This window comes from Gemmatimonadota bacterium (assembly GCA_041390105.1).
Taxonomy (GTDB): Bacteria; Gemmatimonadota; Gemmatimonadetes; order Longimicrobiales; family Gaopeijiaceae; genus JAGQIF01.
This window is the reverse complement of record JAWKQO010000001.1, coordinates 1,136,205-1,192,994: the sequence shown is the minus strand read 5'-3', so window position 1 is coordinate 1,192,994 and position 56,790 is coordinate 1,136,205. Positions and strand designations below refer to the sequence as shown.

Below are 56,790 nucleotides of genomic sequence, written 5' to 3'. Positions count from 1 at the left end.
CGCGAGGCACGAAGCAGCGATGATGACGGATCCGATTGCCGACATGCTGACCCGCATCCGCAACGCGGGAGCGGCGGGGCAGCGCTGGACCGACATGCCGACGTCGAAGCAGAAGGCGGAAGTCGCCCGACTGCTGAGAGACAACCACTTCGTCCACGACTTCAAAGTCCTGGACGATGGACGCTTCGGCGTGCTGCGGGTCTATTTGAAGTATCACGATGGTCACCCGGTGATCCGCCACTTGCAGCGGGTTTCCAAGCCGGGTCGCCGTCGGTACGTGGGCGCTGCGGATATCCCGCGCGTCCGCAATGGATTGGGAATGGCGATTCTGTCCACCTCCCGCGGCCTGCTCTCCGATCGGGGAGCGCGGTCCGAGGGTGTGGGCGGCGAGCTCATGGCGCTGGTCTGGTAGGCCAGGACGGAACGGAAAGCCAATGTCACGGATCGGAAAGCTGCCTATCCCCGTCCCGAAGGGCGTCGATGTGCAGCAAGCGGACGGCACGCTCAGCGTGAAGGGCCCCAAGGGCCAACTCTCAATGCGTGTGCCCGGGGACATCCAGGTTGCGATCGAAGACGGCGCCATCCACGTGAGGAGGCCGTCCGACCAGCGCCAGCACAAGGCGTTGCACGGACTGACCCGCACGCTCGCCGCCAACATGGTGACGGGTGTCACGGAGGGGTTCAAGAAGACGCTGTCGATCGTGGGGGTCGGCTATCGCGCCGAGAAGAAGGGCGGGGGTGTGACGCTGCACCTCGGCTATTCGCACCCCATCGACTATCAGGCGCCCGAGGGCGTGGAGATCGAGGTGCCGCAGCCGACCACAGTGGTGGTGCGCAGCGCCGACAAGCAGAAGGTCGGGCAGGTCGCTGCCGAGATCCGTGGGTTCAGGCCCCCGGAGCCCTACAAAGGCAAGGGCGTTCGGTATGAGGACGAGCAGGTGCGGCGCAAGGCCGGTAAGACGGCTGGATCCTAGTGCGTGTCGACGGGTCGCCTGAGCGACCGCTGAGGCTGAGGAACGAGAAATGAGCTCCAGAGCGAGAAAGAAGGCGACGGGCCGCGAGGCGCAGCGCAAGAAGCGGCATCGGCGCATCCGGAATCGCGTGCAGGGATCGGGCGAGCGGCCACGACTGGTGGTGTTCCGCTCCCTCAAGTACATCGAGGGTCAGGTGGTCGACGACGACGCGGGGCGGACCATCGTCGGACTGGCGACCCGCGGGTCGACGCTGACGGGTTTCGTGCCCGAGGGACCCAATCCGGGTGTCGCTCGTGCTCGCGAGGCTGGGCGGCGTCTGGCCCAACGCGCGGTGGAGGCGGGAGTCACAGCGGTGGTGTTCGATCGCGCGGGGTACCAATACCACGGTCAGGTTCGTGCCTTCGCCGAAGGCGCACGTGAGGGAGGCTTGCAGTTCTGATGGCCAACGAGAAGCGGCAGTCGCGTCAGCGCGAGAGCGATCTGGTCGAGAACGTGGTTCACATCAACCGCGTCGCCAAGGTGGTGAAGGGTGGACGGCGGTTCTCCTTCACGGCCCTGGTGGCAGTGGGTGACCAGAAGGGCAAGGTCGGGATCGCGCTGGCCAAAGCCAACGAGGTTTCGGAAGCCATCCGCAAGGGCCTGGAAAGGGCTCGCCGCGCCATGGTCGAGGTCCCGCTGGTCTCCGGCACGCTCCCGCACGAAGTGCTCGGTGAGTGGGGCGCGGGGCGGGTCCTGCTGCGCCCGGCCGCGCCCGGAACCGGCGTGATCGCGGGAGGTCCGGTGCGGGCGGTTCTGGAAGCCGCGGGCGTCACGGACGTCCTTACCAAGAGCATGGGCTCGAACAACCCGATCAACGTGGTCCGCGCCACCATGGCGGGCCTGGGGCTTCTGGTCACCCCCGAGCAGGTTGCTCGTGAGCGGGGTGTGCCCGTCGAGACCATGCTGCAGCGCTGAGCAACGGGAACCTGAATCCATGGCGAAGAAGAGCTCCACTCCCGGAAGAATCGAGATCAAGCAGGTCCGGAGCGGCATCGGCCGCCCGGGACTGCATCGGAGAACGCTGGCGGCGCTGGGCTTGAAGAAGCACCAGTCGTCGGTGATCCATGACGACACGCCCGCCATTCGGGGGATGATCCACCAGGTGCGTCACCTGGTCGAGGTCCGCCCGCTGGCCGACTAGGCGAGGAGACGAATCCAGTGGTCGAACTACACACGCTGTCTCGCCCCGAGGGGTCCCACCGGAACGCCAAGCGCGTCGGTCGGGGTCCGGGCTCCGGATCGGGTAAGACGTCCGGGCGGGGTCAGAAGGGCGCCGGAGCGCGCACGGGCAGTCGTCGCAAGCGCGGCTTCGAGGGTGGACAGATGCCCTTGCAGCGCCGTATCCCCAAGCGGGGCTTCACGAACATCCATCGGGTCGAGTTCCAGCTCGTCAATGTGGGCGCCCTGGAGCGCGTGGAGGGGTCCGTGGTCGACGCCCAGACCCTGCGGGAATCGGGTCTGGTACGCTCGACCGCGAAGCCCATCAAGCTTCTGGGCCAGGGCGACATCGATCGGGCCGTCCAGGTCAGCGTGGAGCGGATCAGCGAGAGCGCGCGGGCCAAGATCGAAGCGGCCGGTGGGTCGGTGACGCTGATCGGATCCGCCAGCGAGTAGGGCGCGACCGATGTCGACCAACCCGCTTACCCGACTGTTTCGTGTTCCGGAGCTGAAGGACCGCATCCTCTTCACCTTGCTGGTCCTGTTCATCTATCGCATCGGCGCCCACATCACGGTGCCGGGCCTCGACGTCGGTGCATTGCGCCAGCAGTTCGGTCAGCTCCAGGGCACGCTGTTCGGCGTCTACGACATGTTCGTGGGGGGAGGGCTGTCGCGAGCGACCGTCTTCGCGCTCGGGATCATGCCCTATATCTCCGCCAGCATCATGTTCCAGCTGCTGGCTGCGGTCTTCCCCACGTTGGAGAAGATGCAGAAGGAGGGCGAGGACGGCCGCAAGAAGCTGACGCAGTGGACCCGTTACGTGACGGTGGCGTTGGCGGCGGCCCAGGGATACGGCTATGCGGTGTTCCTGCAGGGCCTGCCCGGAGCGGTCCACACCCCCGGGTTCGGGTTCATGTTCACGACCATGACCGCGCTGACCACCGGCGCCGTGTTCGTGATGTGGTTGGGTGAGCAGATCACCGAGCGGGGCATCGGCAACGGGATGTCGCTCCTGATCTTCTTCTCGATCATCGAGAGCTTCCCGGCCGCGATCGCCCGCACGGTCGAATCGCTGCGCCTCGGAGAGATCGGCGTGTTCGGGCTGGTGGCTCTGCTGGCCGTGATCGTCGGCGTCACGGCCGGTGTCGTGGTGATGACCATGGCCGCCCGGCGCATCCCCGTGCAGATCCCGCGTAAGGTGATGGGGCGGGGACGCGTGCGTGAGGGACAGAAGAGCTTCATTCCAATCCGCGTGAACTCAGCGGGCGTGATGCCGATCATCTTCGCCCAGTCGTTCATCATCGTGCCGGGCACGGTTGCCGCATTCGCGCCCTGGCCCTGGCTGCAGACCATCGCCCAGTGGTTCCAGCCCGGCCCCGTGTACTACGTGCTGTACGCAATCTTGATCGTCTTCTTCACCTACTTCTACACGGCGATCATCTTCAATCCTGTCGACCTCTCGGAGAACCTGAAGAAGCAGGGCGCGTTCATCCCAGGCGTCAAACCGGGCTCCCGCACAGCCGAGTACATCGAGCGCGTGCTCACGCGGGTTACGTTGCCGGGGTCCATCTACCTGGCTCTGATCGCGTTGGTCCCGTTCTTCATCTTCGACATCTTCAACATCCAGACCTTCTTCTTCGGTGGCACGAGCGTGCTGATCGTGGTCGGTGTGGCGTTGGACACTGTTCAACAGGCCCAGCAACACCTGCTCCTGCGTCACTACGACGGCTTCATGAAGAAGGGACGGGTGAAGATGCGGGGCCGGCAGCGCTACATGTAACGCGCCGTGGTTACGATCTTCCTGGGCCCTCCAGGCGTCGGAAAGGGGACGCAGGCCAAGCGTTTCGCCGATGATCGCGGGTGGGCTCATGTCTCTACGGGAGACCTGCTCCGCCAGGCCCGGCGGGAGGGGACGCCCCTGGGGCGACAGGCGCAGGCCTTCATGGACGCCGGGGAGTTGGTTCCAGACGAGCTGATCCTGGGACTGGTGCGTGAGCATCTGGACGCGCTGGGCTCCGCCGCCCGGGTCATCTTCGACGGTTTCCCGCGGACGGTTCCCCAAGCCGAGGGGCTGAACGATCTCCTGGCCGGACTGTCCCGCCAGGTCGACGCCGTGGTCCTGTTCGAAGCGGACGACGAGACCCTCATCAAGCGCATCGCGGGGCGTCGCTCCTGCCCGCACTGCGATCGCGTCTACAACGTGCACTTCACGCCTCCCGCGCGTGAGGGAGTGTGCGACGCGTGCGGCCATGCGCTCACGCATCGCGCCGACGATCAGGCCGACACCGTGCGCCGGCGGCTCGAGGTGTACCGCGAGTTGACCGAGCCGCTGATCGGATACTACGAGATGGAGGGCCCCCGACCGGTCCGCATCGACGCGGAGAGACCGGTGGCCGACGTCCAGGCGGCCCTGGGCCGAGCGCTGGATGCCCACCCGGGTGGGGGGGGATCGTGATCCAGCTCAAGACGGCCGAGGAGCAGGATCTGATCGCGCGGGGCGGTGCCATCATCGCTCAACTGTTCGAAGCGATCGCGGAGGCGGTCGTGCCCGGAATCAGCACGGGGGACCTCGATCGTCTCACCGACGATTTCATCCGGTCGCATGACGGGGCCGTGCCGGCGTTCTACGGGCTCTATGGTTTCCCGGGCAGCGCCTGCATCTCGGTCAACGACGAGGTCGTGCACGGCATTCCCTCGCCGAAACGCGTGCTGAGCGAGGGCGACATCGTCAGCGTCGACGTTGGGGTCCGCCTGGATGGGTGGTGCTCGGATTCGGCCTGGACGTTCCCCGTGGGCTCTGTCGACGAGGAGACCCAGACCCTGCTGCGGGTGACCGAGGCCTCCCTGGGGGCGGCCATCGACGCTGCCCTGTCCGGGAACCACATCGGGGACCTCGGGGCCGCCGTCATGGATACCGTCCGGGGGACCGGGCTTTCGATCGTCCGGGACCTGGTCGGCCATGGAATCGGGCGGGACGTCCATGAGGAGCCTCAGGTGCCCAACGCCGGCGTGGCGGGGCAGGGGCCCCGACTCCGGCCCGGGATGGTCCTCGCGATCGAGCCCATGCTCGCCTGTGGCACCGACCGGATCCGTACGCTGTCGGACGGCTGGACCGTGGTCACCGCGGACCGGCGCCGTTCGGCCCACTTCGAACACACAGTGGCCGTGACCGAGCAGGGCCCCCGCATCTTGACCCTGGCCACGCAGCCGGCCCCGGGGGGGCTGGTCAGCCCTTGAACGGGTTCAGGGGTCAGGCTAGTATAGTTAGCTCTGCCACGGCCGCCTTGAGGGAGCTCCGATGAAGGTCAGAAGCAGCGTCAAACCGATTTGCGAACACTGCAAGGTGATCCGCCGCCGTGGCGTGGTGCGGATCATCTGCAAGCGTAATCCGAAGCACAAACAGCGGCAGGGCTAAGGGGCACCGACCGGAAGCATGGCCAGAATCGCAGGCGTCGACCTACCGAGGGGAAAGCGCATCGAGATTGCGCTGACCTACATCTATGGCATCGGGCACCAGCGGGCCCGGGAGATCCTCGCCAAGATCGGCGTGGACCCCAGCCGCCGCACCCAGGATCTCACGGACGAAGACGTCAACCGCATTCGCCGGGAGATCGAGTCCAGCTACAAGGTCGAGGGTGCGCTTCGTACCGAGGTCAGCATGAACGTGAAGCGCCTGATGGACATCGGGTGCTACCGCGGCCTTCGGCATCGCCGGGGTCTTCCGGTCCGCGGCCAGCGGACACACACGAACGCCCGGACGCACAAGGGCGCTCGTCGGCCGATCGCGGGCAAGAAGAAGGCGCCGAAGAAATAGGCTCGACGTGCGGCCCCTGCCGCACAGACGACCGCAGGGACGTGCGGCGGCCCTCGCCGAGGCCCGCCGCATCGCATTCTCGGAAGCAGAAGAAACCAGGATTCCTGGAAGGTACTGAGCGTGGCACTCTCGAAAGGCACTCGGACCAAGAAGGCCAAGAAGGTCGTCGAGGCGGAAGGCATCGCCCACATCAAGGCGACGTTCAACAACACCCTGGTCACGATCACCGACTCCCAGGGCAACACCGTGGCGTGGGCCACGTCCGGCAAGGCGGGATTCAAGGGCTCCAAGAAGTCCACCCCGTTCGCCGCCACGGTGGCTGCCGAGCAGGCGGGGAAGGACGCCTACAGCCTTGGCGTGCGCCGGGTGCACGTGCGGGTGCAGGGACCGGGTTCCGGGCGTGAATCGGCGATTCAGGCCCTCTCCGCCGCCGGATTGCATGTTCGTTCCATCCAGGACGTGACGCCGCTGCCCCACAACGGGTGCCGGCCTCCCAAGAAGCGCAGGGTCTGACATGGCACGGTACACGGGGGCGGTCTGCAAGCTGTGCCGCCGCGAGGGACAGAAGCTCTTTTTGAAGGGCACCAAGTGCTACACGGAGAAGTGCCCGGTCGACCGGCGCAACTATCCTCCCGGCCAGCACGGCCCCGCCAAGGCGCGGCGCCGCAAGAGCTCGGACTATGCAACGCAGCTGCGTGAGAAACAGAAGGTCAAGCGCATCTACGGAATGGGTGAGACCCAGTTCCGCAACTTGTTCGACAATGCGGCCAAGCGGCAGGGCGTGACTGGTGAGAACCTGCTGGTAGCCTTGGAATCCCGCCTGGACAACATGGTCTTCCGGATGGGCTTCGCCTCCAGCCGGAACCAGGCGCGACAGTTGGTCCGGCATCGCCACGTCGAGGTCAATGGCCACGTGGTGGATGTTCCCAGCTATTCCGTCAAGCAGGGCGACGAGGTTGCTCTCGGGATCAAATCCAAGGGCCTCGAGATCGTTCAGGCCAGCCTGGAGTCCCGGGCGCGGCCGCCCCTGGTCGACTGGATCGCGCTCGACGAAAAGGCGCGTGTGGGCCGCATGATGCGCACACCGACGCGCGCGGAGATTCCGCTCGCCGTTCAAGAGCAGCTGATCGTCGAGCTCTACTCGAAGTAACGATCAGCACCTCCATCGACTGGATCCTCAGCCCCACGGGGGCGAACCGGAGGAGAACGTGGATATCGATTTGACAGGACTGGTACTGCCGGAGCGAGCCGAGAGCGTCTCCGCCTCCTCTGATGGGCGGGGGGCGACGTTCCTGATCGAGCCGCTCGAGCGCGGTTTCGGACATACGCTCGGCAACTCTGTTCGCAGGGTGCTGCTGTCGTCTCTGCCAGGGTCCGCGGTCTGGGCCTTCCGCATCGAGGGCGTGGTGCACGAGCACCAGACGATCCACGGGGTGGCCGAGGACGTCCACCAGGTGATCCAGAACCTGAAGTCACTGGTGGTGCAGCTCTCGGACGACGTCGAGGAGGCCACGCTGGAGCTGGACGTCAGCAAGGCCGGGCCGGTGACGGCCGCGGACATCCAGGCTCCGGGTTCGGCAACCGTCGTCGATCCGTCGCATCACATCATGACGCTGGAAGAGGACCGCGACCTCCACATCGAGCTGTACGTGAACAAAGGCCGAGGCTTCGTCCTGGCGGACCAGCATCCGATTCCCCGGGGTGCTCCCGTGGATCTCGTCCGCATCGATGCGATCTACAACCCGGTCCGGCGGGCGAACTTCACCGTGGACGAGACTCGGGTTGGCCAGCGCACCGACTTCGACCGCCTCACGTTGCAGGTTGAGACGGACGGATCGCTTCGTCCCGCCGAGGCTGTGGCCTACGCGGCCGCCCTGGTGCAGCGTCACCTCGGCTACCTGCAGCACCTCGCTGGTGGTGCCCTCCCCGAGGGCGGCTCCTCGGGCGGGCGCGTGGTGCCGGACCGCATGAAGGAGCTGTTCGCCCGCTCGATCGAGGATCTGGCCGAGCTGAGCGTCCGCTCCCGAAACTCCCTGCAGAAGGAGAACATCCGGACGCTGGGTGATCTGGTGCAGAAGACCGAGGACGAGATGCTGGCCATCGAGAACTTCGGCAAGAAGTCTCTCCAGGAGATCAAGGACTTCCTCTCCGAGCACAACCTGGACTTCGGGATGAACCTGGAGGACGGGGGCCGAGTCTTTGCCGGTGACGACACCGGGGCCGAGGCCTGAGGAGGCGGAGCCCGAGCGGGTTCGCCAACCGGGTTCCAAGTCGGTAGCTTAGGAACGAATCACGATGAGACACGCCAAAAGAGGGCGCCAACTTTCGCGGACCGCCGGCCACCGGCGGGCCCTTCTCCGCAACCTGGCCACCGCGCTGTTCCGCCATGGGCGGATCCGCACGACCACGGCCAAGGCCAAGGAGCTGCGGCCTTTCGCCGAGCGGCTTATCACGCTGGCCAAGCGCGGGGATGTGCATGCGCGCCGGCTGGCGGCGCGCAAGATCTCGGACCGAGCCGTGCTCGGGAAGCTGTTCGACGAGATCGGGCCGCGCTATGGTGATCGTCCCGGCGGATACACCCGCATCCTGAAGATGGGTGCCCGCAGCGGCGATGCCGCGGAGATGGCGCTGATCGAGCTCGTCGGGTCGGACTCCTAACGAAACGGACGGTCAAGCATGTTCGGATCTCGTAAGGGCGCCAGTGGCGCCGCCACGCTCCTGATGATCGTGGCTTTCCTGGCGATTGGCGGCTTCATGTACTGGCTCAGCCTGACGGCCGAACCTTCTCAGGCCGTGATGGTCGAGGAAGAGGAGCCAGAAGCCATGCCCGGTGAGGGGGCCCTGGTCACCGTCGCCGACTTCACCGGGAATCCCGCGGGCTACGTCGACCAGACCATCCGCATGGAGGACATCGAGGTCGTGAGCCTCCTGGGCAACCATGCCTTCTGGACCAAGCTGACGAACGACCAGCCCTACCTGGTGCGCGTGGATCCGGCCCTCTTCGTCAACGGCCTGGTGCTTACGGCCGGAGGGACCGCCGATGTGTCGGGGACCGTCCGCATCATGTCGGACAGCGTGCTGGACGCCTGGCAGAACGGAGGGTCGTTCACCAACGACGTGAACCGCATCGAGGCGGAGTTCGCCGAGAGCTACATCGACGCCACCCGGGTATCCGCCGGAATGGGCGGCTGAGGAAACGAGGCAGGGAATCATGGCCAGAGTCTGTTCGGTTTGCGGCAAGAAGCCCTCGACGGGCAACAAGGTGAGCCACGCGAACAACAAATCGCGGCGCCGCTGGTTGCCCAACCTGCAGACGGTGCGGGTGCTGGGCGCCGACGGTGTCCCCAAGCGCGTCCGTGCCTGCACCTCGTGCATCCACGCGGGCAAGATCCGCAAAGCGCCGCGCGCGGCTGCGGCGGGGGTCTGACCCCCGACCGCCCGTCCAGAACCGATGGGTGACCTGCACGCCCCCGCGGCTTCCGGCCGCGGGGGCGTTGTGCATGCGGAGGCCCGACGTCCTCCATGGGCGCCGGGTGCCTGGGGGTGGCGCCTGGCGGATGCGGCGGTTGCAGGCGGTGCGCTGGTCGCCCTTGGCGGACTCGTTCTCCTGCTGACGCGGGGATCCCCCGCCGACCAGGGCGCGACCCTGGCGGTGGTGTCATTCGGTGCGCTTTCGATCGCGGTCGCGTTCCGAGCGCTGGTCGAGCCGGACGATGTCCCGTTCCTGCTCCGCCTCGTCCTGGCGGGCTTTCTGCTTCGGGTGGGACTCGCCCTGGCCCTCCACTTCTCCCTACCCGTCGACGTCTTCGCGCCCGACCAGTTCACGTTCCAGGACGTGGGCTGGAGGACCCTTCGCTACCTCGAAGGGGAGGGGCCGCCTCCCGCGCAGATCGGCGGCACCTACGAAGTCGCCTGGTTCTATTGGAACGCGCTGCTGTTCCGGCTGTTCGGCTTCGTACCGCTGGCTCCGAAGATCGTCAACGCCACGTTGGGTGTCTGGGCCGGGCTGGCCGCCTACCGCCTGGGAGGAGAAGTCGGCGGGCGTGCCGGCGCCAACGCAGGCGCGCTGCTGGTGTTTCTGATGCCCTCGCTCATCCTGTGGTCGACGCAGAATCTGCGCGAGGCGCCCATCACGCTGCTCAACACCGTTTTCCTGCTGCTGGCGGTGCGATTGCACGTACGACCCCGACTCGGGGTGCTGGTGGGCCTGCTCTGCGTGTTGGGGCTCCTCGCGGTGCTGCGCGACTATATGGCCTGGATGGCCGGGTTGGCTCTGGTGGGCTCCCTGCCGCTGGCGGCCCGCCGGCGACCCGTTCCCCGACTGCTGACGGCCGTCGCGGTCCTGGCGCTGTGGGTCGGCGCCTATCGCGTGCTGGGATTCGGAACCGAGCTCCTGGAGACGGCGAGCTTCGAGGGTCTCGACGCGCAACGGCGCGCGCTGGCGTTCGGAGGCACGGCCTTCGCCCCTGGCGTGGACATCTCCACACCGGCTCGCGGTCTGGCCTTCCTGCCGCTCGGCCTCTCGTTCTTCCTCTTCGCCCCGTTCCCCTGGCAGGCCACCAGCAGCCCCCTGGCCGCCATGGCGTTCCCGGAAACGGTTCTCTGGTACGTGCTGTTCCTCTTCGCCATCGGCGGCGCGCTCCACGTGCTGCGTCGGTACTTCGAGCGAGCCATACCCGTCCTGACCTTCTTCGTGCTGACCGCGAGCGTATACGGTCTCGTGGAGGGAAACGCGGGGACGGCCTATCGACACCGTTCTCAGCTCGTCATCGGTGTGCTCGTATTCGCGGCCATCGGGATCGAGGTGTGGCGGCAACGTCGCCTGGCGCGTCGCTCCGGTGGCTGACCCACTCTCCTGCCTCCTGCTCGGGGCACGGGGCGGCGGAGGCGAGGAAGTCTTTCTCGCGGACTTGATCGGGGATCCACCGGACGGCGTCACCTACCGGGCCGTGCTGGATGCCCACGCATCCGCTCCGGGCGCGCGCGCCCAAGCGTGGGCCGAGCGCGCGTTCAACCGCCTCGTGCATCCGTGGCTCTGGCCCTTGCCTGGGCTGAGGGCGTACCGCGTGGATGACGCCTACGACGTGGTGCACGTCCACAACCTGACCCATCGCATCCAGGGTTCCGTGCCGGTGGTGATGAGCCTGGGCGGAGCGACCTACCGTCACTATCTGGCTGCGTATCTCGCCTACTCGGACGAGCGCATCCGGACGCTCTACGCACGCGCGTCGCGGCTCTACCCGCCCCTCGGCATCACGAACGAGTTCGTCTCCTGGGAGCGGCTGGCCGCCATCGTGGTCTTCTCCCACTACGCTGCCGGCCACCTGAAGGCAGCGGGCGTCCCGTCTGAGCGTGTGCACGTCGTGCCGCCCGGGTTCTCCGACCCGGGGGTCGGCCCCGGCCCGCCGCCCTCGCCGTTCCGGGTGGTGCTGGCGGGCCGCGATCCAGAGCGAAAGGGAGCCGACCTGGCCCTGGAGGCGCAGCGACGCCTTCGAGGACGAGGGCTCGAGGTCGAGCTCACGCTGGTGGGGGACCCGGCCTACCCGGACTGGACCCGAGAGGGTGTGATGGGTCTGGCGGCGGTTCCCCGGGAGCGCCTCTTCGCGATCCTGGCCCGGGCTCATGCATTGGTGGTGCCGTCCCGGGCGGAAGGCTTCGGATTCGTAGCGGTGGAAGCGATGGCCTGCGGGCGTGCGGTGTTGGTATCCGATACTGCCGCTCTACCGGAGATCGTGGGGACAGGTGGGCAGGTGGTGCGTGGCTCCGGCGCGGACCCCTGGGTCGAGGCGCTGGAGCCGCTCGTCCGCGACCCGGAGCTGGCGGGCGTTTGGGGCACGCGCGCGCGTGCGCGCTTCGAGGAGACGTTTACCCGAGCCCACTTCAAGGCGCGGCTCCGGGCCGTCTACGAGTCCGCCCGCTCTGCACGGGGAACCGAGAACCCCTCCTGAAGGAGGAGGGCCTCCAGGGTGTCGCGCATCGCCGGCCAGCCGTGTTCGTGTACGGCTCTCCGGCGCGCCTCTACGGCCATGCGCGCCCGGCGGCCACTGTCGCAGGCCAGCGTCTCGAGACCCTCGACCAGTGCGTCGGGGTCGCCGGCGGGGACGACGAGTCCCGCCGGCGCTGAACCCCCGACCAGCTCGTGTGCGTCGCCCACGTCCGTGATCAGGGTCGGGAGCGCGAGGGCCTGGGCGTGGAGGAGCTTCGCCGGGAGTTGATGACGGGCGAAGGGCGAGTCCCGCTGTGGGATCACCGCGAAGTCCGCCGCGCCCAGAACCCAGCCGGACTGGGAAAAGGCGTAGGAGCCCCGCACGGTCGCGCCTCCCGCACGCAGAGCGCCGGCGAGCGCGTCGTCTGCAACCCCTGCGACCAGCAGCTGCAATGGCACCCTCAGGCGCCGCATCGCGCCCAAGAGGTCTTCCAGCCCTTTGTGCGCTCGGGGTGTACCCGCGAAGACGGCCACAGGCACGTCGGGCGGGAGCCCGAGGCGAGCTCGGGCCTCATCCTGGGGGTGAAGGGCAGGGTCGAAGCGATGCACGTCCACACCCTGACGAACCAGCGTGCCGCCGAAGCGGCGCTGCAGCGCCCGTGAGGAGACCGTAAGGAAAGCGACCTCGGGGATCCACCGCTCCATGCCGCGGAGGTACAGGTCCCCTGAGGGGTTCCGCAGATCGCGCAGCCCCCGACCCCACCGCCGCAGCGGCGACACGTCGTGGAAGAAACCGGCGTCCCAGTCGTCCAGGTGCAGCGCGACGGGGATGTCGAGTCCACGCCCGACGCCGAGGGCGAGACCGAGACTCCCGGGCATCGCTTTGAACGCGTAGAGGAGGTGGGCGCCGCGCGCCAACTCACGGAGGGTCCGGCGTGCGGCCGGCGTCCAAGGCCAGGGGCGAGGGAGTTCTCTCGGGCGAGGCGCCTCCTGAGCCATCGGTGGCCACAGGGGCCCACTGCTCGGGCCCGCGACGGTCACGCGCGGAGCTCCGCCCAACGCTCCCGCGAACTGCATCGCCGTGTAGAGCGGGTTCCGAGCCAGATCGGCCACAACGCAGACGATGTCTGTCATACGGCGAAGCGGGTATAAAGGAGCGGGGTTCCGCACCGATGGGCGGCAGCATACAATCCCGGACGCCAGGTTTCCAGCCACGCAGGCCCCGCCATCGTGTTCTCGACCACGCCTCAGGTCACAGCGGTCGTCGTCAGCTACAACACCCGAGAGCTGACGATCCGCGCTGTGGCTTCCCTCGAGGAGCAGCGTGGTGTCGACGTCGCTGCGGTGGTGGTGGACAACGGGTCAGCAGACGGCTCGGTCGAGGCGCTGCGCGCCCGCTTCCCCCAGATCCAGGTGATCGAAGTGGGAGAGAACCTTGGGTTCGGGCGTGCCAACAACCTCGGGGCGCTACACGCCACCACGCCCTACCTCCTCTTCCTGAACAGTGACGCTTGGTTTTCCGACCAGGACGGATTGGCAGCGTTGGTCGAGGCTGCTGATCGTGACGAACTCTGCGCTGCAGTGGGGCCGAGGGTGGAGAGCGAGGACGGATCGCTGCAGTGGTCGGCTCGGAGGGCACCAACCATCGCGCGAGAGCTGTGCACCCGCACCGAACTCTGGCGTCTTCTACCCCAAGCGTGGCGCAGCGGATGGCTGCTGGGCCCCCAGTTCGCGCACGACCGGCGCCAGACCGTGGACTGGGTGATCGGCGCCTGCATGTTGGTGCGAACCGAGTGGTTTCACGGCGTCAGTGGTTTCGATCCGGCAATCTTCCTCTACGGGGAAGAATTGGATCTGTGCCTGCGCATGCGTCGGAGCGGCGGGCGCATCTGGTTCGATCCCGCTGCGTCCGTCATCCACGTCGGGGGGGCGAGCGGGGAGGGCACGTCCGCGCGCAAAGTGGGCCGCGTGGTCTCCGGCGAGCGGATCGCCCTGGCCCGCGATCGGGGAGAGGCATACGCGTGGGCATTCTCCCTGGCTCGTGCGATCGCTGCGACCGTCGAAGGCACGCTGTTCGGCATCGCTGGAGCGCTGCGAGGCGGGTCGTATCGGAGGGTGCGAGCTCGTGAGGCCGTGCACGTGGCTGGCTCGTCGTTTCGGGAGTTGCTCCGCCCTGCGCTGCGGGCGGGGGCAGCACGGTGAACCCGCTCTGCCCGCTGTGCCGGGCACACCCCGGGGCCGTGCACGCCCGGTGGCACGGGTGGCAGGTTCGCGTGTGTCCGGGATGCCATCACGGGTGGACCCACCCGTTCGACGAGGCGGCCCGACACGCCGACGCCCCGCACTCCGAGGGCTATTACGAAACCCGTTCGATGACGGACGGGGTGGAGCGCTACCGCGCTCGAGCGCGTGGCGTCGCGGCACAAGCCCAAGGCAGTCGGGTCCTCGACGTCGGATGCGGGACGGGCGGGTTCCTCGCGGCGCTGGGCGAGCTCGGTTGGGAAGGGATCGGCATCGAGCGCTCCCCCGATGCCGTTCGGGCCGCGCGCGCGAAGGGGCTCACGGTTCAGGAGTGCACCCTCGACGATGCCCGCATCGAGCAACACTCCTTCGATCTGGTCACGATGCTGCACGTGCTCGAGCACCTCCCCGACCCGGCGTCGGCGTTGGAGCGCATCAGCGGAGCGCTGCGGCGTGGGGGCACGCTGTGGGTGGAGGTGCCCAACCGCGAGGCGTGGGCGGCGGGCGTATGGCCGCCGGCGCAGCGCCACGTGTTCGACCTCCCCCACCATCTGCATCACTTCAGTGCGTCGTCCCTGCAGAGATTGCTGCGGGAGACGGGCTACGTGGGGGTCGACGTCACGGTTTCCGTGCCGCCCCTGCTGCTGGGACTCGTAGACGGCGCGGCCCGGGCGCGGCGCGCCCTGCTCTCCTCGCGCCGGGCCGCGCCTCCCACCTCCGGATCCGGGCCGGAGATGAGGCGGCCGGCGCAGGCGAGCGCCCCCGGCAGCGGAGCCCGGACGCTGAATGCCATCCGCAGGACCCTGCCCGGATGGAAGCTCACGGCACGAGCGGTGCGTTCGCGGTGAGCGCCGCGCCCGCACCCGGAGTCTCGCCCGACCGGAGCGAACGGATCGAGGTCCTCGCCGCTCGCTTCGGCACGAACGTGCTGGCCACCGCGCTCGGCTACGGTCTGAATACCGTGCTCGCCGCCGTGGTCGGCGTGCTGTTGGCCCGCTACCTCGGACCCGGAGAGTACGGTCTGTTGGTGTCCACCTACGCCTTCCAGTCGTTCTTCGTCATCCTGGCCTCTGTGGGGATCGACACCGTCGCGCAGCGAGAGGTGGCGCGTGCTCCGCAGGATACGGATCGGATCCTTGGCGAGGCGGTCACCCTGCGCGTACTCCTGTCGTTGGCGTCGATGGTCTTGGCGTGGTCCGTCGCGGGTGCGGTTGGGCTGCGCGGTCGAGAGTTGCTGCTGGTGGTTTGGGTGACGCTGGCGTTCCCGTTCGGGTGTGCGTCCCTCTTCTTGATACCGTACGCCACCGCACTCAGGACGGCGATCCCGCGTGGCGTACTGGGCATCTGGTCCCTGGTGCTGTCGGGACTGAAGGTCGCAATGATCACCTGGCGCGCGCCGCTGGAGGCGTTCGTTGCGCTGGAAGCCGGGGCGGCGCTCATGGTGCTGCTCCTCTCGGGGTGGCTGGGGCGGGCGGCGGGTCTACGACTGCGACCGAGCTGGGCCCCCTTCGCGTGGCGGACCTTGCTACGGGCTTCGATTCCTGTGGCCTTGACGCTCGCTCTGATCCAGGTCTACCTGCGCGTCGATCAGGTGATGCTGTATGCCCTGCGCGGGGGCCAGGAAACCGGGTGGTACGGGGCCGCGGTGCGGATCGTCGAGGTGGCCAATCTGGCCCCGGTCGTATTCATGTCGTCTGCGTTCCCCTTGCTCGCGCGACTGGACGTCGAATCACCGCGCGCCCTCGATCGCGCCACACGCATGAGCGTGCGCGCCGTCGCTTGGTTGGGATGGCCCTTCGCGGTGTGGATCAGCGTCGAAGCGCCTCGTCTGATCCCACTCCTGTTCGGGGCAGGCTGGTCGGAGGCGGTACCGATGCTGCGGGTGCTCGCCTGGTGTGCTCCCACCACCTTCCTGAACTCGGTTCTGTACAACCGCCTGTTCGCCACCCGCGAGCAAGGGACCGCGTCCCTTCTGGCGCTGGCCGCCGCACTTCTGAACATGGGGCTGAACCTGGCGCTCATCCCTCGCTGGGGCGGAGCGGGGGCAGCGGCGGCGAGCGCCCTTTCCTACGGAGTCGTGACCCTGGTGGCGCTGGGGCCGCGGGGTTCCAGGGCGATTGCATCCATGGGCCTGCGAGCCCAACTCCGTCCCGCGCTTCTGGCCCTGGGCAGTGGTGTGCTGTTGTGGCGGATGCGGCCCTCCCTCACGCTCGGTGCGGTGCTGTTCGCCGGAGTGTACGCCATCGCCTTGGGGGTGGCTGGGGAAGTCGGACGGGAAGAGCGCAGCCTCATCCGCCGGATGACAGGGGTGGATTCCGGAGCATGAAGCGACTCGTCCTGGTGGCGTACCACGTGCCCCCGCAGATCGGGATTGCGAGTGAGCGAGCCGCGTCCCTGCTGCGCTGGCTTCCTCGGCTGGGTTGGTCGGTTTCCCTGGTCACGCCGCACGTCCCATTCTTCCCGATCGAAGGAGCGTCTTCGGGTTCGCCGGTCGAGGGGGTGGAGCGCATCGGGGTCGCCTCCCCCGAACTCGGTCGCTGGCTCCACAGGCGGAGGGCGGTGCCCGCGGACGCGCCCCAGCCGGGCCCGCAGGGTGCGGCCACCTCGTGGGCTCGGCGGTTCGTCCGCGAATGGGTCTACGTGCCCGATTCGCGAGTTGCGTGGATTCCGTTCGCGGCGCGGGCCGTGCGCTCTCTGCTCGCCGCAGCGGACCCGCAGCACACCGTCGTGCTGTCCACGTCCGTGCCGTACAGCGCGCATTTTGCAGCGATGATCGGGATACGGGGAGGCCGGTTCCCCTGGGTCGCCGAATTCCGGGATCCGTGGAGCGAGGCCCATCCCTTCCTGCGGCCCCGGTCCGCGGGGCGCCGGCTCATCGACGACCGACTGCACCGCATGGTGTTGGCGCGAGCGAACCGAGTCGTGGTGACCAGCCAGAGCACGCTCGAGGGTTTGCGTCGCTCCTATGGGGTGGCCGAGGGTCGCATCGCGGTCGTCCAAAACGGATACGAACCGACCCCACCGGGGACGCCGCCCGGTCCGCACGAGCCGTGTGTGTTTCTGTACGGAGGCAGCGTGGCGCCCGGCGAGCGTGTCGAGCCTCTCCTGGAGGGACTCGCGGCCGCGCAACGCTGCGTCGATGTGCCGTTGCGCCTGCGGGTGCGCGGTCCGCGGGAGCCGTGGGCCTCGGCCTGCCGAGCCCTGGAACTGCCCTCCTCACTGGTGGAGCTGCCGGGATCCACGTCGGCGCACGAGGCGCGGGCGGAGATGGCCCACGCGTCGGCCAACCTACTGGTCAATGCCCATCCTGCGTACGCGGCCGTGCTTCCCGGAAAAGCGTTCGAGTACCTCGGCGTGCGTCGACCGATCGTCGCGGCGCTGCGACCAGGATCCGAGTTGGAAGTCCTGTTGACGGACTACGCCCGTCCCCTGCTCGTCGACGGGGCTTCGGGATCGGCGTGGAGCACGGCGTTTGTGGAGGTGGCCCGGCGGCATCGAGCGGGGACGCTGCAGACGCCCGTGGACGAGCGGCGTCCGCTGGCCGCGCTCAGCCGCGAGTGGCAGATGGGCTCGCTGGCGACCCTGCTCGACGAGGTCTTGGCCGGGCCATGACCGCGCGAGTTGCGTATGTGTCCTACGATGGCCTGCTGGAGCCGCTGGGCCGAGCCCAGGTGCTTCCCTATGTGATCGGGCTCGCTGCGGCGGGCTACTGCATGCACGTCTTGTCCTTCGAGAAGCCGGACGACCTGGCGGTACCTGGGGCCACCGACGCGCTGCGCGCCCGCCTCGCGGAGCACAGGGTCGGCTGGACGTGCCTGAGCTACCACCGCCGACCCTCCCTGCCCGCCACGATCTGGGATCTGATGCAGGGAAGACGCGCGCTGCACCGCCTGCACGCCGAACGAGGCCTCGGTCTGGTCCACGCGCGCAGCTACGTTGCCGGGGCAATGGCCCTGCCGCTGCGACGTCACGGTGTCCCGCTGGTCTTCGATATGCGGGGGTTCTGGGTGGACGAGCGCATCGAGTCGGGACGTTGGCCCACCCGGGGCACGGTCGTGTCCGCAGCCCGCCGCCTGGAGCGGCGCCTGCTGGCGGAGAGCGATGCCCTCGTGCACCTGACGAATCGTGCGAAGGAGGTCGTGACCGAGCTCGGACCTGCGACCACTTCGCGCCAGGTGGTTGTTCCCACCTGTGTGGACCTGACCGAGTTCGAGCCCAAGCCCGGCGTTGGGGCGCTGCGCGTGCGTCGGGGCTTCGATCCGTCGCGACCGCTCCTGGTGCACGCGGGCACCGTGAGCGGGTGGTACCTCGGGAAGGAAACCCTCGCGGTGGGTGCGGCCTTCGAGCGTATGGGAGGACAGTTCCTGCTGCTGACCCGGGAGCGCAGCGAAGCCCAGGCACTGGCCCATCACGCCGGCCAGTCCGTGCGTGTGGAGTCCGCGTCCCGTGCGGAGATGCCGGAGTGGTTGGCGATGGCGGACGCCGGCCTGGCGCTCGTACGCCCGACTCCGGCCAAGCGCGCCAGCGCTCCCACTCGTGTGGGCGAGTACCTGGCTGCAGGCCTGGCGGTCGCCGCGACCTCGGGCGTCGGTGACCTCGAACTCCAATTCCAGGGGTCCGCGGCGGCTCGCGTCTTCCCCGTTCCGCCCGATCCCGAAGGTATCGCTCGCTGGCTCCTCGAAACTGCGAGGCGCCCGGATCGCGCGGACGAGGCAAGGGACCTCGCCAGGCGGCACTTCGCCCTTCCTGACGGGCTGCGCACGCTTGCAGCCCTGTATCGGTCGATGGGGGTGCTGCCATGCGCGTAGTGGCCTTCGCGCCCTACCCGGAGCGGGGGCCGAGCACCTGGTTTCGCCTGGCGCAATTCCGTACTGCATTGGAGCAGCGCGGGGTCGATCTGCAACTGGAACCGTTCCTGACCGACAGCGATTATCTCGATCTCTATGGGGGGGCCAGCGAGCCCGCTCGCGTCGGGCTCCTCTTGCGCGCGTGGCGACGCCGCTGGCATCGCATCGGGCTTCTGCGGAGCGACGAAGTCGTAGTCGTCCAACGGGAGCTGGCTCCCTTGGGGGGCCACCTGCTCCTGCGACGGCTGCGGCCCCGTCCGGGGGGGCTCGTGTACGACTTCGACGATGCGTTGTACCTGTCGGGACCCGGTCGCCATCGTCTGGCGGCCCTGCTGCGACGTCCGGGGCGCGCCACCGACGACCTTTGCCGGACCGCCGACCAGGTGTTCGCTGGTAACGCGACACTGGCCGAGCACGCGCGCGAGGCGCGAGGGTCCGGGGAAGGGGTTCGCGTCGTACCGACCGTTGTGGACGCAGGTCGCTACCGACCGGCGCCCAAGCCACCGTCCGACGGGCGGGCAGTCGTCGGGTGGGTGGGATCCCATACAGCGCTGCCCTACCTGGAAGGGCTGTACTCCCACCTCGCCGCGGTGGCCAGCGAGCATCCCTTCCGCTTTCGGGTCGTGTGCAACCGCCCTCCGGCCACTCCGCCTGCGCCGCTGGAGCTGGAGTTCGAGCAGTGGACCCCGGAGCGGCGGGTGGCCTGCGTGCAGGAGCTGGACATCGGCCTCTATCCAGTCACCGACGATGCCTGGTCGCGCGGGAAATGCGGTCTCAAGGCGATCGAGTACATGGCCTGCGGGCTGCCCGTCGTCTGCTCACCCGTGGGGGTGTTGAAGGAGATGGTGCAGGACGGCGTCAGCGGTGTGCACGCCAGGGACGGAGTGGAGTGGCGTCAGGCACTGCTCACCCTGCTGCGTGACCCCGAGCGGCAGAGGAGCCTGGGGCGCGCGGGACGGTCCCGGGTCGAGACGCACTACTCGATCGAGGCGGTGATCGATGACTGGGTGGAGAACCTGCAGGCCCTGCGCGCAGGGAGGAGGCGAGGCTGATGTGCGGCATCGCCGGTGTGCTCCACCGTGGGCCCCCACTGGAGGGAGCGCGAGAGCGCGACCGCCTCCAGGCGCAGGCCATGGCCGAGGCCCTGCAACACCGGGGCCCCGATCGGCGCACCGCCTGGGTTTCGGCGTCCGGCCGCTGCCACCTGGGTCACGCCCGGCTGGAGGTCATCGACAAAGTCACGGGCGACCAACCGATGGGGAACGAGGACGGCACCGTCACCGTCGTCTTCAACGGAGAGATCTACAACTTCCAGCGCTTGCGGGCCGAGTTGCAGCGCGAGGGACACGTCTTCCGAAGCCGATCGGACACCGAAGTGCTGGTCCACGGCTACGAGGCGTGGGGCGATGCCCTGGTCGAGCGTCTGGACGGGATGTTCGCGTTCGCCCTGTGGGACGAGCCGCGCCAGCGCCTGCTCCTCGCGCGCGATCCAGCCGGGAAGAAGCCTCTGTTCATCTACCGGGACGCGAGCCGCATCGCGTTCGCCTCCGAGATGAAGGCGTTCTGGGCGCTTCCGGCGGTAGACGACAGGCTGGATCGTGCGTTCCTGCCCCTCTACCTGGCGTACGGATACGTACCCACGCCGGGGACTCCCTACCGAGCGATTCAGAAGCTCCCAGCCGCCAGCCTGCTCGTGGTGGACGAGCGGGGGGAATCCGAGCGGCGCTACTGGGCGGCGGACTTCTCCACGCGTGAACGGCGGAATCCAGCGCAGACGGTGCGTGCGCTGCTGGAGCAAGCCGTCGAGAAGCGCTTGGTCGCGGACGTTCCGCTCGGTGCCTTCCTTTCGGGAGGCATCGACTCGACGCTGGTCGTCGGCCTGATGAGCCGACTGCGAGACGAACCGGTAGAGACGTTCTCGATCGGATTCGCGGACGATGCGCGCTACGACGAGACCCACTTCGCTCGAGTGGCCGCGGCCCGCTTCGGAACGCGTCACCACGAGTTCCGTGTCGAGACGCAGTCGCTGGACCTGCTCGACGCGCTGCTCGAGGCCTACGACGAGCCCTTCGGCGACTCCTCGGCGTTGCCCACGTCCATCGTGTCCAGGCTGACCCGCGAGCACGTGACCGTCGCGCTGACGGGGGACGGCGGCGACGAGCTGTTCGCCGGGTACCCGCGCTTCCTGGGAGCGGTACTGGCCGAACGGGTCCCGGCTGCTTTGCTGCACGTCGGCCGGGGCCTGACGTCCCTGCTTCCCCATCCCGACGACTTCCGCAGCCCCTGGCGGCGTGCCCGCCGGTTCCTGGACGCCGCCCTGCTGCCTCCGGAGCAGCGTCTGCTGCGCTGGATCGGGTATTGGCCCGAGGACCCGCGTACGGTACTCACCCCGGAGGCCCTGGCGGCCGCCGGGCCCGTCGACCGGGAGGCGTCGTTCCGGGAGGCTCTGGCCCGGGCGGAGGGAGCCGGCCCGCTGGGACAGATCCTCAGCGTCAATTTCGAGACCTATCTGTTGGACGATCTCCTCGTAAAGGCGGATCGGTGCAGCATGATGCACGGCCTCGAGCTCCGTTCCCCCTTCCTGGACCGGGCGGTCATCGAGTTCGCCAGCGGCCTGCCCGACCGCCAGCGGATCCGAGGTCGGGAGCTGAAAACCCTACTGAAACGGGCCTTCTCCGACCTCCTCCCCCCCGAGATCGTGAATCGGCCCAAGATGGGCTTCGGCGTCCCGTTGCCCGCCTGGCTGCGGGGCCGCTGGCGAGGTCCCCTGGAGGAGGCCCTGCTGTCCCCCGGTGCCCGGATCTTGCAATGGGTCCGCGCCGACGCGATCCGGTCGAAGATCCGCGATCACACGGCCGGCAGAGCCGACCACGGGCATGCCCTCTGGGCGCTGTTCGTGCTGGCGCGCTGGCTGGAGCGAGGGCGCTTCAGCGAGCCTGCCGATTGAATGGGTCTGCGCGAAGCGACAGATTTCGCGGCTATCGTCGTCCGGATCCTGACTCTTGAGCCACTCTGAAGAAGGCAACTCTGTGAATAAGGGTAACGCCCCCACCTCGGGGACCATGGGTGTCCTCGGCCTCGGCTATGTCGGGCTGCCACTGGCCGTCGAGGCCGCCAGCGCCGGCGTGCGTGTGCTGGGCTTCGACGTCAACCCCCGTGTGGTCGAGACCATCAACAGCGGTCGCACCCACATCCAGGACCTGACCGACGCCGACGTGGCCCGGGTGCGTGAGCAGGGTCTACTGGAGGCCACCACCGACATGGGCCGCCTCGCCGAATGCGAGGCCATCTCGATCTGCGTGCCCACTCCGCTGTCGAAGACGCGCGACCCCGACGTCTCCTACATCATCTCGGCCACGGAGGCGGTGGCCAAGGCCCTGCGCAGGGGGCAGCTGGTGGTGCTCGAGTCGACCACCTATCCCGGTACCACGCGCGAGGTGCTGCTTCCTGCGCTCGAGCAGAACGGCATGAAGGTGGGCGAGGACTTCTTCCTTTGCTTCTCGCCCGAGCGCGTCGATCCCGGCAACCCGGTGTGGAAGACCAAGAACACCCCCAAGGTGATCGGGGGGATGACGCCGGCGTGCGCGGAGCGGGGCGCGGCCTTCTACAGCCGGTTCATCGACTCCATGGTCCCGGTCTCCTCGGCGGAGTCCGCCGAGCTGACCAAGCTGCTCGAGAACACGTTTCGCGCGGTCAATATCGGGCTGGTCAACGAGATCGCGCTCATTGCCGACAAGCTGGGCGTGGACGTCTGGGAGGTCATCGACGCTGCCGCGACCAAGCCGTTCGGGTTCATGAAGTTCACGCCGGGCCCCGGGCTGGGTGGACACTGCATCCCCATCGACCCGCTCTACCTGTCGTGGAAGATGCGGTCGCTGAACTACACGGCGCGTTTCATCGAGCTGGCGTCCCAGATCAACTCGGATATGCCCCTCTTCGTGGTGGCAAAGATTCGGGAGGCCCTGAACGCCCACAAGAAGGCCGTGAACGGATCGAAGGTCCTGGTGCTGGGAGTGGCGTACAAGAAGGACATTGACGACGTCCGTGAGTCGCCGGCTCTCGACGTGATCCGACTCCTGGAGAAGGAGGGTGCGCACGTCAGCTACCACGACCCCTACGTGCCTGAAGTTCGTGAGGACGGGGAGCAGCACACGTCCGTCCCGCTCACCGACGCGGTGCTGACGGACGCAGACGCCGTCGTGATCCTGACGGATCACTCGGACTTCGACTACGAGCGCATCGTACGCTTGGCGCAGACGTTGATCGACACGCGCAACGCCACGGCCAAGGTGGCCGCGGCGTCCGGTCAGCCCCAGCGCTGGATCGTCAAGGCGTAGAGCACCGGCCTGCCGGCCGCGTGCCGGGCGATGGACCGGGGCCGCCCGTCCCGGTCCATCGCCTCATCGCACGCCTGAACATCGGTGGACCCGCCATCCACGTGGTCGAGTTGACCACCGGGCTGCTCGATCGTGGCTTCGCGACGACGCTGATCACCGGCGATCTGGGGCCCGGTGAAGGGGACATGAGCTATCTCGCGGCCGAGCGTGGTCTGGAGATCGAGGTCGTCCCCGGCATGGACCCGACGCTGCATCCCCTGAAGGACCTTCTGGTCATCGCCCGACTGGTCCGGCGCTTCCGACGGGACCGGCCCCTCATCGTCCACACGCATACGGCCAAGGCCGGGGCTGTGGGGCGGATCGCCGCCGCACTGGCCGGCGTGCCCATCCGTCTGCACACCTACCACGGCCACGTGCTGGGGGGGGCCTACTTCCCGCCGCTGCTCACCCGCGTGTTCACCGGAGTGGAGCGGGCGCTGGCGCGGCTGACGAACCGGATCGTGGTGGTGAGCCCCTCCCAGCGGGACGAGTTGTCCGCCATGCTGGCTCTCCCCCCGGACGAACTGAGGGTGGTGCCACTCGGGTTCGATCTGGCGCCGTTCCTGTCCGTCGACCCGTCGCGCGAGCGCGAGAGGGCGCGCTCCTCGCTGGGCCTCGATCCGCACCTCCGCTACGTCGGCGTTGTGGGGCGCCTGGCTCCCGTCAAGAACCACGAGCTGATGTTGGAGGCCTTCGCGCGCTTGCGGAGCGACCCGAGCGGTTCGGACACCCGCTTGCTCGTCGTGGGCGGCGGGCCCAGCGAGCGTGAGCGGGCGCTGCGTGCGCGGGCCGAAGCGCTCGGGATCGGCTCGGCGGTACAGTGGGCCGGATGGGTCAAGCACACCGAAGAGGTGTATCCGGCGCTCGACGTCCTGGCGCTGACCTCGCACGACGAGGGCACCCCGGTCGCGGTGATCGAGGCGGTGGCGAGTGGCATACCGGTCGTGGCCCGTGCGGTCGGGGGAGTCGGAGACGTCCTCGGTCCGCCCGTCCCGGGATGCTTGGTGACGGAGGACACCCCGGAAGCCTTCGCCTCCGCACTGTCTCGAACCCTCGCTGCTCCTCCCGGTCCTACCCAGTTGGCGCAAGGACGGCGCAGCATCACGGAGCGCTTCGGGCGCGAGCGGCTACTGGACGACCTGGCCGACCTCTACCGCGAGGAGTTGCGCCGGCTCGGTCGCTAGGGAAGCTCTGCACACGTGGGGTACCGCCCACGCAGGGGCCGCCTGGCCATTCCAGCGGTCTTTGAGATCCGAAGTGCTCCGTGTACTCTACGGCCATGACGTCGCGTGGAGAGCGGGGGGCCCCCGGTGCGGTGTTGGTGACCGGAGCGGCCGGACTGTTGGGATCGGCCGTGGTGGCCGCCTTCCGCGAGGCGGGGCGCCCCGTGTTGGCCTATGGGCACCACGAGTTGGACGTTACCGATCCCGCCGCGGTACGGGCGCGGGTCCGTGGGGACCGGCCGAGCACCGTTGTCCACTGCGCCGCCTTCACCCAGGTGGACCGCGCCGAGGACGAGCCCGAGCGCGCCTGGGCAGTGAACCGGGACGGAACGCGGGCTGTTGCGCAGGCGTGCGCCGCGGTGGGCGCCCGACTGCTGTACCTCTCGACCGATTTCGTGTTCGATGGCCAGGGGCGACGGCCGTACAGACCCGACGACCCCACGGCTCCCTTGGGGGTGTACGGGGCCTCCAAGCGGGCGGGGGAGGAGGCGGTACGGGCCGAGGCCGCGGAGTGGGCCATCGTCCGCACGTCCTGGCTCTACGGGCCCGGTGGACGGAACTTCGTCGACGCCATCCTCGATCGCGCGACACGGGGCGATCCGCTGCGCGTGGTCGCGGACCAGCGCGGGCGCCCCACGTATGCTCCAGGACTCGCGCAGGTGCTGCGCGAACTCGCAGAGAGGGAAGTGCACGGGGTGTGGCACGTCGCCGATGGCGGTGAGGCCACGTGGTGGGACCTCGCTCAGGCCGCCTGTCGTCGTGCTGGACTGAAGACGGACATCGAGCCGGTCACCACTGCGGAGTGGGGGGCAGCAGCTCCGCGACCCGCCTACTCCGTGTTGGATACCACGGCGACCGAGCACTTCCTCGGTCGCTCGCTGCCCCAGTGGCAAGAAACGCTCGACCTTCATGTCCGAATGCGGGAGCGCGAACGGGTGGGGAGCGCACGATGAGAGGGATCGTTCTGGCCGGGGGGTTGGGCACGCGGCTGCTTCCCATGACCCGGGTCACCAACAAGCACCTGCTGCCGGTCTACGACCGGCCGATGATCTACTACCCGCTTCAGCAGCTGGTGCACGCCGGGATTCGCGACATCCTGGTCGTCACCGGTGGGAGTGAAGCGGGCGACTTCCTGCGCCTGCTGGGCAACGGCCGTGAGTTCGGGCTTCAGCGCCTCCACTACGCCTACCAGGAGGGAGAGGGAGGTATCGCCGAGGCCTTGGGGTTGGCCGAACACTTCGCCGAGGGGCAGTCCGTGGTCGTGCTGCTGGGCGACAACCTCTTCGGGGCGCCATTGGCCCCGTCGGTCGAGGCGTACCGGGCCCAAGCCGGTGGCGCCATGATCCTGCTCAAGGAGGTGGAGGATCCGGAGCGGTTCGGCGTTGCCGAGATCGATGGGGACCGTGTCACCCGCATCGTGGAGAAGCCACGCAACCCAACCAGCCGCCTGGCCGTGACCGGGTGCTACTTCTACGATGCCCGCGTGTTCGACATCATCCGGGGCCTGTCCCCGTCGCAGCGGGGTGAGCTCGAGATCACCGACGTCAACAACCGCTATATCGAGTGGGGCGAGATGCGGCATGGCACGCTCAGCGGCTGGTGGACCGACGCGGGAACGGTCGCGTCGCTGTATCGAGCGAGTCGTTTGGTCGCGGAGTCGACCGAGCCCGTGGTGCGGGCGCCCATGGCCGGCGTGCCGGAGGCCGGATGAAGGTCGTCGTCACCGGGGGAGCCGGTTTCATCGGCTCCAACCTCGTGCGCCTGATCCTGCGGGAGCGGCCCCAGTGGGAGGTGGTCAACCTCGATCTGCTCACCTACGCGGGGAATCTGGAGAATCTGACGGGCGTCGACGAGCATCCGCACTACGCGTTCGTGCACGGGGACGTGGCGGATCGGACCTGCCTGGAGGCGGTTCTGGAGGATGCCGACGCGGTTCTGCATCTCGCGGCCGAATCGCACGTCGATCGCTCCATCGCTTCCGCAACCGACTTCATTCGTACGAACGTGGTCGGCACGGAGACCCTGCTCGCCAGCGTGCGCAGGCGCGGAGGTCTCCCCGTCGTGCTGGTCTCGACCGACGAGGTCTACGGCGAGCTTCCCTGGCAGGACCCCCGCGCGACGGGGCCCCGCGAGCGCTTCCACCCCTCCACTCCTCTGGCGCCACGCTCCCCGTACGCCGCCAGCAAGGCTGCGGGAGACCTGATCGCACTCGCCTATCAGCGCACCCACGGGGTGGATGTCCGGGTCACACGCTGCTCCAACAACTACGGCCCCTACCAATTCCCGGAGAAGCTCATCCCCCTGATGGTCACCAACGCGTTGGAGGGGAAGGGGCTGCCGATCTACGGCGACGGTCTCCACATCCGTGATTGGATCCATGTGGACGACCACTGCCGGGGCGTTCTCGCGGTACTCGAGCGCGGCAGCGCCGGTCGCGTCTACCACTTCGGGGGAGACGCAGAGCGCACCAACCTGGAGGTCGTCGAAGCGATCGCCGATCGGTTGGGCGTGGGTCGAGACCGTTTAGCCTTCGTGCCGGATCGACCGGGGCACGACCGGCGCTACGCGATCGATTGGAGTGGGTCGGCCGAAGAGTTGGGATGGGCTCCGGTGGTTCCGTTCGAGCAGGGCCTGCGCAGCACGGTGGACTGGTACGTGCACCACGAGACCTGGTGGCGTCGGGTGCGAGACGGAAGCTACCAGGACTACTACGAAGCGCTCTATGGTCCCGGCGGCCGGTCCACGTTGAGCGCGCAGCCGTGATCGACGCATTCATTCTGCTCGCGGTCGCGGTCTCGGGCTTTGCCGTGGCTGTGCTGGCGACGCCGCTGGTGCGCCGCCTGTCGGTCTCGGGCGGGTGGCTCCAGGGAGTCCGCTCCGACCGCTGGTCCGAGCGGGCGACGCCGTATCTGGGGGGCGTCGCGATCCTGCTCGGCTTCCTGTCGGCTGCGGCTCTGGGCATCGGGCTGTTGGCGCTTGGCGGCCATCTGGACCCGGAATGGCTGACCGGGACCAACGGCCGCCGGCTACTGGCCCTGGCCGGGGCGGGTCTCCTGATGTTCTTCACCGGGCTGCGCGACGACCTGGAGCCGGTGATGCCGGGTCCGAAACTGGTGCTCCAACTCCTGGCCGCGGTCGCGCTGGTGTCGGCCGGGATCTCGTTCCGTTTGTTCGATAGGGCACCGCTGGACGTGTTGTTGTCGCTGTTCTGGTTCGTAGGCATGACCAACGCGCTGAACCTGCTGGACAACATGGACGGCCTCGCGGGCGGGGTCACCGCGATCGCGGCCGCCTTCCTCGGTGTCCTGTTTCTGATGGGAGGACAGATCCCCTTCGCCGTGCTCGCCTTCGCGCTGGTGGGCGCGGTCGTCGGGTTCCTCGTCTACAACGTGCACCCGGCGTCGATCTTCATGGGCGATTCCGGGGCGCTGTTCCTCGGGATCTTCCTGGGCGGCCTGGCGCTGGCCCCGGCACCGGGCCTGTCCCGGGGGCTGTTCTCCGTGATCGCCCTTCCCATGCTCATCCTCGCGGTGCCGATCCTCGATACCGCGTTGGTGACGGCGGGTCGACTGGCCGCTGGACGCCCCTTCTACGTGGGGGGGCGGGACCATACCTCTCATCGTCTGGTGGCGTTGGGAGTTCCGGAGCGGCGGGCGGTGCGGGTCCTGTGGGGCCTGGCCGCCGCCGGGGGTGGGGTGGGCCTGCTCTTCCGCACGACGGACCCGGCCGTGGCGTATGTCCTGGGGGGCGTGCTACTGGTGGCGCTGTCGCTGTTCGGAGCGTTCCTCCTGGGCGTGGGCGACCCCCGGGACGCGGGGGGGGCCGAACTGGGAGCCCGCGGCAAGGTGGCATCCGTGCTCCTGGGTCTTGCCCACACCCCGCTGTTTCTCCTCGCCCTCGATGCGGTCCTGTTCACGGCCGCCTACTACGCGGCCTACCAGCTGCGCTGGGAAGCCTCTGCCCGCTCCGTGGAGATCGGCTACCTCGCCGGGTCACTCCCGCTCTTGATCGTGGCCAAGGCCGCCGCCTTCGCGGCCCTGGGAGTGTACCGCGAGGATCTTCGCTACTTCGGCCTGTCTTCCTCGGGGAGCCTGCTCAGGGCCAACGGCCTGGGCTCGCTGCTCTTCTTCGCGGGGGCCTGGTTCGTTCTGGGGCCCGGTCTTTCCCGGGGCGTCGTGCTCATCGACCTGGTGCTCGCCACGACGCTCACCGGGGCCGCCCGCATGTCGTTTCGACTCTTCCAGGCAGCGGGGAGGCGGTTGGAGGGCGCCCGCATCCCGACCCTGGTCGTGGGGCGGAGCGCCCATCTGCCCGTCTTGCTGGCCCACCTCCGGAGTGCACCGCGGACGGGGCTGGCTCCCGTGGCCTTCGTCGACCTGGAGGGCGGACGCTCCGGAAGCGTCCTGGGGGTGCCCCGCTTCGGGGGGGACGGGGGGCTGGAAGCGGCCTTGGCCGCCGTGTCTGCGGGGGCCATCGTGGTAATGGAGGGCGGAGACCCACGGCCCGAGGATTCCCTGGAATCGATCCGGCGACGCCTCGACCGGCAGCCCCTGCCCGTATACCGCCTGACGGTCTCTCTGGACGCGCTGGGAGTGCGTGGTACGGCCGAGCCCGACGGGCCATCTGTTGGATTCATGCGGCACTAATCTTGCTCCCCGCGGGCCGTTGCGCGCATCCAGGCACGAGGCAGGGAAAGGACGTTCGGAATGAACATCGCCGTCATCGGGACGGGCTACGTCGGGTTGGTTGTGGGGGCCTGCTTGGCCGAAACCGGAAACGACGTCGTGTGTGCTGATATCGACGACGCCAAGATCGACGCGCTCCGGCGCGCCGAGATTCCCATCTACGAGCCAGGCCTGGACTCGCTGGTCGAGCACAACCTGGCCAGCGGTCGGCTCCGGTTCACGACGGACGTGCCGGCCGCCGTGCGGGAGTCGAAGGTCGTCTTCATCGCCGTGGGGACGCCTCCGGGAGAAGACGGCTCGGCCGACCTCCAGCACGTCCTCGCCGTCGCACGCACCATCGGACAAGCGATGGAGCGCGAGACCGTCGTCATCACCAAGAGCACGGTCCCCGTCGGCACGGCCACTCGGGTTCGCGAGGCCGTGCAGTCCGAGACCGACGTTCCGGTCCATGTGTGCTCCAATCCGGAGTTCCTCAAGGAGGGCGCTGCGGTCGAGGATTTCATGAAGCCCGACCGGGTCGTCCTGGGCGTGGACAGCGACTATGCCGCCGAGGTCCTGCGTGACCTGTACGCGCCTTTCGTTCGCACGGGGAACGAGATCATCATGATGGACATCGCTTCGGCCGAGATCACCAAGTATGCGGCCAATGCGATGCTCGCCACGCGCATCTCGTTCATGAACTCGGTGGCGCGGCTGTGTGAGGCGGCCGGTGCGGATGCCGACCTCGTCCGCCTCGGCGTCGGCTCCGACCGGCGGATCGGTTCGAGCTTCCTCTTTCCGGGCGTCGGCTACGGGGGCTCGTGCTTCCCGAAGGACGTGAAGGCGCTCGTGCGCACCATGCGAGCCTTCGACATCGAGCCCAGCATCCTGGAAGCGGTCGAGGCCGTCAACGACGGACAGAAGCGCTGGATCAGCGATCAGCTGGAGCGGCGCTTCGGAGAGAGCTTGACGGGAAGGACTTTCGCCGTGTGGGGACTCGCCTTCAAGCCCAACACCGACGACATGCGCGAGGCACCGAGCCTGGTGACGATCGCGCACGTGCTCGACCGGGGTGGCCGCATCGTGGCGCACGATCCAGTGGCGATGGACGAGGCGAGAAGACATCTCGGGGATGCGATCGACTACGCCGAGACCAACTACGCGGCTCTCGACGCCGCCGACGCCCTGCTGATCCATACGGAGTGGCACCCCTACCGCCATCCCGACCTGGGGCGCATGCGTTCGCTGCTGAAGAGCCCGGTCGTGATCGATGGACGTAATCTCTACCGGCCGGAGGCCATGGCGCGCGCGGGCTTCGAGTACCACTCGGTGGGCCGACCCTCGGCCGGACACGCCGGATGAAAGTGCTCATCACCGGAGCGGCCGGCTTCCTGGGATCCCACCTGGTGGACCGCTTCCTGGCCGACGGCCATGAGGTCCTGGGCGTGGACAACTTCGTGACCGGGTCGCGGGACAACGTGGAGCGTCTCTCCGACGAGCCACGCTTCCGCTTCATCGAGCAGGACGTTTCCAAACCGCTCTACGTGGACGAGGACCTCGACGGCGTCCTGCATTTCGCGTCTCCCGCCAGTCCCATCGACTATCTGGAGCTGCCCATCCAGACGTTGAAGGTCGGGAGCCTGGGCACGCACAACACCTTGGGGCTGGCTCGGGCCAAGTCGGCTCGCTACCTGCTCGCGTCTACGTCCGAGGTCTACGGGGATCCCCTGGTGCATCCGCAGCCGGAGACCTATTGGGGCAACGTGAATCCGGTGGGACCCCGCGGTGTCTACGACGAAGCCAAGCGCTTCGCCGAGGCGATGACCATGGCGTATCACCGCGTGCACGGCATCGACACCCGCATCGTCCGGATCTTCAATACCTACGGTCCGCGCATGCGTCCCGCGGACGGGCGGGTGGTGTCGAACTTCATCGTGCAGGCCCTGAACGGTGAGCCGCTGACCGTGTACGGTGACGGTTCCCAGACGCGCTCGTTCTGCTACGTGGACGATGAGGTGGACGGGATCTATCGCCTCTTCCACTCCGACCGGGTCTTGCCGACCAACGTCGGGAACCCGGACGAATTCACCGTGCGGAAGCTGGCCGAGCTGGTGCTGGAGGAGACCGGCAGCCCGTCCGCGATCGTCACGCTGCCCCTACCGGTGGACGACCCGCGCGTGCGGCAGCCGGACATTACGGTTGCCCGTTCGGAGCTGGGCTGGTCCCCGCAGGTGGATCTGCGGTCTGGGCTGCGCAAGACGATCCCCTATTTTCGATCGGTCCTGGAGCGCGCCGGATCGCGTGCGCGCACCCTGGGCTGAGCTCGCTCCGGAAGGTCCATGTCTCTGGTCCAAGCGAACGCGCGATACCTGGTAACCGGCGGGGCAGGATTCGTCGGCTCACACCTCGTGGAAACCCTGGTGACAGGGGGCGCGCGGGTGCGGGTCATCGACGACTTCTCCTCGGGTCGCCGTGAGAACATCGAGCCCTGGCTCGACCGGATCGAGCTGATCGAGGGCACGATCGTCGACGCGGACCAGTGTCGAGCGGTCAGCGCGGGCGTCGACTACGTCCTCCATCAGGCCGCTCTGCCCTCGGTACCACGGAGCATCCGCGACCCCCTCGCCTCGCACGCGGCTGGAGCCACCGGGACCCTGAACCTGTTGGTGGCGGCGAAAGAGGCCGGCGTGAAGCGCTTCGTCTACGCGGGGTCCAGCTCGGCGTACGGAAACACCCCTGTGCTCCCCAAGCGGGAAGACATGCCCGCCAAGCCCCTCTCCCCGTACGCCGTCGCCAAGTACACGGGCGAGATGTATTGCCGGGTGTTCGCCGACGTGATGGGACTGGAGACGGTGGCCTTGCGCTACTTCAATATCTTCGGGCCGCGTCAGGATCCCCACTCGCAGTATTCAGCGGTGATTCCCCTCTTCATCACGCTGGCCCTGGAAGGGCGCTCCCCGACCATCCATGGCGACGGCGGTCAGACCCGGGACTTCACCTACATCGACAACGCGGTGCAGGCCAACCTGCTCGCGTGCTCGCGCCCCGCGCAGGCCGTGTCCGGTGAGGTGTTCAATGTCGGGGGAGGGGAGCGCATCTCGGTGCTCGACCTCTGGCGCGAGGTCCAACGCGCCACGGGAGCGGCGGTAGACGCCGTGCACGGGGAGGTGCGCAGCGGGGATGTTCGCGACTCCCTCGCCGATCTCAGCAAGGGAAGGGAGCAGCTGGGCTATGAGCCCAAGGTCGGGCTGCGCGAGGGCTTGAGGCGGACCTGCGACTGGTTCCGGGGGTAGGACGCCCGTCGCCGGAAACAGTGGTTTCCGGGATGGACCTTCTGACCTGAGAGCCGCTGGATGACGGGGCCGACCTCTCCGCTCGACGGGGCCTGGGACCGGGAAGACCTCCTGGCCGTCCTGGGCGAGTGTCAGCGCTCCCTGGTCCGCCATCCACGGTACGCGGATCTCCACAACCGGGCCGGCATCTGCCTGGCCCTCCTGGATCAGCTCGACGAATCTGTGGCCGCGTTCGATCGTGCCCTGCAGATCAACCCCGAGTATCTCGAAGCCCAGCTGAACCGCGCCATCGTCCTGTCCGAATTGGGTCGCTACGAGGCCTCCGGTGAGGCCTTCCAGCAGGTGGCCGAGTTGGCCCTGTCCCGGGATGAGCCGCTGGGACCGGTCGGGTCCCGCATCGCCGATGCCCACGCCCGCCTGGGGGACCTCTATCGCGTGGCCGGCGAGCACGAGCGAGCGTCGCACGAGTACCGAGCTGCCCTGGAGCTGCGGCCGGCCTTCCTCGACATCCGCGCCCGCCTGGGCGAGACCTATCTGGCCCTCGACCAGCTCGCCCGCAGCCGTGTAGAGCTGGAGGCGATTCTGGAGCGGAACCCGGAGTTGCCGGGCGTCCGGCTCCATCTGGGGATCGTGCACTACCGCATGGGCGATCTGGGTCGAGCCCGCGAGGAGTGGGCCCGCTGCATCGAGGAGGACCCCACCGACGTGCGGGCGCGCGCCTATCTGGCTGCGGTGGGCTTCGCGGAGTCGGCCCGATGAGTGGGGCGCGGGGGCTCGTCCTTGCAGGTCTCCTGCTCCTGGGCGGCTGCGGCGGCTCGGTCGGTGAGGACGGCGCTGTGGAACGCGGGGACGTGGCCTGGGCCGACGGTGACTTCGAGCGGGCTCTGGCCGAGTATCGCCTGGCCCTGAGGGGGGGCGACGACCCGGACATCCTGCTGCGGGTCGCGCATGCGTATGCCGAGCTCAACCGGGTCGACGACGCCGGGTCCGTGTACCGCCAGGCAGTGGAGGTGCGGCCAAAGTCGGCGGATCAGGCGGTGGCCGACCTGCTCTGGTTGGCCCGGAGAGCGGAGGAGCGCGGCGATCAGTACGGGGTGGCCCAGTCGCTCGAGTTGGCCGCGGAGCTGCAGCCCGGTGTGGGGATGGGGCGCCTCGCCTTGCCCCTGGCCCGTCACCTGGTACGACTTCGCGAGTTCGAAAGAGCCCTTCCCTTGTTCCAGCGGGCCCTCAGCACCTTGCCCGCCGATCAGACGACTCCGGTGCTCATGGAGATCGGGCTGGCGTACGAGGAGGTCGGGGACTGCGCGCGGGCGCTCTCGTTCTTCGGTCAGTACTCTTCGCGGGCCTCGCGCAGTGGCAGGGCCGAGGCCGCCTGGCACATCGGCAATTGCGCGTTCGAGCTGGGCAGTCGGATGCGGCGGGACGGGCGTCCCGAGGAGGCGTTGCGCTACCTGCGCATGACCATCGACCGCGGTGAGCCCAAGAGCCTTCTCCCTCAGGCGTATTTCGACCTCGGCGAAGCACTCGCCGAGCTCGGCGAGTGCACCGCGGCCTTGGATGCATTCAGCCGCGTGGTGCGGGAAAGCACCTCCCGGGCCAGCCCCCTGGTCGCGCGCGCCGAGCAGCGGATCGACGAGATCCGCTTCGGCCGACCCGGCAGTGCCCGTCCTCCGGAAAGCCGGTGCTGATGAAGGTCCCACTTCTCGACCTGAAGGCACAGCACGAGTCCATACGCGCAGAGATCGCCGAGGCCCTCGCCCGTGTGATCGATGACCAGCAGTTCGTGATGGGTCCGGCCGTGGAGGGGTTGGAGCGTGAGTTGGCCATGGCGCTCGACGTGCCGCACGCCATCGGGTGTGCAAGCGGTACGGATGCGCTGCTTCTGCCGCTACGGGCCCTGGAAGGGAAGGCCACCGACGAGGTGGTGGTGCCCGCCTTCACGTTCTTCGCCACCGCGGGTGCCGTCTGGAATTCCGGTCTGGTTCCCGTGTTCTGTGATGTGGACCCCCTGTCGTTCAACGTCGATGCTTCCACCGTGGAGCCGGCGCTCAGCCCACGTACCCGAGTCGTGGTGCCGGTCCACCTGTTCGGGCAGATGGCACGGATGGAAGAGCTCGTCCGGCTCGCGGAGTCCCGTGACGTGCTCCTGCTGGAGGACGCCGCCCAGGCGATCGGCGCGAGCCGCTCGATCGAAGGTCGCAGTCGAGCCGCCGGATCGGTGGGTTGGGCCGGGGCCTTCAGCTTCTTCCCGACCAAGAACCTCGGAGGGTTCGGCGACGGGGGGCTCGTGACCACGCATGATGCGGCGTTGGCGGAGCGCCTTCGCAAGCTGCGAGTGCATGGGGGGCGCCAGATGTACCATCACGAGATGGTGGGCACGAACTCGCGCCTCGACGCCCTGCAGGCGGCGGTACTGTCGGTGAAGCTGAGGCACCTGGAGGCGTGGACCGAGGGCCGCCGTCGGAACGCGGCGCTCTATGGGGAGGGCCTGGCGGACGTCCCGGAGCTGCTTCTCCCGGTGGAGGAGGAGGGGGCGCGCCACGTGTACAACCAATACACGGTGCGGGCGCGTCGCAGAGACGAGCTCCGGACCTTTCTCGAGCGCGAGGGCATCGGCTCCGGGATCTATTACCCGGTCCCCCTGCACCTGCAGCCGTGCTTCGAGGGACTGGGCTACCAGCGCGGGGATTTCCCGGTGTCGGAGACGCTCTGCGAGCAGGTCCTGAGCCTCCCGATCTATCCGGAGCTGGGCCGTGAGCGCGTCCAGAGGGTGGTCGCCGCGATCCGGGCCTTCTACGGGCACGACGACTGAGACCCAAGCAGGGGGCGGGAGGGCCCATCCTCCCATGGAAGCACACCAGAAACCTGACAAGTTGGCAGGGGGTACACGAAGGGATGCGGATCTCAGGTCTTCTGATCGGTGCGGCGGCCCTGACGCTGGCCAGCATGGGGTGCCGAAGCACCCCAAAGTTCCAAGGCTACACGGCCGACGAGCTCTATGCCTTCGGGCAACGAGCCTCCGAGGCCGGAGAGTGGTCTGAGGCGGTGGAGGCGTTGGAGCTGCTGATCTCCTTCGATCCCAACTATACCCGGATGGGTGAAGCGCGCCTGTTGCTCGCGGACGCGTACTTCCAGAAAGAGGACTATCTGACCGCGGCCTCCGAGTACATCCGCATTCTCAGCCGGTATCCGGGCACAGAGCTGCAGCCCAGGGCCGCCCTGGGGGTGTGCCGTGCCTATGTGGGTCTCTCCCCGATTCCACAGCGGGACCAGACGCACACCATTCAGGCGCTGAACTCCTGCCGCAACACGGCCAACGACTACCCCGGACGCGAGGAAGGGCACTTCGCCGACAGCCTGGCGGTGGACATGGCGGAGCGCCTGGCCGAGAAGGGCTTCCAGACGGGCGAGTTCTATTTCAGCCGCGATTTCTTCGACTCGGCGCGCGTCTACTATGAGCAGGTGGTGGGCGATTGGCCCTCGACGTCCTTCGCTCCCCGCTCCTTGCTCCGGCTCTACGAGTTGTTCGTCGAGATCGGCTACGACGACCTGGCGGAGGAGGCGAGGACCCGACTCCTTCGGGAGTATCCGGAGAGCGAATCGGCGCGGACCCTCCCGGCGGTGGCGGATACCACCGGGGCCGGGTGACCCCCAAGCGCAGGGTGGGCCTCTTCGGAGGCACGTTCGATCCCCCGCATCTGGGCCATCTGATCGCGGCCGAGACGGTTTGCGAAACCCTCGGGCTCGACGAGGTGCTCTGGATTCCCGCTGGAAGCCCACCCCACCGCGCTGCGGGGCCCTGCGCCTCCGCGCCTGTGCGCCTGCGTATGGTGGCCACGGCGATCCAGGGCAACCCGGCGTTCCGCATCTGGGCCGGGGAGACGGAGCGGGAGGGGCCGTCCTACACGATCGACACGGTCCGAACCCTGCGTGCGCAGGGGTATGCGGAGGACTCCCTCAGCCTCATCGTCGGTGCCGACCAGTTCCAGGTGTTCTCCACCTGGAAGGAGCATGGCACGCTGAGGGAGCTCGTCCGGCTGGCGGTGGTGTCGCGCGACGGCGAGGGCGGACCCCCGGAGGCGGGGGAGGCTGGGATCGACCCCGTGCCGATCCCCCGTATCGATATCTCCTCCAGCGACATCCGGCGACGGCGCCGGGAACGGCGCTCGATCCGCTACCTCGTGCCTGAGGGCGTGCATCGGATCGTCGAGGACGAGGATTTGTATGTTTGATCCGTCGGAACGGCCGACGGCGAACACGGCGGGTGGTCCGGATCTCCGGGCGCCCGGCCCCAGCAGAGTGTCACGTTTGCGATGAAGACCCTGATCAAGAAGCTCCTCGGGAACCGCCACGAGCGCGAGGCCAAGAAGCTCCAGCCCCTGATCGACCAGATCAACCAGCGGGCGGAGGGCCTGGCCGCTCTCAGCGACGACCAGCTCCGGGCCAAGACGGACGAGTTCCGGGCCACGCTCTCGGAGCGGACACAGGACCTGGAGTCGCGCATCGCGGACCTCAAGGAGCAGAAGCGCCATTCGGAGGACGCTTCGGAGCGGGAGCGCCTGTCCATGGACATCGGCGCCCAGGAGGAGCAGCTCAAGGAGCGCATCGAGGACGTCCTGGAGGAGTTGCTGCCGGACGCGTTCGCGGTGGTCAAGGAGACGTGTCGCCGTCTGAGCGGCACGGAGATCGTCGTCACGGGGCACAAGCTCGTGTGGGACATGGTGCCCTACGACGTCCAGCTGCTGGGCGGCATCGCCCTGCACCGGGGAGCGGTGGCGGAAATGGCCACCGGTGAAGGAAAGACGCTCGTCGCGACCATGCCGCTCTACCTGAACGCCCTCGCCGGTCGCGGCTCCCACCTGGTCACGGTCAACAGCTATCTGGCCGAGCGCGACGCCGAGTGGATGAGCACGATCTATTCCTTCCTGGGGCTGACGGTCGACGTGATCGACCGCCACCAGCCGGGCACCCCGGAGCGGCGGGGCGCATACCGAGCCGACATCACCTACGGTACGAACAACGAGTTCGGGTTCGACTACCTGCGTGACAACATGGTGCTCTCGCTGGAGCAGCGAGTGCAGCGCGGTCACCACTACGCCATCATCGATGAGGTCGACTCGATCCTGATCGACGAGGCGCGCACTCCGCTCATCATCTCGGGGCCGGTGGGCAAGGACACCTCGACGCCGTTCCGCACCTTCAACCCCATGGTCGCCAGCCTCTACCGCAAGCAGACACACATGGTCGGCGAGCTGGTAGCCGAAGCGGAGCGGGCCCTGGAGCAGGGAAGCGAGGACGAAGCCGGCGAGAAGCTGCTCGCCGCCAAGCGGGGCGCTCCCAAGCACAAGCGCCTCATGAAGCTGTTCGCCGACGACCCCGGCATCCAGAAGCTGGTTCAGCGCGTCGAAGCCGATTTCATGCGCGAGAAGCGCCTGCATGAGGTCGACGAGCTGCTCTTCTTCGCGATGGACGAGAAGGGCCAGAACGTGCACCTCTCCGACCGGGGACTCGACGAGCTCTCTCCGGGAGACCCGGATGCCTTCCTGGTGCCCGACCTGTCCGAAGCAGTCGGGGAGATCGAGGACGACGAGGCGCTGTCCATCGAAGAGAAGCGCGAGCGCCGGTCGACCCTCGAGGGGGAGTATGCCGACAAGAGCGAGCGCATCCACGTCATCCATCAGCTGCTCAAGGCCTATACGCTCTTCCAGAAGGATGAGCGCTACATCATCGGTGAAGACGGCCAGATCGTCATCGTGGACGAGTTCACGGGCCGTCAGATGCCCGGGCGCCGCTGGAGCGACGGGCTGCACCAGGCGGTGGAGGCCAAAGAGGGCGTGGAGGTGCGTGGCGAGACCCAGACGCTGGCCACCATCACCATCCAGAACTACTTCCGCATGTACGACAAGCTGGCCGGGATGACCGGTACGGCGGAAACCGAAGAGAACGAGTTCCACCAGATCTACAAGCTCGATGTCAGCGTCGTTCCCACGAACCGGCCGGTGGTACGCGACGACCGCAACGACCTGATCTTCCGCACCCAGCGGGAGAAGTTCAACGCGATCATGGACGAGATCGAGCGGCTCAACAAGATGCAATTGCCGGTTCTCGTCGGTACCACCAACGTCGAAGTGTCAGAAAAGCTCTCGCGCATGCTGAAGCGGCGGGGCATTCAGCACAACGTGTTGAACGCGAAGCACCACAAACGGGAGTCGGACATCGTCGCCGAGGCGGGGCGGCCCGCTGCCGTGACCATCGCCACGAACATGGCCGGCCGCGGAACGGACATCAAACTCGGGGAAGGCGTCAAAGAGCCGCGCACGGTGGGCTGGGCCCGGAGCCACGGCGTCAAGCTGGAGGAACTGCTGCCCGTCGACCCGGTCCGTGCGGAGAAGATCCTCAAGGGCGCTGGCTCGGAGCTGGAATCTGCCGCGGACGACTACCTCCTGGAGGACGGCGGACTGCACATCATCGGTTCCGAGCGGCACGAGTCGAGACGGATCGACCGCCAGCTGCGCGGCCGCTCGGGCCGGCAGGGCGACCCGGGTGCGTCCCAATTCTTCCTGTCCCTGGAAGACGACCTGATGCGGCTCTTCATGTCGGAGCGCGTAACGGGCGTCATGGAGAAGCTGGGCGCCGAAGAGGGCGAGGTCATCACACACACCCTGGTCACGCGCTCCATTGGACGCGCCCAGGAGCGAGTCGAAGGCAACAACTTCGAGGCTCGCAAGCGACTGCTGGACTATGACGACGTCATGAACCAGCAACGCGAGGTGATCTACGACTTGCGCCTGTTTGCCCTCGAGGGTGGTGAGGACCTCAAAGGCGAGATCTGGGAGATGATCGAGCATGCCACCCGCGCCCTGGTGGAAGAGGCCGTCCCGGCCGGCTCGGAGCCCGAGGATTGGGATCTGCCTGGACTGCGCAAGCGGATGCTCCTGGACCAGTTCGTGTTGGTGGAGGCGCTCCCCACCGAGGGGGGCGATACGAGCGGATTCGAGGATGCCGCCGATGTGATGGATGCCGTCGTGGACGCCACGCGCGAGCATTTCCATCGGAAGGTCGAGTCCTTCGGGGAGCATCAGGAGCAGATCACTCGTTGGATCATGCTCAACGTGATCGACAACAAGTGGAAGGACCACCTGTACGACCTGGATCACTTGAAGGCCTCGATCACCTACCGCGGTTGGGGCCAGAAGGACCCCTTGGTCGAGTACAAGAAGGAGGCCTACGACATGTTCGTCGACCTCATGCACGACCTGCGCTCGACGTTGGCGAACCATTTCTTCCGCGCCCAGTTGGCTCCGCCTCCCGGAAGCGCGGCCTCCGCGTATCAGGGGGCACGCATCGCGCGGCCCGGAGCTGCGCCGAGCCGCGCGCCGGCGGCGCCCGCACGGGCGGCGGTGGACGCGACGGGTGTGGCGGCCCGGGCGCGCGCCGCGGAAGGGGCGGGGGGAGCCGTGGGCGTGGCAGCGCCCCCGCTTCCCAACCCCACCCGGACGCTTGTGACCAACCGACCCTCGGAGCGGGCGGCGGAGCCCGCTCGGGCCACGGATGAGCCGGGGCGGAACGACCCGTGTCCATGCGGCAGCGGGAAGAAGTACAAGAAGTGTCACGGACGGGGGCCCTGACCGGGCCGGAGGATCCACCGGCCGCGCCGGACCTCGCCAACGGGGATCGCCCAAGGGAGCGACTGAGGCAGGTGGGGAGCCGCGGGGTGAGTAACCGGGAGCTCCTCGCCGCGTTGGTGGGCAGCGGCGGGCGTGCTGGATCTGCGACAGAGATCGCGGACCGCGTGCTGGCCCGGGCCGGTGGCTCGCTCCGCCGGCTCACCCGCCTGTCCCCTGCCGCGCTCGAGCGGATCCCCGGGGTGGGTAGGGCGGTGTCCTCTCGGATTGCCGCGGCCGCCGAGATCGGGCGGCGCGCGGAGGCGGAACGTCTGGAGGCCGGTCTGGCCATCCAAGGACCCGAGGACGTATGCCGGGTGATGGGTCCCCAGCTCCGTTCCCTGGCCCAGGAGGAGTTTCACGCGCTGCTGCTGGACCGCCGGCACCGGTTGATCCGTGATGTGCTCGTCACCCGGGGCCTGCTCGACGCCTCACTGATCCACGCGCGCGAGGTCTTCCGCGAAGCCATTGTCGAGCACGCGGCGGCGGTCCTGTTGGTTCACAACCACCCGTCCGGGGATCCGACCCCGTCCGCGGAGGACCGGGCCGTCACCGAGGCTTTGGTCGGCGCGGGAGAAGCGCTGGGGATTCCGGTGCTCGACCACGTGATCGTCGCGGAACGTGGCTGTCGCTCTCTGCTCACCGGGGCCCGCTCCACTCCACCCGGCGCCGCGGCTCGGGTGCGGGGGCCAGCGGCCGCCGGGCTCCCGCTCGGCACTCGCGGGTAATACAGGGTTCGCTCCGCCTCGTGGCGGAATCGGGCGGGACCTGCCAGACTAGGACGGTCCGCCCCCATCGCAGTGTCCGCTGCCTGCCGCAGCCGGTGAACCCGTCCCGTCCGTATGGCCATGCCGCAGGTCCACACGTCCGATTCCACGCCCCGGACCATCCGGGGTCTCCCACGCCCCCTGGCGCGGGAGTTGGAGGCGTACGCCGATCGCCTGGACGTGGACACGATCGTGCGCGCCTACGAGCTTGCGGCCGAGGCGCACCAGGGCCAGAAACGGGCCTCGGGCGAGGACTACGTGAACCACTCGGTGGAGGTGGCCATCATCCTCGCCGAGCTGAAGTTGGACACCTCCTCCCTGGCTGCCGCGCTCATCCACGATGTGGTCGAGGACACGGCCGTTTCCATCGAGGACCTTCGTGCCTCGTTCGGGGAGGACGTGGCCACCATCGTCGATGGGGTCACCAAGATCGGGAAGGTCCGCTATCAGACCCAGACCGAACAGCAGGTCGAGAACTACCGCAAACTTCTGCTTTCCATGGCCCAGGATGCCCGCGTCATCCTGGTGAAGCTGGCGGACCGGCTGCACAACATGCGCACGCTCGAGCACCTTCCGCCCGAGAAGCGCCTGCGGGTGGCGCGGGAGACACGCCAGATCTACGCCCCTCTGGCCGGCCGCCTCGGCGTGGCTCGCATCAAGTGGGAGCTGGAGGATCTGGCCTTCAAGTTCCTTGAGCCAGAGCCGTTCGCCGACCTCTCGCGCAAGGTCCAGCAGTCGCGCCGTCAGCGTGAGCGTCAGATCGCCGAGATGAAGCGCCCGCTCGACGAAGCCCTCAAGGAAGCCGGGATCACGGCCGAGGTGACCGGCCGGCCCAAGCACCTGTGGTCGATCTACCGCAAGATGCGCAAACGTGGCCTCAGCTTCGAGGATGTCCACGACCTGATGGCCATGCGCGTACAGACGGACAGCCTACAGGACTGCTACGCTGCACTGGGGATCATCCACTCGCGCTGGACCCCGATCCCCGAACGCTTCCACGACTACGTGGCCACGCCCAAGTCGAACATGTATCGGTCCATCCATACGACGGTGGTGGGGCCGGCCGGGCGACGGTATGAGATCCAGATCCGCACCGAAGAGATGCACCGTACCGCCGAGTACGGCATCGCAGCCCACTGGCGCTACAAGGAGGGAAGAGGAAGCGAATCCGAGGTGGACGAGGCGTTGACCTGGTTCCGCCAGGTGCTGGAGTGGCAGCAGGACACGAGGGAGCCCGAGGAGTTCATGGAGTTCCTTCGTATGGACCTGTTCCAGGGCGAGATCTTCGTGTTCACACCCAAGGGAGAGGTGAAATCCCTCCCTACGGGATCCACGCCGATCGATTTCGCCTACGCCGTCCACACCGAGGTCGGTACGCACTGCGCCGGGGCCAAGGTGAATGGCCGCATCGCGCCGTTGTCCCGTCCCCTCCGGAGCGGCGACGTGGTGGAGGTCATCACCAATCCTCGTCAGAAACCCAATCGCGACTGGTTCGCTCTGGCGAAGACCTCGCGGGCGCGCCAGAAGATCCGCCAGTGGATTCGCAAGGAAGAGATGGAGTCGGCCGTGAAGCTGGGCCGGGACCTGCTGGAGCGTGAGATCCGGAGGGCCCGCCTGCTGAAGCCGGCCGACCCGGCGCTCGCGGCCGCCGCCAAGGCGGTGGGCGAGCTGGATACGGAACACCTGTTCGCCGCCTTGGGGCGAGGGGACATCGGGCCTGGCGCTGTGATCCGGCAGCTCTACCCCGACCACGACCCGGAGGCGGAGCCGCCCCCACCGACTGCCCTGCAGAAGCTGGCCGACAAGCTCAAGGGTGTCGACCGTGGTGTGCGCATCCAGGGCGTCGACAACATCATGGTGCGCTACGCGCAGTGCTGTCAGCCTGTGCCGGGCGACCCCGTCGTCGGCTACGTCACGCGGGGACGCGGGGTCTCGATCCATCACCGGGACTGCGCCAACGTCGCATCCTTGCCGGACGACACCGACCGCAGGGTCCCGATCGAGTGGCGTGCGGTCAAGCACGACCGCTTCCAGGTCAAGCTCTATCTGCAGGGCACCGACCGCCGCGGCCTGCTCTCCGATATCGCCACGGCCATCGCCGACACCGGCACCAACATCCAGAACGCCCAGATCCGTGGCGTCGCCCACGGTATGCTGGGTGAGTTCGTGGTCGAGGTCCAGGACCTCCCCCACCTGACCAAGGTGATGAACGCCATCCGGCGCGTGAAGGGCGTGCTCAGCGTCGAACGTCGCGAACACCTCCAGGAAGGCGACCTCGCGGAAGCCTGAACCGAATGCGAGACTTCCAGATCGAAGGTCCTCATCAACCCGGTGGCGATCAGCCCCGGGCCATCGATGAGTTATCCCAGGGCCTCGTCCGCGGTGACCGCTTCCAGACTCTGCTGGGGGCTACCGGAACGGGCAAGACGCTGACCATGGCTCACGTGATCGAGCGGCACCGCCGTCCGACCCTGGTCATGTCGCACAACAAGACCCTGGCCGCCCAGCTCTATGGTGAGTTGCGGGCGCTCTTTCCGCGGAATGCCGTCGAGTACTTCATCTCGTACTACGACTACTACCAACCCGAAGCCTACGTCCCCGCGACCGACACCTACATCGAGAAGGACGCGTCGATCAACGAGGACATCGAGCGTCTGCGGTTGCGGGCCACCTCGTCGCTCATCGAGCGAGAGGACGTCATCGTCGTCGCCTCGGTGTCGTGTATCTACGGCTTGGGCAATCCGGCGGACTATCGCGAGTTGATGGTCGTTCTGGACGTCGGCCAGACCCGGCCGCGGCGCGAGATCCTCAAGGCCCTGGTCGATATCCAGTATCACCGCAACGACCTGGCGTTCGAACGGGGCACCTTTCGTGTGCGCGGGGACGTCATCGAGGTGTTTCCGGCCTACGAAGAACAGGCGGTCCGCATCGAGCTCTGGGGAGATGACGTCGAGCGGATCACACGGTTCGAGCCCCTGACGGGAGAGACCATCACCCAGTTGGAGCGCGCGGCGATCTATCCGGCCAGCCACTACGTGACCCGCCGGCGAACCATCGAGCAGGCGGTTCCGCTGATTCGCGGAGAGTTGCAGCAGCAACTCGAGCGTTTTCGGGGCGACGGTCGCCTCCTCGAAGCCCAGCGCCTCGAGCAGCGCACGAACTTCGACGTGGAGATGATGCTGGAGATCGGCACCTGTCCTGGCATCGAGAACTACTCGCGGTTCCTGAGCGGTCGGCGGCCGGGAGAGCGCCCCGCCTGCCTGATCGACTTCTTTCCCGAGGATTTCCTGCTGATCGTCGACGAATCGCATGTCACACTCCCGCAGATCCACGGGATGCACCGCGGAGACCGCTCCCGGAAGGAGACTCTGGTCGAGCACGGATTCCGGCTGCCCAGCGCCGTGGACAACCGGCCCCTGACGTTCGAGGAGTGGGAGTCGCTGGTGCACCGGGCGGTCTTCGTCTCGGCGACCCCGGGCGAGTGGGAGTTGCAGAGGTCCGGAGGCGTGGTGGTGGAGCAGATCATCCGCCCCACCGGCCTCATCGATCCAGAGATCGACGTGCGCCCGGTGCGCGGACAGGTCGACGACCTGTTGGGGGAGATCCGCGCACGCGAGGCTCGGGGCGAGCGCGTGCTGGTGACCACCCTGACGAAGCGCATGGCCGAGGACCTGTCCGAGTATCTGCAGTCGGTCGGCGTGCGCGTCCGCTACATGCACTCCGACATCGATGCCATCGAGCGTATGGAGATCTTGCGTGCCTTGCGCCTGGGGAAGATCGATGTGCTCGTCGGGATCAACCTCCTCCGTGAAGGTCTGGATCTGCCGGAGGTGTCTCTGGTGGCCATTCTCGACGCGGACAAGGAAGGCTTCCTGCGCGACGCGCGCTCGCTCATCCAGACGATCGGACGGGCCGCCCGCAACGTGCACGGCCGCGCCATCATGTACGCGGACAAAGTGACCGGGTCGATGCAGCAGTGCATCGACGAGACGTATCGACGGCGCGAGATCCAGATGGCCTTCAATCAAGAGCATGGCATCGTGCCGCAGACCGTGTCGAAATCCGTGGTGGAGATCGAGCTGTCCACGAGGGTGGCCGATGCGCGCGAACGACCGGCGGCGCGCGTCGCTGAACGGGCGGCCAGCTATACGGAGGAGCTCAACCTCGAGGAGACCCTCAAGATTCTCGAGAAGGAGATGGCGGAGGCCGCCGAAGCGTTGAACTTCGAGCGAGCGGCGCTCTTGCGCGATCAGATCCTGGAGCTCAAGGCCGCCGCTCGATGAGACTGGGCCCGCTGGACCAGCCTCGCTTGGAACGCTGGGGCAGGGCGTGGGGCCGGGCACTGCGCGGGCCGGCCTGGATCGGCCTCCGCGGACCCCTGGGGGCAGGGAAGTCGGTCTTGGCGCGTGCCATCGCCGCCGGGATGGGCGTGGAGGCCCGCATGCCCTCTCCCACGTACAACCTCGTCCTGCGCTACCCGGGCAGCGAGGGCCGGGTGTTGGTCCACATGGACCTGTACCGGCTGAGCCGCGCGGAGGAGCTGGACGAGCTCGGGTGGGACGAGCTTCCCGGGCCAGACGAGGTGGTGGTCGTGGAGTGGCCGGAACGAGCGGGCCCACGTTGGCCGCCCATGGCGACCGAGGTGGAGCTGGTCCCCGTCTCGGGAGCCCCCGATCTCCGCATGGTGGTGGTGGCCGGAAGCGCACCGGGCGAGGTGCCCCATGCCTGACAGGCGCCCGAGGATGACCTGCCACGTCGCGTTCGACACCTCTACCCCCCGAGGCACCGTGGCGGTCTCCCTACCGGGAGGGGAGGTCCACGAGACCCCGCTGGGAGCGTCGCGCATGCACGCGGCGGCGCTGATGCCGGCGCTGTCCAGCCTGCTCGCGGAGCATGGCCTGGGCTTCGCGGATGTCCAGGGCGTCGTGGTGGGAGCCGGGCCCGGTTCCTTCACCGGAGTGCGGGTCGCCGCCGCGACGGCCAAGGCCCTGGTCCATGTCCTGTCGTTGCCGCTGACGGCGATCTCCAGCCTGGCCGCAGCGGCCTGGGGCCCTCTCTGGGGGCGGGTGCAGGATCGGGTCGTGGTCTTCGACGCCCGCGGAGAGCGCGTCTACTGGGCGCATTTCCGCGCGGGCGCCCGCTTGGAGACGGTGCTGGAGCCTCGCGCCGGGGTGCTGGCGGACGTGGTCGAGCATCTGCGCGATCTCCTCCCGCTGGGCGCGTCCTGCGCAGGCGATGGCGCCGAGCGCCATCGAAACGTCCTGGAGGAGTGTGGGGCACAGGTGCTCGGCGGAGCGGGGTTCCCCTCGGCGCAGGCGCTGCTCGAGCTCGCGCAACTTGACCCGGACCGGCCTCAGGTCGAGAATCCGGCCCGATGGCAACCCGAGTATCTGAAGCCATGGACCGGCCGGACCTCCGAGACCCGTTGAGCCCTCCTCGGTCGAGCGCCTCCGTGCGACCCATGCGTCGGGAGGACGTAAGGGCCGTAGCAGCCATCGAGCGGAGCGCCTTCTCCACGCCGTGGACCGCCGCCACGTTCGCGAACCTGCTGGGTTGGGGCGACCGCTGCGAAGCGATCGTCATCGAGGAGCAAGGGGAGCAGGGGGCGGAGGTGGCGGGCTACGCCGTGCTCCGCTTCGTCGAAGGGGAGGGGGAGCTCGTCAACGTCGCGGTTGCGGAACCCTTCCGGGGACGGGGCCTGGGCTCGGCGCTGCTCGATGCCGTGGTGAAGGCGGCCGAACGGCGCGGGCTCCGCCACCTCTTCCTCGAGGTGCGCCGGTCCAACCTGCGGGCCTTGACGATGTACGAGCACCGAGGCTTCCAGGTGGTCGGGATTCGCAGGGGCTACTACAGCAAGCCCGTCGAGGACGCCAAGATCATGCTGCTCCGCCTCTCGGCGGATCCGGCTGGCGCATGAGTGCCCTCATCGTTGCCGAGGTCGCGCAAGCGCACGACGGCAGCCTCGGGACCGCGCTTGCCTACATCGATGCCATCGGCCGAGCCGGCGCGGACGTCGTCAAGTTCCAGACCCACATCGCCGAGGCGGAGAGTACTCCCGCCGAGCCGTGGCGGGTGCGCTTCAGCCCTCAGGACGAGACGCGCTTCGACTACTGGCGCAGGATGGAGTTCAGCGAAGCACAGTGGCGCCTGCTCAAGGAGCGAGCGGACGCAGCCGGGGTGCGGTTCGTCAGCTCTCCGTTCTCGATCCAGGCGGTCGAGCTGCTCGAACGCGTGGGCATCGACGCCTGGAAGATCGCGTCCGGCGAAGTCGGCAACCTGCCCTTGTTGGATCGTGTCGCGCGGAGCGGACGACCTGTGTGGCTTTCGACCGGGATGAGCGACCGGGGCGCCGTTCGCAGCGCCGTCGAGCATCTGCAGGAGTTCGGGGCGCCCGTGACGGTCCTCCAATGTACGTCCCTGTATCCGACGCCGCCGGAGAAGGTCGGCCTCAACCAGCTGCAGGAGCTCAAGGCGGCGTTCCCGGATTGCGGGGTGGGGCTGTCCGACCACTCCGGTACGATCTTCCCGGCCTTGGCCGCAGTCGCGCTCGGAGCCTCCGTGGTCGAAGTGCACGTGTGCTTCTCACGGGACACCTTCGGTCCCGACGTCTCGGCTTCCATCACGCTGCCCGAGCTGGCCCAGCTGGTTCAAGGCGTGCGTTTCCTCGAGCGAGCTCTAGCCCACCCGATCGACAAGGATCGTATGGCGGAGGAATTGGCTCCCATGCGGGCGCTCTTCGGCAAGAGCGTCGTGGCCGCTCGTGATCTCGCGGCGGGCACGCGCTTGAGCGCGAGCGACCTCGCCCTCAAGAAGCCGGGCACGGGCTTGTCCCCGGACTCGCTGCCGGCGCTTCTCGACCGGACATTGCGTCACGCCGTCCGCCGCGATGAGCATGTCACGCTCGAGGACGTGGAGTGACGGCGCGACCGATCGTGATCAATGCCGAACCACTGGGCTATTCCCAACGGGCCCGTGCCGTTCTGGAGTCCTGCTCCGAGGTGGTGGAGGGCCCCTTCGACCGCGCCGGTCTGCTGCGCGCGGCCGCGGGGGCCGACGCGCTCATCGTGCGGCTCGGGCACCGCATCGACAAAGACCTCTTTGAGCGATCCGACCGTCTGCGCTTCGTCGTCTCGGCCACGACCGGCCTCGACCACATCGACCTGCAGGCTGCGGCCCGGTCCGGGGTGCAGGTCCTCAGCCTTCGGGGCGAGCGCGCCTTCTTGGAGACCATCCGCGCCACGGTCGAGCACACCTTCGCCCTGCTCCTCACGTTGCTGCGGCGAACCCACCGCGCCGCCCGCCACGTCGAGGCCGGGGGGTGGGATCGCGATCGCTTTCGCGGGCGTGAGCTGGCGGGTCGGCGGCTGGGCATCGTGGGCCTGGGTCGCATCGGCAACGCGGTCGCGGAGTTGGCCCGGGCCTTCCACATGGAAGTTGCCGCGTTCGACCCCTATCGTGCGGACTGGCCGCAGGGGGTCGAGCGGCCTGCCGATCTGCTCGGGCTCTGTCGCCAATCCGACGTGCTCAGTCTTCATGTGCCGCTTTCGAGCGAAACGCGTAACATGATTGGCACAAGGGAATTAGACGCCCTGCCCTCAGGGGCTTTCTTGGTGAATACCTCCCGCGGCGGCGTGCTTGATGAGGCGGCCCTGATGCAGCGGCTGCAGAGCGGGCGGCTGGAAGGGGCCGCGCTCGACGTGCTGCAGGCCGAGGAGGGCGGTCCACCGAATCACGAGCTGCTCGCGTGGGCGGCCGAACACGACAACCTGGTCCTGACCCCCCACATCGGCGGTGCCACTTCGGAGTCGATGGAACGGACGGAGATCTTCATGGCCGAAAAGCTGAGGGTTGCGCTGGTGACCCCGAGCGCGCGCGAGGGCCGCTGATGTCCCTCCGCCCTGCAGGGGAGCGCGTAGGACGGCGGCGCGTCTGCATCGTGATCACGGCGCGCCCCAGCTACGCCCGGGTCAAGAGCGTCATGGAGGCGATCCGCGACCATCCCGATCTGGAGCTGCAACTGGTGGTCGGTGCTTCAGCGCTCCTGGAGCGCTACGGCCCCGTGGTGGACGTCATCCGTGCCGATGGCTTCGAGCCGGACGCGGTCGTGTACATGGTCGTCGAAGGAGAGAACCTGGTCACGACGGCCAAGTCGACCGGCCTCGGAGTGGTCGAGTTGGCCACGATCTTCGACAACCTCCGCCCGGACGTGGTGGTGAGCGTGGCGGACCGCTACGAGACGATCGCCACGGCCATCGCCGCTTCCTATCTCAACATCCCGGTCGCTCACCTACAGGGAGGCGAGGTCACGGGCTCGATCGACGAGAAGGTGCGGCATGCCGTGACCAAGTTGTCGAATCTCCACTTCGTCTCGAACGAGCCGGCTGCAGAGCGCGTACTACGCATGGGAGAGCATCCCGACACGGTGTTCGTCACCGGGTGTCCGTCCGTGGATCTCGCCCGCCGCGTCACGGCGGCGGCAGCGACGCCGTTCGATCCCTTCGAGTCCTATGGAGGGGTGGGAAAGCGCTTCGACCCCACCTCGGAAGAGTATCTGGTGGTGATGCAGCACCCGGTCACCACCGAGTACGAACGCGCATTGGACGAGGTGATGCAGACGCTGTTGGCCATCGAGGCGCTGGATATGCCTACGTTCTGGTTCTGGCCGAACGTCGATGCAGGCTCGGACGGCATCTCCAAGGGCATCCGGCACTTCCGGGAAACACACGATATTCCGCACACCTACTTCTTCAAGAACCTGGCGCCGGAGGACTTCTTGCGGCTGCTGGCCGGGGCCTCTTGCCTCATCGGAAACTCGAGCGTGGGCATCCGCGAGGGTGCCTACCTCGGCGTGCCCGTCGTCAACATCGGGAATCGACAAGCCGGACGTGATCGCGCCGAGAACGTCAGCGACGTCGGGTATCGAATGGACGCGATTCTCGAGGCCGTGCGACGGCAGTTGGCGCACGGCCGCTTCGACTCCAGCTCCCTCTACGGGGACGGGACCGCTGGGACCCGTGTCGCCGAGCTCCTCGCCACCCGCCCGCTTCGGACCGAGAAGCGGATCCACTACTAGCGCCGCCCGCTGTGTGCGGAATCGCCGGGGTGGTCGGGAGGGGTGCCGTGGGCCCGCGTGTGGACGCGATGGTCGCCGCCCTACGACACCGCGGACCCGACGCTCACGGAGTTCGCGTTCTGGACACGTCGGCTCAGGATCTGCACGTGGGACTGGGGCACGCCCGCCTCTCCATCCTGGACCTGTCCGACGCGGGCCTCCAGCCGATGACCGACCCGAGCGGCCGCTTCACCGTGGTGCACAACGGTGAGATCTACAACTACCTGGAACTGCGAAGTGAGCTGGGGGGCAGCGCCGCCTTCCGCACCGGCACCGACACCGAAGTTCTGCTGGCCGCCTACGCACGCTGGGGAGACGCCTGCGTAGAGCGTTTCGTCGGGATGTTCGCCTTCGCGCTGTGGGACGCCGAACGCGAGCGCCTGTTCTGTGCGCGCGACCGCCTCGGGATCAAGCCGTTCCAATACGCTTGGCACCCCGACGGATCCTTCCTCTTCGCCTCCGAGGTGCGAGCTCTGTTCGCCGCGGGTCTGGAGGCCGTGTCCGACCTGGACCGATGGGCGTGCTATCTCACCCACGGCGTCTACGATCACGACCGACACACGTTCTTCGACGGAGTTCTGAACCTGGAGCCAGGGCACACCCTGGTTCTGGAGTGCGGCACGCGCGCCGATGCTTTGGCGGGCGCCATGAAGGTCGGTCGCTACTGGTCTCTGCCCGAGCGTGCGTCGGAGCCCTACCGGGGGGACTTCGACGATGCCGCGGAGGAGTTGAGGAGCCTGCTGGACGACGCCGTGCGTCTGCGCATGCGCAGCGACGTTCCGGTGGGGGTGAATCTCAGCGGCGGCCTCGACTCGGCCTGCTTGATGAACACGGTGGACGCACTGGTCGGCGAGGGTGCCAGGGTCGAGACCTTCACCGCCGCTTTCGACGATCCGGCCTACGACGAGAGCGGGTTCGCGGAGGCCGTGCCCCATCGCACCGCCTGGGTGCGCACCCTCGACCGGATCGACGTGGCCCGCTGCGCCGAGCTGCTGGACGAGGTGGCCCGGCATCAGAGCGCGCCCTTCGGGGGCGTGGCCACCATCGGATATCATGCGCTGCACGGGCGGGCCCGCGAGCGCGGAGTGACGGTCCTGCTGGAGGGCCAGGGCGTCGACGAGATGCTCGGCGGGTATGCCTACTATCGGCCGCAGCTGCTGTTGGATCTCGTGGAACAGGGTCGGGCGGTGGATGCCGAGGCGGCAGCTCGCGCGTTCGGCCTCGACGTCCGCAGTGCGGTCGACCAGGCCCGCCGGGAAGCGGCGGGAGATGCCGCTCCCCGCTATCAAGACGGCTCGCTGCCGGTACGGCCGGATTGCCTGGATCCGGAGCTCGTGGCACGGGCTCCGGAGCCGCCCACCTTCGAGCGCCCCTTCCCGGACCACCTGCGCAACGCGCTCTATCGGGACCTGGCGCACACCAAGCTCCCGCGCGTGCTTCGCATGAACGACCGACTGTCCATGGCGTTCGGTCGCGAGCTGAGGGAGCCCTACCTCGATCACAGGATCGTGGAGCTGCTCTTTCGCATTCCGGCGGAGTGGAAGCTTGCGGAGGGCGTGCACAAGCGGCTGCTGAGGCACGCGTTCCGGGATCGTCTTCCCGCGACCCTGGTCCAGACGCCCAAGCGTGCGGTGGTGACCCCCCAGCGCGAGTGGCTGCGAGGGCCGCTGGCCCCGCTCGTGCGCGATGCGCTCGAATCGGCGAGTTTCCGTCAGCGGGGATGGGTCCGGCCGGAGCGGGCCCTCCAGGAGTTCGAGCGCTTCCTGCACTCGGGAAGCGACAACACCTTCTTCATCTGGCAGTGGATCATGGTGGCACGGGAGGATCGTTTCCGATGACGAGGCGGCGGACGGGCAGGGGGGTGCGGGCAGCGCTCTCGATCTGGGTCATGGTGTCGGGCTGCGCGTCGGGCCCCGCTCCGGCGCCGGAACCCGCGCCACGCCCGGCGGGACGGGCCAACGGATCGGGCCCGCGACCCTACGGGGAAATCGTGACGGCGTCGACCACGACGGACGAAGGCCTCTTCCGGGTGCACACCGAGGGGACCAAGGTCTACTACGAGATCCCGGATTCTCTCTTCGGCCGCGACATGCTCATGGTGTCGCGGATCGCCGGCACGCCCCCGGATCTCAGCCCTTTCATCAACGCGGGCTCCAAGGTCGCCGAGCAGGTCGTGCGCTGGGAGCGCCGCGCGGATCGCGTGTTGCTCCGGAAGCACTCCTTCGGGAATGTCGCCGCCGATTCCCTCCCCATCGCCCAGTCGGTCCATCTGAACAACCTGCCGGTCGTGCTGGGGTCCTTTCCGATCCAGGCCTGGGGAGAGGACTCGACCACGGTGGTGGTGGAAGTGGGCGAGTTCTTCCTGTCCGACGTTCGCGCGATCAGCGGTCTGTCCCGAGGTCAGCGCCAACAGTGGAGCGTGCGCAGGCTGGACCCGGCCCGCACCTACATCGAGTACGTCCGCGCGTTCCCGCTGAACGTGGACCTCCGCGAGACGACCACGTTCGAGGCCGATCAGCCCCCCTCCGAGTCGGCCACGGGCTCGCTTACGCTGGAGATGCACCACTCGATGATCCTGCTGCCCGCCGAGCCCATGCAGGTACGGTACGCAGATCCGAGAGTGGGCTGGTTCTCCATCGAGCGCGTGAACTTCGGGCTCGATGAGCAGAAGGCCGCCACGCAGACGATCCTGAGACGCTGGCGCCTGGAGCCTAGCGACCCGGAGGCCTACGCGCGCGGGGAACTGGTCGAGCCGGTGAAGCCGATCGTCTACTATCTCGATCCCGCGACGCCGGCACGGTGGCGACCCTATGTCCGCCAAGGCATCGAGGACTGGCAGGCCGCCTTCGAGGCGGCGGGCTTCCGCAATGCCATCCGTGCCGCGGATCCCCCCACACCCGCCGAAGACCCGGAGTGGAGTCCCGAGGATGTGCGCTACTCCGTGGTGCGATGGGTCGCGAACCTCACGCGCAATGCTGTGGGTCCCAGCGTGTCGGACCCCAGGTCCGGCGAGATCATCGAAAGCGACGTGATCTGGTACCACAACCACCTGCGGTCCTACCGGAACCGCCTCATGATCGAGACGGGCGCGGCCAACCCGGAGGCCCGCTCCCTGCGCCTCTCGGACGCGCTCATCGGGGAGACCATGCGCCAGGTGATCGCCCACGAGGTGGGCCACGCCCTGGGGCTGCCCCACAACATGATCGCCTCGTCCGCGTTCGCCGTGGACTCGCTGCGCTCTCCGTCGTTCACGGAGCGCTTCGGGGTCGCGCCCACCATCATGGACTACGCGCGACAGAACTACGTCGCGCAGCCGGGAGACGGTGTGCGCCGCTTCATCCGCAAGATCGGGCCGTACGACCACTACGCAATCGAATGGGGCTACCGGGTCTTCCCGCAGGCTCCCACGCCCGAGTCCGAGCTGGCCGTCCTCGATCGCCTCATCGAGGCGCACGCGGGCGACCCGGTCTACCGCTACGGGTCCGCCGACGGGATCAACCCCTGGGCCCAGACCGAGGACATGGGAGATGATCCGGTGCGCGCCAGCACGCTGGCGATCCAGAACCTCCGCCGGGTTGCTCCCCGCCTCGTGGAGTGGACGCGCACGGACGGCGAGGGCTACGACGACCTGCAGGAACTGTACGACGAGTTGGTGGGGCAATGGCGTCGCTACGTCGGCCACGTCGTGACGCTGGTGGGTGGGATCTACTTCGAGCCGCGCACGGCCGACCAGACCGGGGCGGCCTACTCCGCTGTGTCGGCCGAGCGGCAGAGGGCCGCGGTCGCCTTCCTGCACGAGCAGGTGTTCGTCACACCGACCTGGCTGCTCGACGACGACCTCCTGCGCCGCCTTGAGGGTTCCGGGTCGGTGGAGCGGATGCGAGCGGCCCAGGTAGCGACGCTGGAGCAGCTCCTGGACCCGGCCCGGCTGGAGCGTCTCATCGAGGGACGTGCGTTCAACGCAGAGGCCTATGGTCCCGAAGACCTGTTGGCCGACGTGCGCACGGGTCTGTGGGCGGAGGTCCGCGCCGGTACGGCCATCGACACGTATCGAAGGAACCTGCAGCGCGCACACCTCGAGCGCCTGATCTGGCTTCTGCAGGGGGCGCCCCGCGAGGCGCAGGCGGGCGGCGGCTTCGGCCCCCGGCGTCGGTCGCTGGATGTGGGACAGTCCGACCTCCCGGCGCTGGCGCGCTCGGAGCTGAGCGAGGTCGCGCGTCTGGCCCGCGTCTACCGCGGTGCTGTACGGGACCGCCTCACCCGGGTGCACCTGGACGACATCGTCGCCCGCGTGGAGCAGGCGTTGGAGGGCGATTGACCGGCATGGCCCTCGGGCTCATCCCCGCACGCGGTGGCTCCAAAGGCGTCATTCGCAAGAACCTGCGGACCGTGGGCGACCGCACTCTATTGGAGCACGCGATCCGAGCCGCTCGCGAGAGCGCCACGTTGGCTGCCTTCGCGGTGACCACGGACGACCCGGAGATCGCGACGGTGGCGCGGGGGCAGGGCGTCGCCGTGGTGGAGCGTGACCCGGGATTGGCCGAGGACGACACACCCATGGCGCCTGTGCTGCGCCACGCCCTCGTGGAGATGGAGACCCGGACCGGTCGGACGTTCGATATCGTCGTGCTGCTGCAGCCGACGTCGCCGATCCGCCGTGGCCAGGACATCGACGCGGCCGTCCAGCGGCTCCGCACGGACCCCGAGGTGGACTCGGTCATCGGCGTCTGCCGCATGGACGACGTCCATCCGGCCCGCATGTACCGCCTCGAGGGTGAGGGTCGGCTGGTTCCGCTCGATCCGGAACGGGAGCGGCTCAACCGGCAGGACCTGCCTCCGGTCTACTACCGAAACGGCGCCGTGTACGCGGTGCGTCGTGCCACGCTCGTGGAGGAGGGCCGCGTGATGGGGCGAGCGCCTGCGGCACTGGAAATGCCGACGGCATGGCTGGCCAACGTCGACGACGAGCGCGACCTCATCATCGCGGACGCGTTGGTGCGGGCTTGGGAGGAGGGCCGTCTGTGAGCGGCGGTGGCTACGAGCAGGAGAGCGGCCGCGACCGGTTCTTCGATCTGCTGAGCGAGGAGATGGCGGTACTGCTCGATCCCAGCACCGGTCGGATGCGCGAGGAGTTGGCCGAGCGCGTCGCCTGCGTCGTGTGCGGAGAGCGGGAAGCCGATCCCTGGTTCCACAAGGAAGGTCTGGACTTCGTGCGCTGCGGGCGCTGCGGGCTCGTGTACATGAACCCGCGTCCCAGCGCCCAGGCCCTCGAGCGACTCTATCAGTTCGAGTCGGCCGCCAACGACGCCTGGGTCGACGTGTTGCTCTCCGACGCCGAAGAGCGGTTCCAGACGCGAGATTTCTCAGCGCTTCTCGATCATGTCGCCGGCGTTCGCGCTACGGGTCGATTGTTGGACGTGGGATGCTCGATCGGAAGGTTGCCACGCATCGCCAGGGAGCGAGGCTACGACGTTCTCGGGCTGGAGTTGGGTGAGCGGGCGGCTCGGCACGCACGGGATGTCTATGGTCTTCCGGTGCGGGAGGAGCTCCTCGAGGCGTGCGCGTTCGACCCGGGCAGCTTCGACGTGGTCACGCTCATCGAAACGCTGGAGCATGTACCCGACCCTCGCGCGATGCTGGTGGAGATCCACCGCATCCTCTCGCCGGGCGGTGCGTTTCTCGTGGGAGTCCCCAACGTGGCCTCCCTCGGCGTCCTGGTCCTGCAGGGTCGGGCGCGGACCTTCAACCGCAACCACCTGGTCTACTTCGACGCGCGCACGCTGGCGCGACTCCTCGAGGAGGTGGGCTTCGAAGTCGTCCGGGTGCTGACCGCGGTGTCGGTTCTGGACTCGGTGCTCAACCACGTGCAGGGATTCGATCCCTTCGGCGCGCCACGGTCAGACCGTTTGCCCCCGGAGTTGGCTCGCAGGTTGGCGCTGCCCGAGGAACGGGCTCGCATGGACCACTGGATCGAAGAGGCGGGTCTGGGCTATCGCCTGCGCGTCCTGGCGCGCAAGGCGGAGTGAGCACGCTGGTGACACGGCATCGCGCTCGCGGCGCTCCAGGCGCTGTGGGCTCTTCGGTCGGGGAGCTTCCCTAGATGTGCGGCATCGCGGGGCTCCTCGCCCGCGGGGACGACGAGGTGCTCTCGCGCATGACCGCGCGGCTCCACCACCGCGGACCGGACGACGCGGGGTTGTGGAGCCACCGCTCCCTGCGTGGGCTGTACGTCGGATTGGGCAACCGTCGCCTGGCGATCCGGGACTTGAGCTCGGCCGGCCATATGCCTATGGCTACGGAGGATGGGACCCTCCACCTCACCTACAACGGCGAGCTGTACAACGCGCACGACCTGCGGCGTCGCCTGGAAGGCCTCGGCGCCCGCTTCCGCTCGGAGTCGGATACGGAGGTCGTGTTGCGGGCCCTGGACGTGTGGGGCGTCGAAGCGCTCCCGCACCTCGACGGCATGTTCGCATTCGCCGCGGTGGACACGGGTGCTCGGCGCTTCGGACGCTCGGACGCGGGGCCGGCGCTCCTGCTGGCGCGCGACCCTTTCGGCATCAAACCGCTCTACGTCACGCGACAGGGGGGAGGCGTGGCGTTCTCCTCCGAGGCCAAGGCCTTCGTGGAGTTGCCGGACTTCCAAGGGGCTGTCGACCCCGCGGCGCTGGCCCAGTATCTGACGCTGCTCT

Annotated in this window: 56 protein-coding genes (1 of these 56 cut by a window edge); 55 read left to right on the top strand and 1 reads right to left on the bottom strand. The window is 68.2% G+C overall.

Features of this window, described 5'->3' with window-relative positions:
- Positions 1–19: 19 nt before the first annotated feature.
- The 19 genes from rpsH (at position 20) to R3E10_05290 (ending at position 11,933) form a co-directional block, all read left to right on the top strand.
- A complete protein-coding gene (gene rpsH / locus R3E10_05380) occupies positions 20–412 on the top strand; it encodes a 30S ribosomal protein S8 (GenBank protein ID MEZ4415167.1) in 393 nt (130 codons plus the stop codon).
- 22 nt (positions 413–434) lie between these two features.
- Positions 435–974 carry a 50S ribosomal protein L6 gene (gene rplF / locus R3E10_05375; GenBank protein MEZ4415166.1) on the top strand — a complete coding sequence of 180 codons (540 nt, stop codon included), beginning with the start codon at positions 435–437 and terminating at the stop codon, positions 972–974.
- Between the two features lie 49 nt (positions 975–1,023).
- Positions 1,024–1,413, top strand: coding sequence for a 50S ribosomal protein L18 (gene rplR / locus R3E10_05370; protein ID MEZ4415165.1), 390 nt, complete (start codon positions 1,024–1,026; stop codon positions 1,411–1,413).
- Entirely contained in the window at positions 1,413–1,928 is a 516-nt protein-coding gene (rpsE, locus tag R3E10_05365; GenBank protein MEZ4415164.1) for a 30S ribosomal protein S5, read from the top strand. Before rplR ends, rpsE begins: the two co-directional genes overlap by 1 nt.
- Positions 1,929–1,947: 19 nt before the next feature.
- Positions 1,948–2,154 carry a 50S ribosomal protein L30 gene (gene rpmD / locus R3E10_05360; GenBank protein ID MEZ4415163.1) on the top strand — a complete coding sequence of 69 codons (207 nt, stop codon included), beginning with the start codon at positions 1,948–1,950 and terminating at the stop codon, positions 2,152–2,154.
- Positions 2,155–2,171: 17 nt separating this feature from the next.
- Complete coding sequence (rplO, locus tag R3E10_05355; GenBank protein MEZ4415162.1) at positions 2,172–2,627, top strand: 50S ribosomal protein L15; 456 nt, start codon at positions 2,172–2,174, stop codon at positions 2,625–2,627.
- A gap of 10 nt (positions 2,628–2,637) precedes the next feature.
- A complete protein-coding gene (gene secY, locus R3E10_05350) occupies positions 2,638–3,951 on the top strand; it encodes a preprotein translocase subunit SecY (GenBank protein MEZ4415161.1) in 1,314 nt (437 codons plus the stop codon).
- A 6-nt stretch (positions 3,952–3,957) separates the two neighbouring features.
- Positions 3,958–4,626, top strand: a complete 669-nt coding sequence (locus R3E10_05345; protein ID MEZ4415160.1) for an adenylate kinase — start codon at positions 3,958–3,960, stop codon at positions 4,624–4,626.
- Positions 4,623–5,408 (top strand): type I methionyl aminopeptidase, encoded by a 786-nt coding sequence (gene map / locus R3E10_05340; GenBank protein MEZ4415159.1) that lies wholly within the window; start codon positions 4,623–4,625, stop codon positions 5,406–5,408. Before R3E10_05345 ends, map begins: the two co-directional genes overlap by 4 nt.
- Positions 5,409–5,469: 61 nt before the next feature.
- Positions 5,470–5,586, top strand: coding sequence for a 50S ribosomal protein L36 (gene rpmJ / locus R3E10_05335; protein MEZ4415158.1), 117 nt, complete (start codon positions 5,470–5,472; stop codon positions 5,584–5,586).
- A gap of 18 nt (positions 5,587–5,604) precedes the next feature.
- Positions 5,605–5,985, top strand: coding sequence for a 30S ribosomal protein S13 (gene rpsM, locus R3E10_05330; protein ID MEZ4415157.1), 381 nt, complete (start codon positions 5,605–5,607; stop codon positions 5,983–5,985).
- A 120-nt stretch (positions 5,986–6,105) separates the two neighbouring features.
- Positions 6,106–6,498: a 30S ribosomal protein S11 gene (rpsK, locus tag R3E10_05325; protein ID MEZ4415156.1), complete on the top strand. Its 393-nt coding sequence runs from the start codon at positions 6,106–6,108 to the stop codon at positions 6,496–6,498.
- A 1-nt stretch (position 6,499) separates the two neighbouring features.
- Positions 6,500–7,135, top strand: coding sequence for a 30S ribosomal protein S4 (gene rpsD, locus R3E10_05320; GenBank protein MEZ4415155.1), 636 nt, complete (start codon positions 6,500–6,502; stop codon positions 7,133–7,135).
- 58 nt (positions 7,136–7,193) lie between these two features.
- On the top strand, positions 7,194–8,216 hold the full coding sequence (locus R3E10_05315) for a DNA-directed RNA polymerase subunit alpha (GenBank protein ID MEZ4415154.1): 1,023 nt from the start codon (positions 7,194–7,196) through the stop codon (positions 8,214–8,216).
- Positions 8,217–8,280: 64 nt separating this feature from the next.
- Entirely contained in the window at positions 8,281–8,643 is a 363-nt protein-coding gene (gene rplQ, locus R3E10_05310) for a 50S ribosomal protein L17 (protein ID MEZ4415153.1), read from the top strand.
- Positions 8,644–8,661: 18 nt separating this feature from the next.
- The gene (locus tag R3E10_05305; protein MEZ4415152.1) at positions 8,662–9,177 is read left to right on the top strand and encodes a hypothetical protein; all 516 of its coding nucleotides are present in this window, start codon (positions 8,662–8,664) and stop codon (positions 9,175–9,177) included.
- 19 nt (positions 9,178–9,196) lie between these two features.
- The gene (gene rpmB / locus R3E10_05300) at positions 9,197–9,412 is read left to right on the top strand and encodes a 50S ribosomal protein L28 (GenBank protein MEZ4415151.1); all 216 of its coding nucleotides are present in this window, start codon (positions 9,197–9,199) and stop codon (positions 9,410–9,412) included.
- 24 nt (positions 9,413–9,436) lie between these two features.
- Entirely contained in the window at positions 9,437–10,831 is a 1,395-nt protein-coding gene (locus R3E10_05295; GenBank protein ID MEZ4415150.1) for a glycosyltransferase family 39 protein, read from the top strand.
- Positions 10,824–11,933 carry a glycosyltransferase family 4 protein gene (locus R3E10_05290; GenBank protein MEZ4415149.1) on the top strand — a complete coding sequence of 370 codons (1,110 nt, stop codon included), beginning with the start codon at positions 10,824–10,826 and terminating at the stop codon, positions 11,931–11,933. Before R3E10_05295 ends, R3E10_05290 begins: the two co-directional genes overlap by 8 nt.
- On the opposite strand, the gene R3E10_05285 is transcribed toward R3E10_05290, so the two are convergent.
- The gene (locus R3E10_05285) at positions 11,888–13,045 is read right to left on the bottom strand and encodes a glycosyltransferase family 4 protein (protein MEZ4415148.1); all 1,158 of its coding nucleotides are present in this window, start codon (positions 13,043–13,045) and stop codon (positions 11,888–11,890) included. The genes R3E10_05290 and R3E10_05285 overlap by 46 nt on opposite strands.
- A 96-nt stretch (positions 13,046–13,141) precedes the next feature.
- Here R3E10_05285 and R3E10_05280 point away from each other — a divergent pair, with 96 nt between their 5' ends.
- From R3E10_05280 to asnB (R3E10_05105), 36 genes are all read left to right on the top strand, one after another.
- The gene (locus tag R3E10_05280) at positions 13,142–14,113 is read left to right on the top strand and encodes a glycosyltransferase family 2 protein (GenBank protein ID MEZ4415147.1); all 972 of its coding nucleotides are present in this window, start codon (positions 13,142–13,144) and stop codon (positions 14,111–14,113) included.
- 170 nt (positions 14,114–14,283) lie between these two features.
- The gene (locus R3E10_05275) at positions 14,284–15,000 is read left to right on the top strand and encodes a class I SAM-dependent methyltransferase (protein MEZ4415146.1); all 717 of its coding nucleotides are present in this window, start codon (positions 14,284–14,286) and stop codon (positions 14,998–15,000) included.
- A complete protein-coding gene (locus R3E10_05270; protein MEZ4415145.1) occupies positions 14,964–16,478 on the top strand; it encodes a flippase in 1,515 nt (504 codons plus the stop codon). Before R3E10_05275 ends, R3E10_05270 begins: the two co-directional genes overlap by 37 nt.
- Positions 16,475–17,764 (top strand): glycosyltransferase, encoded by a 1,290-nt coding sequence (locus tag R3E10_05265; protein MEZ4415144.1) that lies wholly within the window; start codon positions 16,475–16,477, stop codon positions 17,762–17,764. The genes R3E10_05270 and R3E10_05265 overlap by 4 nt, the downstream gene beginning before the upstream one ends.
- Entirely contained in the window at positions 17,761–18,960 is a 1,200-nt protein-coding gene (locus R3E10_05260) for a glycosyltransferase (protein ID MEZ4415143.1), read from the top strand. The genes R3E10_05265 and R3E10_05260 overlap by 4 nt, the downstream gene beginning before the upstream one ends.
- A complete protein-coding gene (locus R3E10_05255; protein MEZ4415142.1) occupies positions 18,951–20,051 on the top strand; it encodes a glycosyltransferase family 4 protein in 1,101 nt (366 codons plus the stop codon). Before R3E10_05260 ends, R3E10_05255 begins: the two co-directional genes overlap by 10 nt.
- Positions 20,051–21,946, top strand: a complete 1,896-nt coding sequence (gene asnB / locus R3E10_05250; GenBank protein ID MEZ4415141.1) for an asparagine synthase (glutamine-hydrolyzing) — start codon at positions 20,051–20,053, stop codon at positions 21,944–21,946. Before R3E10_05255 ends, asnB (R3E10_05250) begins: the two co-directional genes overlap by 1 nt.
- A gap of 82 nt (positions 21,947–22,028) precedes the next feature.
- On the top strand, positions 22,029–23,336 hold the full coding sequence (locus R3E10_05245) for a nucleotide sugar dehydrogenase (protein MEZ4415140.1): 1,308 nt from the start codon (positions 22,029–22,031) through the stop codon (positions 23,334–23,336).
- 20 nt (positions 23,337–23,356) lie between these two features.
- Positions 23,357–24,559, top strand: coding sequence for a glycosyltransferase family 4 protein (locus R3E10_05240; protein MEZ4415139.1), 1,203 nt, complete (start codon positions 23,357–23,359; stop codon positions 24,557–24,559).
- 95 nt (positions 24,560–24,654) lie between these two features.
- Positions 24,655–25,551 carry a dTDP-4-dehydrorhamnose reductase gene (gene rfbD / locus R3E10_05235; protein MEZ4415138.1) on the top strand — a complete coding sequence of 299 codons (897 nt, stop codon included), beginning with the start codon at positions 24,655–24,657 and terminating at the stop codon, positions 25,549–25,551.
- The gene (locus tag R3E10_05230) at positions 25,548–26,309 is read left to right on the top strand and encodes a sugar phosphate nucleotidyltransferase (GenBank protein ID MEZ4415137.1); all 762 of its coding nucleotides are present in this window, start codon (positions 25,548–25,550) and stop codon (positions 26,307–26,309) included. Before rfbD ends, R3E10_05230 begins: the two co-directional genes overlap by 4 nt.
- Positions 26,306–27,361, top strand: coding sequence for a dTDP-glucose 4,6-dehydratase (rfbB, locus tag R3E10_05225; GenBank protein MEZ4415136.1), 1,056 nt, complete (start codon positions 26,306–26,308; stop codon positions 27,359–27,361). The genes R3E10_05230 and rfbB overlap by 4 nt, the downstream gene beginning before the upstream one ends.
- On the top strand, positions 27,358–29,244 hold the full coding sequence (locus R3E10_05220; protein ID MEZ4415135.1) for a hypothetical protein: 1,887 nt from the start codon (positions 27,358–27,360) through the stop codon (positions 29,242–29,244). Before rfbB ends, R3E10_05220 begins: the two co-directional genes overlap by 4 nt.
- Positions 29,245–29,304: 60 nt before the next feature.
- Positions 29,305–30,624, top strand: a complete 1,320-nt coding sequence (locus R3E10_05215) for a UDP-glucose/GDP-mannose dehydrogenase family protein (GenBank protein MEZ4415134.1) — start codon at positions 29,305–29,307, stop codon at positions 30,622–30,624.
- Positions 30,621–31,583 (top strand): UDP-glucuronic acid decarboxylase family protein, encoded by a 963-nt coding sequence (locus tag R3E10_05210; protein ID MEZ4415133.1) that lies wholly within the window; start codon positions 30,621–30,623, stop codon positions 31,581–31,583. Before R3E10_05215 ends, R3E10_05210 begins: the two co-directional genes overlap by 4 nt.
- A gap of 18 nt (positions 31,584–31,601) precedes the next feature.
- The gene (locus tag R3E10_05205) at positions 31,602–32,555 is read left to right on the top strand and encodes an SDR family oxidoreductase (protein MEZ4415132.1); all 954 of its coding nucleotides are present in this window, start codon (positions 31,602–31,604) and stop codon (positions 32,553–32,555) included.
- A gap of 60 nt (positions 32,556–32,615) precedes the next feature.
- Positions 32,616–33,314 carry a tetratricopeptide repeat protein gene (locus tag R3E10_05200; GenBank protein MEZ4415131.1) on the top strand — a complete coding sequence of 233 codons (699 nt, stop codon included), beginning with the start codon at positions 32,616–32,618 and terminating at the stop codon, positions 33,312–33,314.
- Entirely contained in the window at positions 33,311–34,243 is a 933-nt protein-coding gene (locus R3E10_05195) for a tetratricopeptide repeat protein (GenBank protein MEZ4415130.1), read from the top strand. The genes R3E10_05200 and R3E10_05195 overlap by 4 nt, the downstream gene beginning before the upstream one ends.
- Positions 34,243–35,367, top strand: coding sequence for a DegT/DnrJ/EryC1/StrS family aminotransferase (locus R3E10_05190; GenBank protein ID MEZ4415129.1), 1,125 nt, complete (start codon positions 34,243–34,245; stop codon positions 35,365–35,367). The genes R3E10_05195 and R3E10_05190 overlap by 1 nt, the downstream gene beginning before the upstream one ends.
- Positions 35,368–35,450: 83 nt before the next feature.
- Complete coding sequence (bamD, locus tag R3E10_05185; GenBank protein MEZ4415128.1) at positions 35,451–36,203, top strand: outer membrane protein assembly factor BamD; 753 nt, start codon at positions 35,451–35,453, stop codon at positions 36,201–36,203.
- On the top strand, positions 36,200–36,787 hold the full coding sequence (gene nadD, locus R3E10_05180) for a nicotinate-nucleotide adenylyltransferase (GenBank protein MEZ4415127.1): 588 nt from the start codon (positions 36,200–36,202) through the stop codon (positions 36,785–36,787). Before bamD ends, nadD begins: the two co-directional genes overlap by 4 nt.
- Before the next feature lie 81 nt (positions 36,788–36,868).
- Positions 36,869–40,183: a preprotein translocase subunit SecA gene (gene secA / locus R3E10_05175; protein ID MEZ4415126.1), complete on the top strand. Its 3,315-nt coding sequence runs from the start codon at positions 36,869–36,871 to the stop codon at positions 40,181–40,183.
- Complete coding sequence (gene radC / locus R3E10_05170) at positions 40,135–40,947, top strand: DNA repair protein RadC (GenBank protein MEZ4415125.1); 813 nt, start codon at positions 40,135–40,137, stop codon at positions 40,945–40,947. Before secA ends, radC begins: the two co-directional genes overlap by 49 nt.
- Positions 40,948–41,061: 114 nt before the next feature.
- Positions 41,062–43,275, top strand: a complete 2,214-nt coding sequence (locus R3E10_05165) for a bifunctional (p)ppGpp synthetase/guanosine-3',5'-bis(diphosphate) 3'-pyrophosphohydrolase (protein ID MEZ4415124.1) — start codon at positions 41,062–41,064, stop codon at positions 43,273–43,275.
- A 5-nt stretch (positions 43,276–43,280) separates the two neighbouring features.
- Positions 43,281–45,269 (top strand): excinuclease ABC subunit UvrB, encoded by a 1,989-nt coding sequence (gene uvrB, locus R3E10_05160; protein ID MEZ4415123.1) that lies wholly within the window; start codon positions 43,281–43,283, stop codon positions 45,267–45,269.
- Positions 45,266–45,715, top strand: coding sequence for a tRNA (adenosine(37)-N6)-threonylcarbamoyltransferase complex ATPase subunit type 1 TsaE (gene tsaE / locus R3E10_05155; protein MEZ4415122.1), 450 nt, complete (start codon positions 45,266–45,268; stop codon positions 45,713–45,715). The genes uvrB and tsaE overlap by 4 nt, the downstream gene beginning before the upstream one ends.
- Positions 45,708–46,415, top strand: coding sequence for a tRNA (adenosine(37)-N6)-threonylcarbamoyltransferase complex dimerization subunit type 1 TsaB (tsaB, locus tag R3E10_05150; protein ID MEZ4415121.1), 708 nt, complete (start codon positions 45,708–45,710; stop codon positions 46,413–46,415). Before tsaE ends, tsaB begins: the two co-directional genes overlap by 8 nt.
- Before the next feature lie 32 nt (positions 46,416–46,447).
- Positions 46,448–46,903, top strand: coding sequence for a ribosomal protein S18-alanine N-acetyltransferase (gene rimI / locus R3E10_05145; protein ID MEZ4415120.1), 456 nt, complete (start codon positions 46,448–46,450; stop codon positions 46,901–46,903).
- On the top strand, positions 46,900–47,904 hold the full coding sequence (locus tag R3E10_05140; protein MEZ4415119.1) for an N-acetylneuraminate synthase family protein: 1,005 nt from the start codon (positions 46,900–46,902) through the stop codon (positions 47,902–47,904). Before rimI ends, R3E10_05140 begins: the two co-directional genes overlap by 4 nt.
- Positions 47,901–48,872, top strand: a complete 972-nt coding sequence (locus R3E10_05135) for an NAD(P)-dependent oxidoreductase (protein MEZ4415118.1) — start codon at positions 47,901–47,903, stop codon at positions 48,870–48,872. The genes R3E10_05140 and R3E10_05135 overlap by 4 nt, the downstream gene beginning before the upstream one ends.
- Positions 48,872–50,059: a UDP-N-acetylglucosamine 2-epimerase gene (gene neuC / locus R3E10_05130; protein ID MEZ4415117.1), complete on the top strand. Its 1,188-nt coding sequence runs from the start codon at positions 48,872–48,874 to the stop codon at positions 50,057–50,059. Before R3E10_05135 ends, neuC begins: the two co-directional genes overlap by 1 nt.
- Positions 50,060–50,070: 11 nt before the next feature.
- A complete protein-coding gene (gene asnB, locus R3E10_05125; GenBank protein MEZ4415116.1) occupies positions 50,071–51,936 on the top strand; it encodes an asparagine synthase (glutamine-hydrolyzing) in 1,866 nt (621 codons plus the stop codon).
- Positions 51,933–54,416: a zinc-dependent metalloprotease gene (locus R3E10_05120; protein ID MEZ4415115.1), complete on the top strand. Its 2,484-nt coding sequence runs from the start codon at positions 51,933–51,935 to the stop codon at positions 54,414–54,416. Before asnB (R3E10_05125) ends, R3E10_05120 begins: the two co-directional genes overlap by 4 nt.
- Positions 54,417–54,421: 5 nt before the next feature.
- Positions 54,422–55,123 carry an acylneuraminate cytidylyltransferase family protein gene (locus R3E10_05115; GenBank protein MEZ4415114.1) on the top strand — a complete coding sequence of 234 codons (702 nt, stop codon included), beginning with the start codon at positions 54,422–54,424 and terminating at the stop codon, positions 55,121–55,123.
- Positions 55,120–56,124: a class I SAM-dependent methyltransferase gene (locus tag R3E10_05110; protein ID MEZ4415113.1), complete on the top strand. Its 1,005-nt coding sequence runs from the start codon at positions 55,120–55,122 to the stop codon at positions 56,122–56,124. The genes R3E10_05115 and R3E10_05110 overlap by 4 nt, the downstream gene beginning before the upstream one ends.
- 74 nt (positions 56,125–56,198) lie before the next feature.
- Positions 56,199–56,790: the 5' end (the start) of an asparagine synthase (glutamine-hydrolyzing) gene (gene asnB / locus R3E10_05105; protein MEZ4415112.1), read on the top strand. Its footprint extends 1,442 nt past the window's final position; only the first 592 of its 2,034 coding nucleotides appear in the window; it begins with the start codon at positions 56,199–56,201; its stop codon lies off the right edge, out of view.

What these genes read in the sequence shown, in the direction of transcription:
- rpsH (MEZ4415167.1), top strand. Translation starts at nt 20, where the DNA reads ATGATGACGGATCCGATTGCCGACATGCTGACCCGCATCCGCAACGCG.
- rplF (MEZ4415166.1), top strand. Translation starts at nt 435, where the DNA reads ATGTCACGGATCGGAAAGCTGCCTATCCCCGTCCCGAAGGGCGTCGAT.
- rplR (MEZ4415165.1), top strand. Translation starts at nt 1,024, where the DNA reads ATGAGCTCCAGAGCGAGAAAGAAGGCGACGGGCCGCGAGGCGCAGCGC.
- rpsE (MEZ4415164.1), top strand. Translation starts at nt 1,413, where the DNA reads ATGGCCAACGAGAAGCGGCAGTCGCGTCAGCGCGAGAGCGATCTGGTC.
- rpmD (MEZ4415163.1), top strand. Translation starts at nt 1,948, where the DNA reads ATGGCGAAGAAGAGCTCCACTCCCGGAAGAATCGAGATCAAGCAGGTC.
- secY (MEZ4415161.1), top strand. Translation starts at nt 2,638, where the DNA reads ATGTCGACCAACCCGCTTACCCGACTGTTTCGTGTTCCGGAGCTGAAG.
- rpmJ (MEZ4415158.1), top strand. Translation starts at nt 5,470, where the DNA reads ATGAAGGTCAGAAGCAGCGTCAAACCGATTTGCGAACACTGCAAGGTG.
- rpsM (MEZ4415157.1), top strand. Translation starts at nt 5,605, where the DNA reads ATGGCCAGAATCGCAGGCGTCGACCTACCGAGGGGAAAGCGCATCGAG.
- rpsD (MEZ4415155.1), top strand. Translation starts at nt 6,500, where the DNA reads ATGGCACGGTACACGGGGGCGGTCTGCAAGCTGTGCCGCCGCGAGGGA.
- rplQ (MEZ4415153.1), top strand. Translation starts at nt 8,281, where the DNA reads ATGAGACACGCCAAAAGAGGGCGCCAACTTTCGCGGACCGCCGGCCAC.
- R3E10_05305 (MEZ4415152.1), top strand. Translation starts at nt 8,662, where the DNA reads ATGTTCGGATCTCGTAAGGGCGCCAGTGGCGCCGCCACGCTCCTGATG.
- rpmB (MEZ4415151.1), top strand. Translation starts at nt 9,197, where the DNA reads ATGGCCAGAGTCTGTTCGGTTTGCGGCAAGAAGCCCTCGACGGGCAAC.
- R3E10_05295 (MEZ4415150.1), top strand. Translation starts at nt 9,437, where the DNA reads ATGGGTGACCTGCACGCCCCCGCGGCTTCCGGCCGCGGGGGCGTTGTG.
- R3E10_05285 (MEZ4415148.1), bottom strand. Translation starts at nt 13,045, where the DNA reads ATGACAGACATCGTCTGCGTTGTGGCCGATCTGGCTCGGAACCCGCTC.
- R3E10_05275 (MEZ4415146.1), top strand. Translation starts at nt 14,284, where the DNA reads ATGACGGACGGGGTGGAGCGCTACCGCGCTCGAGCGCGTGGCGTCGCG.
- R3E10_05270 (MEZ4415145.1), top strand. Translation starts at nt 14,964, where the DNA reads ATGGAAGCTCACGGCACGAGCGGTGCGTTCGCGGTGAGCGCCGCGCCC.
- R3E10_05265 (MEZ4415144.1), top strand. Translation starts at nt 16,475, where the DNA reads ATGAAGCGACTCGTCCTGGTGGCGTACCACGTGCCCCCGCAGATCGGG.
- R3E10_05260 (MEZ4415143.1), top strand. Translation starts at nt 17,761, where the DNA reads ATGACCGCGCGAGTTGCGTATGTGTCCTACGATGGCCTGCTGGAGCCG.
- R3E10_05255 (MEZ4415142.1), top strand. Translation starts at nt 18,951, where the DNA reads ATGCGCGTAGTGGCCTTCGCGCCCTACCCGGAGCGGGGGCCGAGCACC.
- asnB (MEZ4415141.1), top strand. Translation starts at nt 20,051, where the DNA reads ATGTGCGGCATCGCCGGTGTGCTCCACCGTGGGCCCCCACTGGAGGGA.
- rfbD (MEZ4415138.1), top strand. Translation starts at nt 24,655, where the DNA reads ATGACGTCGCGTGGAGAGCGGGGGGCCCCCGGTGCGGTGTTGGTGACC.
- R3E10_05230 (MEZ4415137.1), top strand. Translation starts at nt 25,548, where the DNA reads ATGAGAGGGATCGTTCTGGCCGGGGGGTTGGGCACGCGGCTGCTTCCC.
- rfbB (MEZ4415136.1), top strand. Translation starts at nt 26,306, where the DNA reads ATGAAGGTCGTCGTCACCGGGGGAGCCGGTTTCATCGGCTCCAACCTC.
- R3E10_05215 (MEZ4415134.1), top strand. Translation starts at nt 29,305, where the DNA reads ATGAACATCGCCGTCATCGGGACGGGCTACGTCGGGTTGGTTGTGGGG.
- R3E10_05210 (MEZ4415133.1), top strand. Translation starts at nt 30,621, where the DNA reads ATGAAAGTGCTCATCACCGGAGCGGCCGGCTTCCTGGGATCCCACCTG.
- R3E10_05205 (MEZ4415132.1), top strand. Translation starts at nt 31,602, where the DNA reads ATGTCTCTGGTCCAAGCGAACGCGCGATACCTGGTAACCGGCGGGGCA.
- R3E10_05200 (MEZ4415131.1), top strand. Translation starts at nt 32,616, where the DNA reads ATGACGGGGCCGACCTCTCCGCTCGACGGGGCCTGGGACCGGGAAGAC.
- R3E10_05195 (MEZ4415130.1), top strand. Translation starts at nt 33,311, where the DNA reads ATGAGTGGGGCGCGGGGGCTCGTCCTTGCAGGTCTCCTGCTCCTGGGC.
- R3E10_05190 (MEZ4415129.1), top strand. Translation starts at nt 34,243, where the DNA reads ATGAAGGTCCCACTTCTCGACCTGAAGGCACAGCACGAGTCCATACGC.
- bamD (MEZ4415128.1), top strand. Translation starts at nt 35,451, where the DNA reads ATGCGGATCTCAGGTCTTCTGATCGGTGCGGCGGCCCTGACGCTGGCC.
- secA (MEZ4415126.1), top strand. Translation starts at nt 36,869, where the DNA reads ATGAAGACCCTGATCAAGAAGCTCCTCGGGAACCGCCACGAGCGCGAG.
- radC (MEZ4415125.1), top strand. Translation starts at nt 40,135, where the DNA reads ATGCGGCAGCGGGAAGAAGTACAAGAAGTGTCACGGACGGGGGCCCTG.
- R3E10_05165 (MEZ4415124.1), top strand. Translation starts at nt 41,062, where the DNA reads ATGGCCATGCCGCAGGTCCACACGTCCGATTCCACGCCCCGGACCATC.
- uvrB (MEZ4415123.1), top strand. Translation starts at nt 43,281, where the DNA reads ATGCGAGACTTCCAGATCGAAGGTCCTCATCAACCCGGTGGCGATCAG.
- tsaE (MEZ4415122.1), top strand. Translation starts at nt 45,266, where the DNA reads ATGAGACTGGGCCCGCTGGACCAGCCTCGCTTGGAACGCTGGGGCAGG.
- tsaB (MEZ4415121.1), top strand. Translation starts at nt 45,708, where the DNA reads ATGCCTGACAGGCGCCCGAGGATGACCTGCCACGTCGCGTTCGACACC.
- rimI (MEZ4415120.1), top strand. Translation starts at nt 46,448, where the DNA reads ATGCGTCGGGAGGACGTAAGGGCCGTAGCAGCCATCGAGCGGAGCGCC.
- R3E10_05140 (MEZ4415119.1), top strand. Translation starts at nt 46,900, where the DNA reads ATGAGTGCCCTCATCGTTGCCGAGGTCGCGCAAGCGCACGACGGCAGC.
- neuC (MEZ4415117.1), top strand. Translation starts at nt 48,872, where the DNA reads ATGTCCCTCCGCCCTGCAGGGGAGCGCGTAGGACGGCGGCGCGTCTGC.
- R3E10_05120 (MEZ4415115.1), top strand. Translation starts at nt 51,933, where the DNA reads ATGACGAGGCGGCGGACGGGCAGGGGGGTGCGGGCAGCGCTCTCGATC.
- R3E10_05115 (MEZ4415114.1), top strand. Translation starts at nt 54,422, where the DNA reads ATGGCCCTCGGGCTCATCCCCGCACGCGGTGGCTCCAAAGGCGTCATT.